At 59.4% G+C, this 55,598-nt stretch carries 57 protein-coding genes and 1 pseudogene; 28 read left to right on the top strand and 30 right to left on the bottom strand.

Going from position 1 to position 55,598, the window contains the following annotated elements; all coding sequences use genetic code 11:
* Window positions 1–695 precede the first annotated feature (695 nt).
* From FJ950_RS27190 to FJ950_RS27175, 4 genes are all read right to left on the bottom strand, one after another.
* Window positions 696–1,118, bottom strand: a complete 423-nt coding sequence (locus FJ950_RS27190; RefSeq protein WP_140620125.1) for a hypothetical protein — start codon at window positions 1,116–1,118, stop codon at window positions 696–698.
* Between the two features lie 459 nt (window positions 1,119–1,577).
* Window positions 1,578–2,279 carry a response regulator transcription factor gene (locus FJ950_RS27185; RefSeq protein WP_140619996.1) on the bottom strand — a complete coding sequence of 234 codons (702 nt, stop codon included), beginning with the start codon at window positions 2,277–2,279 and terminating at the stop codon, window positions 1,578–1,580.
* Window positions 2,280–2,471: 192 nt separating this feature from the next.
* A complete protein-coding gene (locus FJ950_RS27180) occupies window positions 2,472–3,740 on the bottom strand; it encodes a M24 family metallopeptidase (RefSeq protein WP_210242369.1) in 1,269 nt (422 codons plus the stop codon).
* Complete coding sequence (locus tag FJ950_RS27175) at window positions 3,668–4,432, bottom strand: GntR family transcriptional regulator (protein ID WP_140619994.1); 765 nt, start codon at window positions 4,430–4,432, stop codon at window positions 3,668–3,670. The genes FJ950_RS27180 and FJ950_RS27175 overlap by 73 nt, the downstream gene beginning before the upstream one ends.
* A gap of 182 nt (window positions 4,433–4,614) precedes the next feature.
* Here FJ950_RS27175 and ehuB point away from each other — a divergent pair, with 182 nt between their 5' ends.
* The 6 genes from ehuB (at window position 4,615) to FJ950_RS27145 (ending at window position 9,921) form a co-directional block, all read left to right on the top strand.
* Entirely contained in the window at window positions 4,615–5,499 is an 885-nt protein-coding gene (gene ehuB, locus FJ950_RS27170) for an ectoine/hydroxyectoine ABC transporter substrate-binding protein EhuB (RefSeq protein WP_246681383.1), read from the top strand.
* A 98-nt stretch (window positions 5,500–5,597) separates the two neighbouring features.
* Entirely contained in the window at window positions 5,598–6,257 is a 660-nt protein-coding gene (locus tag FJ950_RS27165; protein ID WP_140619992.1) for an amino acid ABC transporter permease, read from the top strand.
* Window positions 6,247–6,906 (top strand): ABC transporter permease subunit, encoded by a 660-nt coding sequence (locus FJ950_RS27160; protein WP_140619990.1) that lies wholly within the window; start codon window positions 6,247–6,249, stop codon window positions 6,904–6,906. The genes FJ950_RS27165 and FJ950_RS27160 overlap by 11 nt, the downstream gene beginning before the upstream one ends.
* 8 nt (window positions 6,907–6,914) lie before the next feature.
* Entirely contained in the window at window positions 6,915–7,712 is a 798-nt protein-coding gene (locus FJ950_RS27155) for an amino acid ABC transporter ATP-binding protein (protein WP_140619988.1), read from the top strand.
* Between the two features lie 15 nt (window positions 7,713–7,727).
* The gene (locus FJ950_RS27150) at window positions 7,728–8,762 is read left to right on the top strand and encodes a succinylglutamate desuccinylase/aspartoacylase family protein (RefSeq protein ID WP_140619987.1); all 1,035 of its coding nucleotides are present in this window, start codon (window positions 7,728–7,730) and stop codon (window positions 8,760–8,762) included.
* Window positions 8,755–9,921 carry a pyridoxal-phosphate dependent enzyme gene (locus tag FJ950_RS27145; RefSeq protein WP_140619985.1) on the top strand — a complete coding sequence of 389 codons (1,167 nt, stop codon included), beginning with the start codon at window positions 8,755–8,757 and terminating at the stop codon, window positions 9,919–9,921. Before FJ950_RS27150 ends, FJ950_RS27145 begins: the two co-directional genes overlap by 8 nt.
* 445 nt (window positions 9,922–10,366) lie before the next feature.
* Here the strand turns inward: FJ950_RS27145 and FJ950_RS27140 are convergent, their stop codons facing one another.
* Entirely contained in the window at window positions 10,367–11,176 is an 810-nt protein-coding gene (locus tag FJ950_RS27140; protein ID WP_181171460.1) for an SDR family oxidoreductase, read from the bottom strand.
* Between the two features lie 892 nt (window positions 11,177–12,068).
* On the opposite strand from FJ950_RS27140, the gene FJ950_RS27135 reads away from it, so the two are divergent.
* The 3 genes from FJ950_RS27135 to FJ950_RS27125 all read left to right on the top strand — a co-directional run bounded on the left by FJ950_RS27135 (window position 12,069) and on the right by FJ950_RS27125 (window position 13,868).
* Window positions 12,069–12,371, top strand: coding sequence for a hypothetical protein (locus tag FJ950_RS27135; RefSeq protein ID WP_140619981.1), 303 nt, complete (start codon window positions 12,069–12,071; stop codon window positions 12,369–12,371).
* A gap of 116 nt (window positions 12,372–12,487) precedes the next feature.
* Window positions 12,488–12,838 carry a hypothetical protein gene (locus FJ950_RS27130; RefSeq protein ID WP_140619979.1) on the top strand — a complete coding sequence of 117 codons (351 nt, stop codon included), beginning with the start codon at window positions 12,488–12,490 and terminating at the stop codon, window positions 12,836–12,838.
* Between the two features lie 589 nt (window positions 12,839–13,427).
* Complete coding sequence (locus FJ950_RS27125) at window positions 13,428–13,868, top strand: MucR family transcriptional regulator (protein WP_224720327.1); 441 nt, start codon at window positions 13,428–13,430, stop codon at window positions 13,866–13,868.
* A gap of 12 nt (window positions 13,869–13,880) precedes the next feature.
* Here FJ950_RS27125 and FJ950_RS27120 read toward each other — a convergent pair whose 3' ends face one another.
* The 5 genes from FJ950_RS27120 to FJ950_RS27100 all read right to left on the bottom strand — a co-directional run bounded on the left by FJ950_RS27120 (window position 13,881) and on the right by FJ950_RS27100 (window position 18,992).
* On the bottom strand, window positions 13,881–15,218 hold the full coding sequence (locus FJ950_RS27120) for an MmgE/PrpD family protein (RefSeq protein ID WP_181171458.1): 1,338 nt from the start codon (window positions 15,216–15,218) through the stop codon (window positions 13,881–13,883).
* A gap of 77 nt (window positions 15,219–15,295) precedes the next feature.
* Complete coding sequence (locus FJ950_RS27115; protein WP_140619973.1) at window positions 15,296–15,862, bottom strand: GNAT family N-acetyltransferase; 567 nt, start codon at window positions 15,860–15,862, stop codon at window positions 15,296–15,298.
* Between the two features lie 207 nt (window positions 15,863–16,069).
* Window positions 16,070–17,140, bottom strand: coding sequence for a pyridoxal-phosphate dependent enzyme (locus tag FJ950_RS27110; RefSeq protein ID WP_140619971.1), 1,071 nt, complete (start codon window positions 17,138–17,140; stop codon window positions 16,070–16,072).
* 27 nt (window positions 17,141–17,167) lie between these two features.
* A complete protein-coding gene (locus FJ950_RS27105; RefSeq protein ID WP_246681382.1) occupies window positions 17,168–18,025 on the bottom strand; it encodes a GHMP kinase in 858 nt (285 codons plus the stop codon).
* A 265-nt stretch (window positions 18,026–18,290) separates the two neighbouring features.
* Window positions 18,291–18,992: a response regulator transcription factor gene (locus FJ950_RS27100; protein ID WP_140619967.1), complete on the bottom strand. Its 702-nt coding sequence runs from the start codon at window positions 18,990–18,992 to the stop codon at window positions 18,291–18,293.
* Between the two features lie 326 nt (window positions 18,993–19,318).
* Here FJ950_RS27100 and FJ950_RS27095 point away from each other — a divergent pair, with 326 nt between their 5' ends.
* Both FJ950_RS27095 and FJ950_RS29945 read left to right on the top strand, forming a co-directional pair.
* Window positions 19,319–20,242, top strand: a complete 924-nt coding sequence (locus tag FJ950_RS27095) for a nucleotidyltransferase and HEPN domain-containing protein (protein ID WP_140619965.1) — start codon at window positions 19,319–19,321, stop codon at window positions 20,240–20,242.
* 217 nt (window positions 20,243–20,459) lie between these two features.
* Window positions 20,460–20,564: pseudogene (locus tag FJ950_RS29945) on the top strand (conjugal transfer protein TraD); the annotation flags it as partial.
* A 52-nt stretch (window positions 20,565–20,616) separates the two neighbouring features.
* Here FJ950_RS29945 and FJ950_RS27085 read toward each other — a convergent pair.
* Window positions 20,617–21,216, bottom strand: coding sequence for a carbohydrate ABC transporter permease (locus FJ950_RS27085; protein WP_246681381.1), 600 nt, complete (start codon window positions 21,214–21,216; stop codon window positions 20,617–20,619).
* 459 nt (window positions 21,217–21,675) lie between these two features.
* Between FJ950_RS27085 and FJ950_RS27080 the strand changes: the two genes are divergently transcribed.
* Entirely contained in the window at window positions 21,676–21,870 is a 195-nt protein-coding gene (locus FJ950_RS27080) for a hypothetical protein (protein ID WP_140619963.1), read from the top strand.
* Between the two features lie 74 nt (window positions 21,871–21,944).
* Complete coding sequence (locus FJ950_RS27075) at window positions 21,945–22,271, top strand: hypothetical protein (RefSeq protein ID WP_140619961.1); 327 nt, start codon at window positions 21,945–21,947, stop codon at window positions 22,269–22,271.
* Between the two features lie 488 nt (window positions 22,272–22,759).
* On the opposite strand, the gene FJ950_RS27070 is transcribed toward FJ950_RS27075, so the two are convergent.
* A complete protein-coding gene (locus FJ950_RS27070; RefSeq protein WP_140619959.1) occupies window positions 22,760–23,185 on the bottom strand; it encodes a hypothetical protein in 426 nt (141 codons plus the stop codon).
* Window positions 23,186–23,954: 769 nt separating this feature from the next.
* Window positions 23,955–24,653, bottom strand: coding sequence for a hypothetical protein (locus FJ950_RS27065; protein ID WP_140619957.1), 699 nt, complete (start codon window positions 24,651–24,653; stop codon window positions 23,955–23,957).
* A 560-nt stretch (window positions 24,654–25,213) separates the two neighbouring features.
* Here FJ950_RS27065 and FJ950_RS27060 point away from each other — a divergent pair.
* The 3 genes from FJ950_RS27060 (at window position 25,214) to FJ950_RS27055 (ending at window position 26,269) form a co-directional block, all read left to right on the top strand.
* Window positions 25,214–25,447 carry a hypothetical protein gene (locus FJ950_RS27060; protein ID WP_140619955.1) on the top strand — a complete coding sequence of 78 codons (234 nt, stop codon included), beginning with the start codon at window positions 25,214–25,216 and terminating at the stop codon, window positions 25,445–25,447.
* A gap of 207 nt (window positions 25,448–25,654) precedes the next feature.
* The gene (locus FJ950_RS29625) at window positions 25,655–25,828 is read left to right on the top strand and encodes a hypothetical protein (protein ID WP_181171456.1); all 174 of its coding nucleotides are present in this window, start codon (window positions 25,655–25,657) and stop codon (window positions 25,826–25,828) included.
* A gap of 186 nt (window positions 25,829–26,014) precedes the next feature.
* Window positions 26,015–26,269, top strand: coding sequence for a DUF3768 domain-containing protein (locus FJ950_RS27055; protein ID WP_246681380.1), 255 nt, complete (start codon window positions 26,015–26,017; stop codon window positions 26,267–26,269).
* A 310-nt stretch (window positions 26,270–26,579) separates the two neighbouring features.
* On the opposite strand, the gene FJ950_RS27050 is transcribed toward FJ950_RS27055, so the two are convergent.
* From FJ950_RS27050 to FJ950_RS27025, 6 genes are all read right to left on the bottom strand, one after another.
* The gene (locus FJ950_RS27050) at window positions 26,580–27,308 is read right to left on the bottom strand and encodes a hypothetical protein (RefSeq protein ID WP_140619951.1); all 729 of its coding nucleotides are present in this window, start codon (window positions 27,306–27,308) and stop codon (window positions 26,580–26,582) included.
* Between the two features lie 470 nt (window positions 27,309–27,778).
* The gene (locus tag FJ950_RS27045; protein ID WP_140619949.1) at window positions 27,779–28,147 is read right to left on the bottom strand and encodes a hypothetical protein; all 369 of its coding nucleotides are present in this window, start codon (window positions 28,145–28,147) and stop codon (window positions 27,779–27,781) included.
* 88 nt (window positions 28,148–28,235) lie between these two features.
* Window positions 28,236–28,829 carry a hypothetical protein gene (locus FJ950_RS27040; protein ID WP_140619948.1) on the bottom strand — a complete coding sequence of 198 codons (594 nt, stop codon included), beginning with the start codon at window positions 28,827–28,829 and terminating at the stop codon, window positions 28,236–28,238.
* 13 nt (window positions 28,830–28,842) lie between these two features.
* A complete protein-coding gene (locus FJ950_RS27035) occupies window positions 28,843–29,763 on the bottom strand; it encodes a hypothetical protein (protein WP_140619946.1) in 921 nt (306 codons plus the stop codon).
* Window positions 29,760–30,404, bottom strand: coding sequence for a hypothetical protein (locus FJ950_RS27030; RefSeq protein ID WP_140619944.1), 645 nt, complete (start codon window positions 30,402–30,404; stop codon window positions 29,760–29,762). Before FJ950_RS27030 ends, FJ950_RS27035 begins: the two co-directional genes overlap by 4 nt.
* Window positions 30,405–30,958: 554 nt before the next feature.
* Window positions 30,959–31,525 carry a hypothetical protein gene (locus FJ950_RS27025; protein ID WP_140619942.1) on the bottom strand — a complete coding sequence of 189 codons (567 nt, stop codon included), beginning with the start codon at window positions 31,523–31,525 and terminating at the stop codon, window positions 30,959–30,961.
* A gap of 495 nt (window positions 31,526–32,020) precedes the next feature.
* Between FJ950_RS27025 and FJ950_RS27020 the strand changes: the two genes are divergently transcribed.
* Together FJ950_RS27020 and FJ950_RS27015 are read left to right on the top strand one after the other, a co-directional pair.
* Window positions 32,021–32,488: a MucR family transcriptional regulator gene (locus tag FJ950_RS27020; RefSeq protein WP_140619940.1), complete on the top strand. Its 468-nt coding sequence runs from the start codon at window positions 32,021–32,023 to the stop codon at window positions 32,486–32,488.
* A gap of 12 nt (window positions 32,489–32,500) precedes the next feature.
* Window positions 32,501–32,782 (top strand): hypothetical protein, encoded by a 282-nt coding sequence (locus FJ950_RS27015; protein ID WP_246681379.1) that lies wholly within the window; start codon window positions 32,501–32,503, stop codon window positions 32,780–32,782.
* A gap of 21 nt (window positions 32,783–32,803) precedes the next feature.
* On the opposite strand, the gene FJ950_RS27010 is transcribed toward FJ950_RS27015, so the two are convergent.
* Complete coding sequence (locus FJ950_RS27010; protein WP_140619938.1) at window positions 32,804–33,217, bottom strand: hypothetical protein; 414 nt, start codon at window positions 33,215–33,217, stop codon at window positions 32,804–32,806.
* A 231-nt stretch (window positions 33,218–33,448) separates the two neighbouring features.
* Between FJ950_RS27010 and FJ950_RS29940 the strand changes: the two genes are divergently transcribed.
* Both FJ950_RS29940 and FJ950_RS27000 read left to right on the top strand, forming a co-directional pair.
* Window positions 33,449–33,733 (top strand): hypothetical protein, encoded by a 285-nt coding sequence (locus FJ950_RS29940; protein ID WP_246681387.1) that lies wholly within the window; start codon window positions 33,449–33,451, stop codon window positions 33,731–33,733.
* A 625-nt stretch (window positions 33,734–34,358) separates the two neighbouring features.
* Window positions 34,359–35,123: a hypothetical protein gene (locus tag FJ950_RS27000; RefSeq protein ID WP_140619936.1), complete on the top strand. Its 765-nt coding sequence runs from the start codon at window positions 34,359–34,361 to the stop codon at window positions 35,121–35,123.
* Window positions 35,124–35,162: 39 nt separating this feature from the next.
* On the opposite strand, the gene FJ950_RS26995 is transcribed toward FJ950_RS27000, so the two are convergent.
* Window positions 35,163–35,687, bottom strand: a complete 525-nt coding sequence (locus FJ950_RS26995) for a hypothetical protein (RefSeq protein WP_140619934.1) — start codon at window positions 35,685–35,687, stop codon at window positions 35,163–35,165.
* Window positions 35,688–35,784: 97 nt separating this feature from the next.
* On the opposite strand from FJ950_RS26995, the gene FJ950_RS26990 reads away from it, so the two are divergent.
* Complete coding sequence (locus tag FJ950_RS26990; RefSeq protein ID WP_181171454.1) at window positions 35,785–37,425, top strand: DUF6119 family protein; 1,641 nt, start codon at window positions 35,785–35,787, stop codon at window positions 37,423–37,425.
* Between the two features lie 271 nt (window positions 37,426–37,696).
* Entirely contained in the window at window positions 37,697–38,827 is a 1,131-nt protein-coding gene (locus FJ950_RS26980) for a hypothetical protein (RefSeq protein ID WP_140619928.1), read from the top strand.
* 565 nt (window positions 38,828–39,392) lie between these two features.
* Here the strand turns inward: FJ950_RS26980 and FJ950_RS26975 are convergent.
* From FJ950_RS26975 to FJ950_RS26955, 5 genes are all read right to left on the bottom strand, one after another.
* Window positions 39,393–40,430 (bottom strand): DUF6538 domain-containing protein, encoded by a 1,038-nt coding sequence (locus tag FJ950_RS26975; protein WP_140619927.1) that lies wholly within the window; start codon window positions 40,428–40,430, stop codon window positions 39,393–39,395.
* A 932-nt stretch (window positions 40,431–41,362) separates the two neighbouring features.
* Entirely contained in the window at window positions 41,363–41,704 is a 342-nt protein-coding gene (locus FJ950_RS26970; protein ID WP_140619925.1) for a hypothetical protein, read from the bottom strand.
* Window positions 41,701–42,588, bottom strand: a complete 888-nt coding sequence (locus FJ950_RS26965; RefSeq protein WP_140619923.1) for an NAD(P)-dependent oxidoreductase — start codon at window positions 42,586–42,588, stop codon at window positions 41,701–41,703. Before FJ950_RS26965 ends, FJ950_RS26970 begins: the two co-directional genes overlap by 4 nt.
* Window positions 42,585–43,076: a gluconokinase gene (locus tag FJ950_RS26960; RefSeq protein WP_246681378.1), complete on the bottom strand. Its 492-nt coding sequence runs from the start codon at window positions 43,074–43,076 to the stop codon at window positions 42,585–42,587. The genes FJ950_RS26965 and FJ950_RS26960 overlap by 4 nt, the downstream gene beginning before the upstream one ends.
* Window positions 43,077–43,089: 13 nt before the next feature.
* Complete coding sequence (locus FJ950_RS26955; RefSeq protein ID WP_140619919.1) at window positions 43,090–43,845, bottom strand: SDR family oxidoreductase; 756 nt, start codon at window positions 43,843–43,845, stop codon at window positions 43,090–43,092.
* A gap of 77 nt (window positions 43,846–43,922) precedes the next feature.
* Here FJ950_RS26955 and FJ950_RS26950 point away from each other — a divergent pair, with 77 nt between their 5' ends.
* From FJ950_RS26950 to FJ950_RS26940, 3 genes are all read left to right on the top strand, one after another.
* Window positions 43,923–44,870 (top strand): 2-hydroxyacid dehydrogenase, encoded by a 948-nt coding sequence (locus tag FJ950_RS26950; RefSeq protein ID WP_140619917.1) that lies wholly within the window; start codon window positions 43,923–43,925, stop codon window positions 44,868–44,870.
* A 73-nt stretch (window positions 44,871–44,943) separates the two neighbouring features.
* Entirely contained in the window at window positions 44,944–45,978 is a 1,035-nt protein-coding gene (locus FJ950_RS26945) for an L-idonate 5-dehydrogenase (protein ID WP_140619915.1), read from the top strand.
* A 75-nt stretch (window positions 45,979–46,053) separates the two neighbouring features.
* A complete protein-coding gene (locus FJ950_RS26940; protein ID WP_140619913.1) occupies window positions 46,054–47,046 on the top strand; it encodes a LacI family DNA-binding transcriptional regulator in 993 nt (330 codons plus the stop codon).
* 81 nt (window positions 47,047–47,127) lie between these two features.
* Here FJ950_RS26940 and FJ950_RS26935 read toward each other — a convergent pair whose 3' ends face one another.
* The 3 genes from FJ950_RS26935 to FJ950_RS26925 are packed head-to-tail and all read right to left on the bottom strand — an operon-like array spanning window position 47,128 to window position 50,810.
* Window positions 47,128–48,225 (bottom strand): substrate-binding domain-containing protein, encoded by a 1,098-nt coding sequence (locus FJ950_RS26935; protein WP_140619911.1) that lies wholly within the window; start codon window positions 48,223–48,225, stop codon window positions 47,128–47,130.
* A 23-nt stretch (window positions 48,226–48,248) separates the two neighbouring features.
* Entirely contained in the window at window positions 48,249–49,307 is a 1,059-nt protein-coding gene (locus FJ950_RS26930; RefSeq protein WP_140619909.1) for an ABC transporter permease, read from the bottom strand.
* 9 nt (window positions 49,308–49,316) lie between these two features.
* Window positions 49,317–50,810 carry a sugar ABC transporter ATP-binding protein gene (locus FJ950_RS26925; RefSeq protein WP_140619907.1) on the bottom strand — a complete coding sequence of 498 codons (1,494 nt, stop codon included), beginning with the start codon at window positions 50,808–50,810 and terminating at the stop codon, window positions 49,317–49,319.
* Between the two features lie 133 nt (window positions 50,811–50,943).
* On the opposite strand from FJ950_RS26925, the gene FJ950_RS26920 reads away from it, so the two are divergent.
* Entirely contained in the window at window positions 50,944–51,867 is a 924-nt protein-coding gene (locus tag FJ950_RS26920) for an SMP-30/gluconolactonase/LRE family protein (RefSeq protein WP_140619905.1), read from the top strand.
* Window positions 51,868–51,897: 30 nt separating this feature from the next.
* On the opposite strand, the gene iolD is transcribed toward FJ950_RS26920, so the two are convergent.
* Window positions 51,898–53,739, bottom strand: a complete 1,842-nt coding sequence (gene iolD, locus FJ950_RS26915; protein ID WP_140619903.1) for a 3D-(3,5/4)-trihydroxycyclohexane-1,2-dione acylhydrolase (decyclizing) — start codon at window positions 53,737–53,739, stop codon at window positions 51,898–51,900.
* Between the two features lie 29 nt (window positions 53,740–53,768).
* Between iolD and FJ950_RS26910 the strand changes: the two genes are divergently transcribed.
* Both FJ950_RS26910 and FJ950_RS26905 read left to right on the top strand, forming a co-directional pair.
* On the top strand, window positions 53,769–54,812 hold the full coding sequence (locus FJ950_RS26910; protein ID WP_246681377.1) for a MurR/RpiR family transcriptional regulator: 1,044 nt from the start codon (window positions 53,769–53,771) through the stop codon (window positions 54,810–54,812).
* 388 nt (window positions 54,813–55,200) lie between these two features.
* The coding region (locus tag FJ950_RS26905) for a substrate-binding domain-containing protein (RefSeq protein WP_140619899.1) at window positions 55,201–55,598 on the top strand (398 nt) is incomplete at its 3' end.

Raw genomic sequence — 55,598 nt, 5'->3', positions numbered from 1 at the left:
AGGGGGGTGGCGAACCAAGCACGTGACGCTATAATTCCGAGAGGCTGAATCGTGGCCGGCGTTGTCTAGCGTAGAGACGGCGGTGCGGCCGAAGTGACTTTCGGGGTGTTGTCGCCGCCGTGCCTGCCGATAGATGGTGGAACCACAATTTTCGCGATCTGGCAGAAAAAGCCAATGGTTCGGAGGCCGGTACTTTTGACGGCCTATGTAACAGTATGCGGAAATCGAGAAAATATTTTAGTCAATACATCCATGTGCTTAACGTTACGACTGATAATCGATTGAGCATGGTAGTCCTTTCGCGTGGCCAAGCGCGGATACAGCCTTGCCTGATTGGGACCAGATCGCGGCGGGGATCTGGCCCAGACCGACGACGTTGGGGAGGCCCGGTCCGGACACAGCCGCGTATCACGATCGGCGGATCGTACTAGGGCGGAACGATTGGGGGGCTGGCTTGATCCCTCAGTATCCGCCGAATCCCTGATCCAGCCGCTTCAGGCGGGGACACTGGGCGTGGACCAAGTGGGCGCACGAACCTGTCGGCGGCGGTGGTGAGGGCGCACCGATTCTCTTCATCTCCGCCCAGGTGACAGGTGAGCGGCGCCTGGTCGCTCACGACCTCCGCGGCCGCCGCTGACGCTTCGGCGGTGGTCGAGCATCTCGACTTGAGGAATGAGCCCCGTCGAATCCCTTCATCAAGGCCTAAGCAACGCACCCAGCCTTGCAAAGATGCCGCCATTCATAGCGGCGCGAACACGAAGTGCTACCCATCCGGCCTTCATCGTTGCGCCGACATGACAATGGCAAACAATGTCGTGCAATTGCCAGTTGGACAGTTCGAAAAACTTCCGGGCCGCACCATAAGTATCGTCCTCCAGGCCCTGCGCCCTCAGAATTGGGTCTTCGAACGCAACGCTGATCGGCGACGAAAGGCAACGCGCTTCGTTGCGGTCATGGGGGCTCATATATTCCGTGCCCGGGAGCGCTCCAAGGCATCGATCTGGTTGGTGTTCAAGGAGGTTTGCCCAGCGCTCAAGGCGTTGCCTACGAGTCATTGCTGGATATTCCGCGTTCACCTCCGCGATAACGTTCAGTTGTTCAAGTGTCTGGTGTTTCATAGCAAGCTGCTCCCATTGGGCCAGGTTTTCCTTGCTTTCCGAGATCGCGACAGGCCCGGTCGCCATCGCCAAGGCGTGAACCTTGCTTTCTCGGCAAAGTTCCATGGCGTCGAAAATTTGGGTGCCGCTGGCGGAGCCTCGCCGTCAACCCGGAAGTTGCCATCACCAGGCTCTCGAGCCGCAGGCTCAGAAGGCGCGAGCCACCAGGCTGGGAAAATCTGCCCTGGGCCTGCCGAACCATTGGGAGACGCAAAATATCTGAGGGACCGCGGGCGCGCGGAGCGAATCCGATTGGCGGGACAAAAATATTCCGGAGGCAACGGAGCAGTCGCGCTCGCCCAACAAGGTGGACTCTCGATTTCGGCCGACACACGGTTCTATGGTTGGCCATCAACCGCGCGGCCTCATTACTTCGGGTTCCGTTCGGCCGCCCGGCCGTTGAGGCACGGAAGAAGCGCTCTAGCCTGTTGGGCTTTCAAGCGCATATCCACCCAGTCTGACGGTGCGAATGACGTCGTGGTGAGGAGACTGCTTGATCGATCTTCTTAGCCGACTGATGTGAACGTCGACCGTGCGCGGGCCGACATAGACATTGCTGGGCCAAGCAGCCCCGATCAGTTCTTCACGGCTGAGCACCTTCCCCGGGCGCTCAAGCATATGCCGCAGCAGCTTGAACTCGATCGGCCCCAGCTCGATTTCCCGACCGCTGCAGCGTACATGATGCGTGTCGATCTGCATTTCTATGTCGCCATGGCTCAGCGATAGCGCGCTCTGCAGTTGCAATCGCGAGCGCCGGTCGGCTCCGAGCCTGGATCGCAGGTAGTCCAGCAGCTTGGCTGGCGCCAGCGGTCTGATGAAACTCTCATCGATTCCCGATTTCAGCAGCACAATGTGTTGGGGTTCCGCACCGGGCGCAATCAAGGCGATGACTGGAAGGGTACTGGTCCTGTCATCCTGTCTAAGCCGGGCGCAGCTATCCGCCATCTGATTGTCCGGCCGGCAGTCCAACAGCAAGGCCTGAACGGACAGTTCGGCGGCCAACTCGAGCATCTCGTCGACATTGGTTGCTAACGCGCTTTCAAAGCCGTCCACCGCAAGAATGTGGCTCAGGATCAGATAGAACTCCGCGTGATCCGAGCATATGATGATCAGTGGCTTCATGGCGTCGCTCGCGTTTCGGCGGGTCGCTCGGTAGGTTGCTGGTCCCTCGTGCGCACCCGTTTACCAACCATCTACCGGGGTTGCAAAACATCCGGCTTCGACCTTTTTCCTGTCGCTGGCCTGACGACAGTCAGCTCCTCAGCACGCGGGTGCTTTGCTGGTCCCGCACATCTGTGGGCCAGCCAACTCAGTTCAGTTGATGATTGGCAACTGCTCTGGAGAGAGCTCACTCAAAAACTGGACCCCGGCCTCGCGGATATAGATGACCTCTTCGAACTGGAAGACAGCGCCATTGATCTCCAGCTTGGGCTCCAGGTGCAAGATCATGCCAGGTCTTATCGTTTCTGGATTGGCCTTGGAGATGGACGGAGGTTCTGTGACATCGAGACCTCCACCGTGCCCGATACGTGAAACAAGCCCATAGGCGGGCGGAAGGCCGGCGTCAGACCAAAGCTGCTCGAAGGCGCCGAAAACATCCCCGCACGTCATCCCGGCCCTGACGCTTGTTGCAAGGGCCACGGTCAGCGCACGCGTTCGTTCGTAGGCCTCTATCTCCCAGTTTTCCGGCGCCCCGCCGCGAGCGATGCGGTTTCTGTCGGCAGGGTAGCCCCCATAGGTCGAGCGAAAATCCGTCCACACATACTGGCCAGCCTGCAGGGGATGCAGGCCTGGCGGGCGGCCGTAATTGAACTCGCCCCTGCAGAATGTCATGGCGATCGGATCGGCACGGTCGGCGCCGTTCATGATGATGCGGGCCTGGATCTGCCGGGAAAGCTCGACCTCGGTAATGCCGAGACGCGCCTGCGAAACAGCATCGTCGAAAGCTGCATTGACGATCTCGAAGGAAACGCGCTTTAGATCCGCTTCGAACGGCGATTTGATCATGCGCGTTCGCCACAGCATATCGACCGCGCTCTCAAGCCTGTGCCCGCGCGCCCTCAAGCCGTCGACGATCTCCAGCGAACCGCGACCGGCCATGTCCTGTCCATAGTCAACCGCGACCCGTGCAGTGGCGGCCAGGTCGCCGGTTCGGACCGCTTCGACGATGGTTTGCGCGCCTTCGGCCAGATACCCCGCGTAGTACACGATCGCGAAGGGTCGGTGCCGCGCTTCGAGATTTCTGGTCTCGATCCTGTTGGCGATGACGCGGACATCCTGATGGTCTATCACGAGGAACAAGGGGCGCGAGTGATAGCCCCAGGACAAGGTCCTGTAGTCGGTGAAGTATTCGACATTCTTCTGGTCGGTGAGGACCAGCGCGTCAATATCTTCGTCTGCCATCTCGCGTCGCACCGCGGCAAGCCGCCTGGTCAGCTCGGCCACCGCAACATCGGGTGAGGGTGAAACTGGAAGCATGATTGCCTGCTCCTGATCTAAAGCTCGTCGCGTCAGCCGGACGCCGGGTCGGTTCTCGTCCGCCGCTTGGGGGTTGCGTGATCGGCGTCGATTTCGACCACGCAAGCCAGCCGGTCGAACGGAGATTCGGTTATGCCGAACACCGAAACAGACCTTTCGGTGGTGCTCAGCCTGTAGAGGCGACGAAGGGTCGGATATCCGTTCGGAAGCGCGAACGTCTGCTGTGCTTCATTCGAGGCCGGCGCGGCATCGATCAGCAGCTTGGTCTTGGTGAAGCGCGTGCCGTGCTCGCGCAGGACATCGCCGATGAATTTGTCCCTGAACTCCTCAAGCATCTGATCGCTCACCGGGTGAGGCAGATAGGATGTGTCATACATGATTGGTGTGTCGTCGGCTAAGATCACCTTGCGCACGCACAGCATCAATCCAGTGGGCGGCTCAAGCACGTCGAAGGCTGGGTCTTGTATTTTTTCGCGCGTCAACGAGATGAGCTGAATGGACGGCTTCAGGCCGAGCCGCAGGGCGTTGTCATAGGAGGTAAGAGAAAAATCGAGATCGCGAATGAACCGTCGCTGCTCCCGGACAAAGGTCCCCAACCCGGGTACCGACCGCAGGATTCCGGCCGACTGAAGATCCCGCAGCGCCCGCTTGATGGTGATTGCGCTGACGCCAAAGTCCTCGGCCAGCGCTGCGGCGGAAGGCAGCGGCTGACCGGCACCGTATTGCGCATCCCGCACCCGGCGCGTGATCTCCTGCCGTACGGTTTCATGAAGAGCAGTCCCGATCTGTCCGGCCATTCTCGCCCTCGCAAGGTATACTAGGAATACCTAACGCAACGATAAGGCGATGTCCATCCCCACGCAGGCCGGAGCGCCGAACGCGGATTTAACAAAAATAAAACTTATCCTTCACCTGATCTTGACATACCTGATATACCTGGTCTACCTGTCTACCTCGACGTTGACGTGGAGAACACCGCATGCCCAACACGGTCGGACTGCTCAGGAAAATGGCAACTGCTGCTACGGCGGCCTGCGCTATTCTCGTTGCAGGCGCGAACAGCCTCAGGGCTGAAACGACAGGTGAGCGGGTCTTGCGCGAGGGCAAGGTCGTGATCGGCATTTCGAATGGCGCGCCGTGGGGATACCGCGGTGCCGACGGCGAGCCGGAAGGCTTTCACCCCGACCTGATCAAAGCTGCGTTCAAAGGCCTCGGCGTCGATCGGGTGGAAATCGTGGTCACCGAGTTCGGCGCCCTTATTCCCGGCCTGACGGCGCAGCGGTTCGATGCCATCGCGGCCGGACTCGCCATCACGCCGCAACGATGTGAGCTCGTCGCCTTCAGCGACCCCGATCTGAAGATCGCCGACGCCGCCCTGGTCGCCAAGGGCAATCCGAAGAACGTCCACAGCTATGCTCAGATCGCAGCAAATCCTCAGATAAGGTTTGGGATTGGGCGAGGCAGCGTGACGGCCAAGAATGCTGCGGCCGCCGGTGTCCCCGAAAGCACGATGCTGCTGTTTCCCGACATACAGTCGAATGTCTCGGCTCTGCTCACAGGCAGGATCGACGTCGCCGCATTTTCAGCGCCGACGGTGGCTCGCATCTTGTCCGACCCAAATGTCAACGGCATCGAACGCGCATTGCCGTTCCAAGGCCTGCAGGAGAACGGCAAGGAACGCTTCGGCTATTCAGCTATTGCCTTCCGCAAGGAGGATGGCGACCTTCGTGACATGTATAATTCTCGTCTCAAACTCTTGAAGAGCGACGGAACCCTGGCCCACATCATGGCCAAGAACGGCTTCAGCCATGAGGAGGCAGCACCGGATCTGACCAGTGAGCAGGTTTGCGCGGGGCAGGGCTGACCGGACGCCCCGGGGATCGGCGGCAAGACACGTCGCGGCATCAGCGCGGACGGTCAGGCTCTCGGAGCACGGAGCGGCAGGATCAGGGATGTGCAGGCGTGACTATCGTTGAGATATTGGTCGGAATTTTCGCCGGCTTCCGGACCACGGCAACGGTAACCCTACTGGGCCTGCTGTTTGCCGTGCCCTTCGCCTTGATCTTCGGCGTGGCGCAGTATCTGACACGCGGCATCGCCCGCATCGCCGTCAGCGCCATCATCGAATTCTGGCGCAGTTCCGCAGTCATCATACTGCTGTTCGTCTTTTATTATGCGCTCCCTATCATTGGTATCCAAATGCCAGCGACTATTGTCAGCGCCATGGTGCTGGGGCTCAATGCGGGAGGATACGCCAGCCAGGCCGTCAGAGGCGGACTTCAGTCGCTAGACCGGGGGCAGATGGAAGCTGCCGCGGCCCTCGGCCTGCCGCGACGCCACATCCTTGTATTGATCGAACTCCCTCAAGCGTTGACCAGGATGGCACCGACCTTCATCAACCAGTTCATCCAGCTGGTTAAAGGAACGGCGCTCGTTTCCCTCGTTACGCTGACGGACATGACCTTTCGGGCAAAGGAGATCGCCGAGCTCCAATACAATCCCGTCGGCGTCTACACATCGCTTCTGCTCGCCTATTTCGTAGTCTGTTACCCAGTCGCGCTATTTGGCCGATGGGTCGAGCAGCGCATCGGCGTGGCAACGAGGTTATCCAGTGACCTTTGATCTCGAATTCGCCCTCTCGACCGTCCCCACCATCCTCAGCGTCATAGGAACCACGATCGGCGTGGCGCTGGCGAGTTGCGCGGGAGCGTCGGCGCTGGGCTTCTGCCTCGAGATCACCAGGCGGGCGGCGTCCATTGCCGGCTATGTGGTGCGCTTCATGATCGACTTCATCCGGTCCACGCCGGTGCTGGCATGGCTCTATTTTCTCTATTTCGTGCTGCCGCACTACGGGATCACGCTGCCGGCGCTGTTGGTCGGCACACTGGCACTGAGCGTCTATTTCAGCGGCTATCTCGCCGAGGTATTCAAGGCGGGCATCGACGCTATTCCTGCAGGCCAGGCCGAAGCCGCCAAGGCGCTGGGACTGAGCCAGACTGACATCGTGGTATTCATCCTGGCTCCCCAGATGTTGCGCAACGTCGCGGCCCCGGTCGGCAGCTACTTTGTCTCGATCCTGAAGGCTACGCCCTACCTCGCCGTCATCGCCGTACCGGAGATGCTGGGCAAGGCGTTGGATATCGCCTCGGACACCTACCGCTATGCCGAACCGCTGACTGTGGCCGGCATTGCCTTCCTTCTCCTCGCGCTCGCGGTCGCATGGCTGGTCGGCCGGATTGAACGCCAGCTGCTTGGGCCGACTAGAAGATGAATGAGCTCATGCGACAGGGCAGCTCCCAAACCACCGATATCGGGCAGGCAGCTGGCGCGCCAAAATCCGCCCAGCCGCCAGCGCTGGAGACGGTAGCGCTCAACAAATGGTTCGGCAGCTTTCACGCTCTGAAGGACGTCGATCTCGTTGCGGCGCAGGGCGCGCGGATTGTGATTTGCGGTCCCTCCGGATCGGGAAAATCGACGCTCGTCAGATGCCTGAATGGCCTGGAGACCTTTCAGAAAGGCGCGGTTCGGGTCGGTGGCGTGGATCTCAGTCGAGACCACAGGCAATTGCGGAGACTGCGGCGCGGGATTGGCATGGTGTTTCAGCAGTTCAACCTGTTTCCGCATTTAACGGTGATGGCCAATTGCACCCTTGCTCTGAAGCGCGTGCTCGGCCAATCGAAGACCGGCGCCGCAGGCATGGCGCTTCACCATCTCGAACGGGTGAGGGTTGCCGACCAGGCACACAAATATCCCAGCCAGCTGTCCGGCGGCCAGCAGCAGCGCGTCGCGATCGCTCGCGCGCTGTGCCTGAATCCCAAGATCATGCTGTTCGATGAGCCGACCTCTTCGCTTGATCCGGAGATGGTCAAGGAGGTGCTCGACGTCATGACCGACCTCGCCAGGGACGGCACCACCATGCTTTGCGTCACCCATGAAATGGGCTTTGCCCGCGAGGTCGCCGACCAGATCGTTTTCATGGACCAGGGACGCATTGTCGAGCTCGCGTCCCCGACAACCTTCTTCACCGCGCCAAGCCAGGAGCGGACGCGGCTTTTCCTGGACAAGATGCTTCGCTGAATGGAGAAGGTAGACATGGCCGCTGAGACACGGATCTGGACCCCGGTTGACTACGAGGCCGACGGCAAGCAGTCGGACTGTCTGAGGCTGCCGCATTCGACCGACCTGTCCGCTTACGGTTTCGTACCCATACCGCTGGTCTGCATTAAAAATAGCGGCGGTCCAACGGCGCTGCTCATCGCTGGCAATCATGGCGACGAGTATGAGGGCCAGATCGCCCTTTGCAAGCTCGCCCGCGAGATCCGCCGTGACCAGGTTTCGGGGCGGCTGATCATCCTTCCGGCGCTTAACTTTCCCGCCGTCGCCGCCGGCCGCCGGGTATCGCCGCTCGACCAAGGCAATCTCAATCGTACGTTTCCCGGCGATGCCGCCGGTTCGCCCACCCAGATGATCGCCCATTACGTGTGCGAGGTGTTGATCCCGATGGCCGACATCGTCGTTGATCTTCACTCTGGAGGGCGCTCACTCGATTATGTGCCGAGCGCGCTCGTGCGGCCGGGGCGGACCGCCGAGGAACATGAACAACTGCTGCGTCTATTGCGGCTGTTTGGCGCCCCCATAAGCTTTGTCAGCGATGGCACAGGGGGTGGCGGACTGACCACCCTGGCGGCGGCGGCGCAGGACAGGGGCGCGCTGGTTCTAACCACCGAGCTTGGCGGCGGTGCGACCTTGTCCAAAGAAGGTCTGGCGCTCGCCGAATCTGGATTAAAGCGCCTGCTGAAAGGCCACGGAATCTTGCGCGAGGTCGTCGTCCAACCGGCTCCGCCGACGCGGGTCATGACCGTCAAAGGCCATAGCGCCTTCGTCTACGCCCGCGAGCGTGGTATCTTCGAGCCGGCCGCCGATATCTGCGATGAGGTGGTCGGCGGCCAGCTTGCCGGCCACATTCACTTTCCCGACCTGCCGACGCGCGAACCCGAAACGCTGCTCTTCGAAAGCTCCGGACTTGTCGCGTGCCGCAGGGCGCCATCGCTTACCGAGCCCGGCGACTGCCTGTTCAAGGTGATGGCCGACCTGGACGCCCGACCAAATCGGCTGGCACATGCTTAGCTCGGAGCCTCGGCTCAATCCGCGCGTGAGTGGGATGCGCTGTATTCGCTGCCACGCCGTGTTTGCCGTGGCGGATTACTTCGAAGGTTGCCCGGCCTGTCTTGAACAGAACATGCCGGCAAGCCTGGCGATAGAGTATGAGGAATTCCCCTGCTGCCTCGAGCGGCCTTCTGAATGGCAGGTCTACCCGTCCTGTCCGACCTTGGGTGAGGGCAACACACCTCTGGTGGGGATGGACGAGCTTGCACATGAGGTCGGCGTCCGCGCGCTCCATGTCAAGAACGAGGGCACCAATCCAACCGGGTCGCACAAAGACCGCATGAGCCGGTTTGTCGTCCAGCGCGCGTTGCAGAGCGGCGCCTCGACGGTTGCCGCCGCCTCCAGCGGCAATGCCGGCGTGTCACTTGCCGCCTACGCGGCTCAGGCGGGGCTCGACTGCGTGATCGTCACCACGCCTGAGATGAACCCGAACTGGCGGCGAGCGATCGAAATGCACGGCGCGACCTTGCTGGCCGCGCAAACACCGCAACGCCGCTGGCAGGTGCTCGCCGATCGCGTCCGCGCCGGCGACTGGTATCCGGCCACCAACTTCATTGTTCCGGCAGTAGGCAGCAATCCGTTCGGGGTGGATGGCTACAGATCGCTTGCTTTCGAGCTGTTTCTTCAGCTTGGCGCCCAGACATGCAGCGACGTTGTCGTTCCGACATCGCGGGCGGATCTGCTTTGGGGCATCGCGCGCGGCTACCGCGATCTGCAAAGGTCCGGTCTCAGCGGCGAGCCGCCCCGCATCCATGCCGTCGAGCCCTTCGCACGCATATCAAGGGTACTTGCGGGCGCCGATTACCGCGGCCACTTCGAAGGTCATTCGGCTTTGACGTCGATCGGCGGATCGACGGTCACCTACCAGGCCGTTGAGGCGATTGCCGCGTGCGGGGGATCGGCAGTTGCCGTTGAGGAGGAACCGACCTACGACGACCAAGCGCGGCTGGCGCGCTACGGTCTTTATCTCGAACTGTCGAGCGCGGCAGCCTTGACCGGCTTGCGAAAGTTGGTCGCGCAGCGCACGGTCGGGCGGGAAGCCGCGGTCGTGCTGGTCGGCACTTCGAGCGGCGCTTCAGAATATCGCGCTTTTCCCAACGCCATTGCCTCTACAGACTAGTCTAGCAGAGCTTCGTTGCGGCTTGCGGTCACATCAGGGCATTTCCGCCTTATGCAGAACGCGCTAGACCAGCAACGGCGATGATCATCTTCAGCCTGCCCGCAGCCGATCGGGCTGTCTCGTCTGGGCCGCATTTGGTGTTCCGCGCCGAACGGCGGCTTGCGCCTATCCCGCCCGTTCACAGCGCAAGCTGAGCACCCTGTGGGTGAACGGCCGCGTCGGCGGCTGGCGGCACTTCCACCGGGCTCTGGTGCTCAAGTGGGACAGAACGGGCCCAGAACGGCCATTGGCGGTCAGTACCAATATACGCTAGAGGTTGGCGCCGGAGTTTCGCCGCGCTTGGCGCGGCAAACCGGTGCCCGTCCGCGTTGGGGACGCTCGGACCTGGGAACCGACCATGAGCCCAAGGAAGGGGCTGACACGTCAGCCAACCTGTCGCCTGGCATTAGCGATATCGAGGCGCTAGTTCAGCCCCGCGACCGGCATCGAACAGGGCGCGATTTGCGTCCCCGACAGCGGAGAGCTTACCCACTTGCTCCAGTGCCGGGATACAGATCGTGTCACCCTGCCGCAGGCCAGCCAAGGATGCGTTGACGACGTCACCCGGCTCCATCACCGGCACATTGGGCCTGAGGACCGGCTTGCCGTCGATATCATGGAATTCTGTCCTGACGACGGCGGGACAAAGCGCCTGGACGAGAATACCTTTGCCCTGCAGTTCAGCCGCGAGAAGCTCGCTGAACATCGTGATGAAGGCTTTGGTGGCGGCATAAACCGAGCGCTTCGGCATGAACGGGGATTTCAAGCTTCCACTGAAGCAGAGCAGGGAAGAGACATTGATGATGGCGCCTTCGCCGCGCGCAATCATCGCAGGAAGTGCCGCATGCGACAGACGCATGACCGCAGTTACCTGCACCGCAACCTCTTCCTGGGCGCGGTCGATCGAGAGGTCGACGAAGGGCATGTAAGTCTGGAACCCGGCATTGTTGACGAGTAGCGACACGTCCCCGGCCTGGATTCGCTGCTCCACCATGTCGAGGCCATGCGACTGCGCCAGATCGGCGACGATGATTTCCGCGGAGGCGCCAGCGGCCTTGATCTCGCGGGCTACCGACTCGAGCCGGTCCCGTCGGCGGGCGACGAGCACGATGTCGTAGCCGTCGCTGGCCAGGCGCTCGGCAAAAGCTTTGCCGATTCCTGAGGATGCGCCGGTAATGACAGCGACGCCCAAAGAACCCCCTGTGGAATTGGTCACGTCCGTCCTCCTAATGTCCCGTGCCGATGAATTGACCCTGATTGTCCAACACTACCGCTTGCGGTCGGTTTTGTACTGGCCAATCTCGTCCTGAGCTCAGAGCGATGCTGCTCCTTGAAGACAGGATAGGGCTTTCTAGCGCGGCCATGCCGACAGCCACACGTCCCGAGTACACACGGACCGCGCCTGACACCGCCCTTGATGAAGCCAAATCAAGTGTGGCATTCACACGGCCGTCGCACTGTCCGGGTTTCGTAGCTTTCGAGGAGGAAGGTTATGTTGTACCCTGGTCAGTGCTGGGGCCTTGCGAGATCGATATGCTCTCTCACGTGTGCCGTATTGTATTCACGAGAACCGCACGCCCCTTGACTCGCAGCAGGCCTAGCGCATCGCGTCACACCTGCTCAAGCTGTTTTATCAACGGTCTGATAACCGAAGAGGAACTGCTGGACGCTGAAAGGAGCCGGCCGGACGGCTAAAGCAGCCGCTCCAGCATTCGGAGCTCCGGTTCCCGGTCGACCGCGGGCTAGGTAGCGCTCAACCCCTGGGTGCACATCTGCTCAGTCTTCCCACTGTGGGCCATTCAGAAGGCCGCCGCGGTGGTGCTGCGGTGCACGCCAAGGCGCGGGACGAGGAGCTGGGCAACTTCCTGGCCGAGGTGCAGATGGCTCTCGGCCACAACGTTCCGGGGCGAGGCCAGGAGCGCACTTGTAGCTTCCGGTAAACCGAGACAGAGCGGATACTCACCTGGTGGGGGTAGAGAAAGCTCATGCCGCCCCGGCGGCCGACGCGTTTGTTGTCGCGCATAGATCAGCCTAGACCCCTGGTGCTGCGAAACGCAATATATTAGCAGTAGCTTGACGAAATGGTTGGCCGCTCCAGAGTCATAGTTATGGCAAAGGGCATCAAAATCGGCGACGAGGTCGTAATCACCGCCACCGTGCGCAAGCGGGTCACTGAGGACCGGGTGAGCGTTTCCATCCCCTCCTATGGCCAACCCCACTCGGTGATCGACCACACAACGAAGGTACAGAAGGGGCAGCATATCGAGTTGATTGGCAACGTCATCCACATCGACGAAAACAGCGTGACGGTGAACCTGGGCGCTCCAGTCACAGTCGACGCCGCTGTCGTCAGGCTGGTGAGCGCTTACAAGCCGCCAACCAGAAGGGCGCCGCTGGACAAGCCGACATGACGCCGGCCCGTTGTGCATCATCCTGGCTGCACTTGCCGCTGGTGGGATCTCCCAAACAGGGCCGGAGCTAAGCCATCCTCTCATCGTTAGGGCGGCCAACGTATAATGGATGGTCCATGATGCATGACGGCAAAGTCCTAGTGGTCGAAGACGAGCCTGTCATATCGCTTGACCTCGATTTCGCGCTGACCAACGCCGGCTTCAACGTCGTTGCTACCAGCAACGCCGCAGGCGTGATGAGCACCACTATGGAAGAAGACATACAAATGGCCAGAACTGGAGAAGCGCGAGCGCTTGGGCAGCATCGCAGCCCAGTTGGTCATCGTATCCGGCCCAACCAAGGGCGGCGCGTGAGCTGCGCGACGATGAAAACCTACCAGAGACCCATCCCGACCAAGCGTGAACGTTGGTCCGATGCTACGGCCGCGACTTCTTCGCCGATCACCGTCTCAGGCGCGATCGACTAACCGGAGCATCTGCCTTTCACCACCCGCCCGCTGGATCACGCCGGCGGGCTTTTTTGCTTGCGGCGGGAACCGATTGTATCGGCCCAAGTTCATTCGGTGGCGCCCCTCGACACCCCCCGGACAGGAGCGGCGGAGAGTTGGTCGAACAGCTTTCAAACAAAGCCCGCCACTGTCCCCTCAGTGGCGGGGTTTGGTATGTTTAGCGCGGCGAGGTGGACTTGAGTACCTACCTGAGACAGCGGCTCGCTGAAATCAAAGCTGCTCCCAACTTCGCAGGCGCCTGCGAGCTAAGCGCCGGGCTTCGCTAGGCTGGGTCTCCGCTGCCTCGCGGGGCTATGCATCGAGCGGGCATGCCGCCGGCACGCCGCTTAGTCAACGCCCAGATCACAAGTCGACCCCGGCGCGGTGCCTTTGGCACCTGGAATCGGTCGATATGCGCCGGCAGGTTTGTTCGTCTGATTGCCAGGCGGAAGTCTCGAATCCGCGTGCAGCGCATTTCATTGCTGATCCAAACCCATCAGAAGTCCGGTCGTTGCGCATCTTCGAATTCCGCAATAGGGAAGTCGAGGGGACAATACAGGAGTTACAATTGACCAATACCGAGAGCTTCGACCCGATAGGTCTGACGGCCGAGATCGTGGCCGCCTATGTCCAGAACAATCCGGTGCCGACCTCAGGCTTGCCTGATCTGATTGCCAGCGTGCATGCCGCGCTATTGAAGCTGGAGCAGCCGGAGATCGCCGCCAAACCAGCGCCGGCCGCTGCTGTAAACCCAAAGAAGTCGGTCTTTCCCGACTACATCGTCAGTTTGGAGGACGGCCGAAAATTCAGGTCGATGAAGCGTCATTTGGGTCTGCTTGGCATGACGCCCGATGAATACAGGGCCAAATGGGGCTTGGCCAAGGACTATCCGATGGTCGCGCCAAGCTATGCCGCCCAACGGTCCGCCTTGGCGAAATCGATCGGGCTCGGCCGCAAAGCCGCCCCGCCGCCCAAACCGGCGCGGGCGAAGCGGAAAGCGAATGCATAAGCGGCAGGGCGTTCACTGTTCGGCGCCTGGTTGAGGCGCCAGGCAAATGAGCAACGGAGCGATCTCTCCGTGCTTGAGCAAACCCACGGACCGGATGAGTTGATCGAGCTCGGCACGCGAAAGGATGTCGCGGCCGAGGTCGTGCAGCTTTTCGTCTAAGGCCAAGTCATCCATCGGGTTGTTGGCGTCGCCCAGCGGTAGGGGCACGTCAATGACGCGCTCGCGCGCTCCAGCAACCATGGTCACTCGCGCTGGCGTGCGCCGCGGAAAAATCCCGGCCAGGTCGTGGGGGTAGCGGATTTCGACTTTCGCCGCGAGCGCCACCACCTCCGGATCTATGAGCGAGCACGGACGCAAGGGGCGGAAGGCGGCCGCGCCGCGCAGTGCGGCCAATGCCGCGGCGAAAGGCACCGAAAACTGTCCGCCTTCGAGCGACTTCGGTGCGATTTCGTTGGGCAGTTTCCGCGCTTCTGGAAAGATATCCACGACGAGGCGGTCGATCGGCATCCCTGGATCACGATCCGCAACGAGCGCGAGCACGGCATCGATGACCGGGTGCGTATAGCGGCAGGCGGCGTAAGGTTTGAGGTAGGTCTCGGCGATTAGCCAGCGGCTGCCAAGGTCGGCGGTGAGGGCGCCGACATCATAGGCGTGGGCCCGGTCCAGCAAATCGATCGAGCCGGTCATGCCGGCCCCGGCCCGGTCGGCGGCGAAGACCGCCGAGACCGTCGACCACGGGCTGCTGCCCTTGACGGAGCTTGCCTGGCAATCGCCTTGCGGCAGGTTTTGCGGCGCTTCGGCGCCGGCTATCGCGAGTGCATGGGCGAGCTGGTCGACTTGCATGCCGCGCAGCCATCCGATGGCGGCCGCGACGCCGAAGCCAGCCCACTGGCCGCTGGCAAAGCTCATCGTATCGGTGAAGCGGCGGGCGGCGGCGATGCGCAAAGCAACATCATAGCCTAGCGCGGTCGCGGTGAGCACATCACGGCCATCGCTGCCCAGCCTTGCCGCTTCCATCAGCACGGCCGGGACGATGGCAGCACCCGGGTGACCCGCCGCAAGGCAATGGCCGTCATCAACGTCGAGCGAACTCGCGGCCGCGCAATTGGCAAACAGGGCGCCGAGCGGATGCAGGCCGGCCTCGGCGAACCAGGCATGTGCCGCACCTGCTCCAAAACAGGCTCTGGCGGCAATGCGCGACAGCCGCGCATTGTCCGTCGGCACACCGCCGAGGAGAGCCGCGATCGTATCGAGAATGGCGCGTTGGGTCTTCTCGATCACCATATCAGGCTGGTCCCGGCGCCCGGCATCACAGACAAAATCGGCGAACCGCTGCGTAGCGAACCGCATTGCTTCCTCCCTTTCGATAAGCATATACCTGGTATACCTGGATTGTCGAGATGAAAAGCCGGGACTCGAGGCGCCGCTCAGCCGTAGCCGGGTGGAATCCTCACCGTCAGAATGTTTTGATCGCCGATTGGGCCGTGGAGGATTTGACCAGTGTCGCTGAAACCCGCTTTGAGATAAGCCGATTTCGCCGCGGCATTGCGGATGTTGACGGCAAGCATCAGCTGCTTGACGCGGGGGCGTTTCCGCCGGACCCACGAGATCGCCAGATCCATTCCGGCGCGGCCGTATCCCCTACCTTGCAAGGTGCGACAAACGCGGAAACTGTGCAATGTGACCGCGTCCTTTGGCGCCCAGAGGGGCAATGCAAGTCTCTCGCGAAGAATGAAGAAGCCGACCGTCTTGTCGGCGGCGACAATGGCCAGGGGGTGCTCAAACTGCGGATAGCGGCTGTTTTGCAGTCCGTCAAAGACCACATCCACGTCGCCGGCGAACTGCTCCTGCTCAGGATCGAGCAGCAGCGTCTTGATGGCAGCCCGATCGCAGAGCGCCACGCGCTGCAGGCTGATCCCGTCCAGGCGCGACACGATCGACGAGGCTCGCGCATTCCCAATTGCCGTCGCGCCCGATGTCGATGGCGATCTCATGGGTTCGTCCTCGCTTCACATGGCCCGGTCAGCCGGCGATCATTGTCGCTGGATATCGATGGGGGCTAGTACGGCGCCGTTGCATCACAGGATTGCGCAGCTTGCGGCGGTATACAGGCCGGCGAGACCCGGAAGAGGTGGCGGACCGGCATGGCATGTGGGGCGCCGACCACACCCCGGCCATTGCATCACCGGCGCACGAAAGCCTCAGAACCCATTGCTTTGTCCGCCGCCCGGGTTAAGCCCATCACCGGCCCGCTCCAGGACTTGTTGCAGCGTCCTGCGCCTCCAGGAGAAGCGGGACCATGCTGACATCGGCTCGCTCGGCGCGGCCACAGTGATCGGGCAGGCAGGCAGTGGACTCGGCCAGCCAGCAATCGTTCCAAGCCATTGCTGGTCGTAGACAGTCTCGACATAGCGGTGGCCCTCGTCTGGAAAGAGCACGACCACCTTCTTGTCGGGATTGTTGTGAGACCACCATTCGGCAACCCTGTAAGCGGCGCCACTGGTCGGGCCCATGAAAAGCCCGTGCTGGCGATGAAGCTGATGGGTGGCTTGGAAGACCTCCACTGGCGTCAGCCAGTGGACCTCGTCGAACTGGCTGTGATCGACATTGGCGGGAAGGATGTTGCCGCCCAGACCGCTCAGGTTGAGCCTACCACTCGGCTGGCCAAACAGCACGCTGCCGGGCGTATCGACGCCTATCGCATGCAGATCGGGAAACAGCGTGCGCAGGTAATGCGATGTGCCGCTCATCGAACCACCCGATCCGACCGGGCCGACCAGGCAGTCCACCTTGCCGACCCTGTCGATCAACTTTTCGGCGACCTTGCCGTAGGAGAGCGCGTTGTCGCGATTGTCGTACTGCGAGGGCCAGTAGCTGCCGGGAATATCGCGCAGATACTCGTGCAGACGATCGAGGCGCGCTTGCTGCAGCCCGCCCGCAGGCGCTGGGCTGTCGACGATCGCCACCTCGGCGCCGAGTTCGATAAGGCGCCGATGAAGATGGCGATCGAGCGCCCAGTCGCTGACCAGGATCAACCTGTAGCCGTGCTGTACCGCCAGCATGGCGAGGGCAAGGCCAAAGGTTCCAGACGAGGATTCGCAGATTATCCCTCCCGGTCTCAACCGTCCCTGTTCGACGGCGCGTTCGAGCATGAAGCGAGCCGGTAGAAGCTTCATCAGGAAGAAAGAGGCGCTGAAGAGAGTGGCGCTGAGCGGAACGAGGCGAGGACCCTCGAATTCTTCCAGCCTGCGCATCAACATGTGGACAGACATCATGCTTCTCCCCGCGCCCCAAAGTGGTCAGTGACGGAAGATTGCCGGGTCGAAACCAGACCCTCTCAAAGCGTCCGCCGCGCCATCGATGTTTGCCGAGGCTTTTGGATCGAGCCCATCGAACATCAGTCCGACGACCGTGCCGCTATGGGCGACCTGGATGCCGACAGCATCGAAACGGCAGCCGATGGCTTCGATCTCGTCCAGACCGGGCTTTGGCAGGAAGCGCTCGTTGATGCGCGCGCTTGCCGTCGCAACTCGGCCAAGCATGCGGATATCCGCATGCTTGATGGCCGTGCGCAGCAGGCTGCGCAGCGGCCGGAAGGTCTCGATTTCCGAGGCATCGTAGCGCGCCGGCTGGTATTCGAGTGTGTCGACGGTCACATCCGGCGTTGTGTCGACGCTGATCAGATCGACAGGAGGCAGAGGTCTGCGGAAAGCTTCCAAGACGATCCCGTCACGGTGGGCGAACAGCACCGCCTGTTGTTTGAAGAGGGTGGAGTCACAGGCCGTCTCGGCGCTGACCGCGATGCGCATGACCTCGTCCGACGCCGCCTCGATCTCCAGCCACCCCAGCACAGCCTGGATGCTCGCAAGCACGTCGGCCGTGGACGATCCCATGCCGCGGCCGACCGGGACGTTGCTGTCTATGGCGAGATTCCCGCCGGTGCCCCTTTGGCCAAACCTTGCGATGGTCAATTCCGCGGCGCGCCTGGCTTTGTCGCACGATTCCGGCGTCACAGCCACGAGATCGCCGTCGCCTGCGCTGAACCTGGCCCTCGATTGCAGCTGACGACAGGGGAGCGAGACCAGCGCGCGCCGCAGCCGAGCGCCGTCGTCCTCGAACAGGCCCTGAACCAATTCGCCGTGGTGGCCGATGGCCACGCCAATTCCAGCTCCGTCCAGCATGAGACGACCCCTAAGAACAACGTATTAGATTATCCTGATGTAAACTCTGCCAGAGACTTTCATTTTAGGCGCCGGCGCGCAACAACAAACAAACTAAGCTTTTGTGCTATATACGTTACACCTTGTTTGTCTAGTATGTTAAGAGCATTAAGCCTAACCGATAAAGGAACACGGCGATCACTCCAAAGATATCGGGGTTACAGGCGGCGCATCAGCCGGGATGTGGAAGCTGCTGGGATGATCAGGACGGACTGCGTGCCAGCGCGTATCCGGCGAGCCTGACGGTTCGGATAGCGGCGTCCCCAGAACATTGGCTAAGCTGCTTTCGCAGCTGGGAGATGTGGACATCGACCGTGCGCGCGCCGACGCCGCGGTTGCGCGCCCAGGCAGCGCCGATCAATTCGGCACGGCTGAGCACCCTCTCCGGGTTCTCCAGCATGTGGCGCAGCAACTTGAACTCGATCGGCCCGAGCGCGATCTCCTTGCCGGCGCAGGAAACGCGATGGGTATCGAGCCGCATTTCGACATCGGCGTAAGCAAGGGGTCGGCCATCCTGCGTCGCTGGCTCTGGCGTCAGGCCGATGGCGAGCCGGGAGCGCAGGTCCTGGAGCAGCTTGGCTGGCGCGAAAGGCCTGACAAAACACTCGTCAATCCCTGACTGCAAGAGCTGGATGAGCTGCGCTTCCGCGCCCGCATGGACCAGGGCCACACACGGGAGGGCGCCCACCGCGGTATCCTGCTTGAGCCGGCTACTTTGTGCCGCCAAATGGTTGTCTGCCCTGCAGTCCAGCAACACCGCCGCGATGGGTTTTGCGCAGACGAGCGCCAACACGTCGTCGATGGAGGCGGCAAGCATGGGAGTAAAACCGTCGACCTCAAGAATGTGGCTCAGCAGAAGATAGAAGTCGGCATCCTGCGAGCAGATGGCGATCAATGGCTTCATGAGGCCACCCAGTCTTTCGCCCGCGATACAGAGCAGTTTGGCAGATCGAATCCGGCGTGCCGGGGGGCAGGATGGCAGATTGGGTCGGCGATGGCAATAACTCCGGATCAAAGCTCATGCCCGTGTTCGCCGCTTCGACGTCAGAAGCTTGCGAACCGGCCTCAAACTCTCACTCAATCGTTCCACATAGACTTGGCGAAGGGCATTTTCTCATGCTAGATTCTGGTGATCCGATGCACGCGCCATAGTCTTTTCGATATGACGAAGCCTGCTATAACCAGCGCGTCGCCGCGCGCCAGCATTCACCAAACCATGAACAGACCAGGATGAAAACCAGCATCGACCACTTGCCGGAGCACAAGCAGGAGGAGCTCGCCCGCGTGGTCGAGATCCTGCATGCCGAGTTCGAGGACGCGCTGGCGGAGAGCACCGCCGAATGGAAGAAGAGCGGCCGCATCCTGAAGATCATCCTGTTCGGCTCCTATGCCCGCGGCGACTGGGTCGATGAGCCGCTGACGATGAAGGGGTATCGCAGCGATTTCGATCTGTTGGTGATCGTCAACAACAACAAGCTGTCCGACTTCGCCTACTGGTACAAGGCCAAGGACCGGCTGGAGCGCGACCGCGCCATCAAGACGCCGACCAGCTTCATCGTCCACAGCCGCCGCTTCGTGAACACGGCGCTGCGACAGGGGCAGTATTTTTTCACGGACATCCACCGCCAGGGCATCGTCCTCTACGAACTCGACGAAGAGCCTCTGGCACAACCGAAACCGCTTACGCCGAAGGCAGCGTACCTGACCACGGAAGAAAATTTCCGAGACAGGGCTCCAGGCGCCAAGCAGTGGCTCGAGACTTTCGCTTTTCAGCTCGATAGGTCGCGCACAGACGGCGCATGGAGAAAAGCGGCCGCATTCACACTTCATCAAGCCATTGAACATACCTATGCAACGCTGCTGCTGGTACTCACAAACTACAGTCCGCCGTCCCACAAACTTACATTTCTGCGCGCTTTGGCTGAAGACCAAGATCGACGGCTGTCTGAAGCTTGGCCTCGGGATCAACAGCGACATCGCGCTTGGTTCAACACGCTGAACGAAGCGTATGTGAAAGCTCGCTACTCGAAACATTACGTCATCAGCGACGAGGCGCTCGTCTGGTTAGGTGAGCGCACAGCGGAGCTGCACAAGCGCACGGAGGAAATCTGCGTTGAGTATCTAGCGCGAATGAAGGACGCAGCAGGCGTTTAAAGGCCTTTGAGACCACGAACGGGAGCCCTGCAACATCCTCGCGTGAGCCCGATTGATTTGATGGCGCAATGCGGATCTAGGACGGTGGCGAACGCCCCTCGTTGCTACCATTCAGTTCAGAAAGGCCCGGTGTCGCGGCCGAGCCGGTTCGACCAAGTTACGATCAACTTGTCTCCCGCCGAAGGACGTCGATGACTTTTGCCAGCCCGGCTGGGCCATCGGCGCATTGCTCCGGATGGCTGACAAGCTCAAAAGCGATCAGGGTGAACAGGCCCTCAAGCTAAGGGCCGCAAAGGGAAAGCCGGCATTCGAGAATGAATGAAGCACCAGCATTGCCAAATGACACGGCCCTTTCGGCGGCCTGTTGAGCGCACCTACCCCTTGATCGCCGAGCCGACGATGGAATCGACGAAGAAGCGCTGCAGCAGGACGAACAGAATGAGCGGCGGCAACACGGCGAGGGTCGCGCCGGCCATCACCAGCCCAGTGTTCACCGCGCCTCTGTTGTAGCTGAGTAGTCGGCTGAGGCTGATGACGATCGGGTAGGCGTCGGCATTGCCCTGCAGCACGGTCAGTGGCCACAGATAACTGTTCCAGTGATAGACGAAGGCGAACAAAGCGAGCGCCGCGATCGCCGGTGCGACACTGGGCGCGACGATCTTGTAGAGGATCAGCAGTTCCGAGGCGCCGTCCATCCGTGCGGCGTCGATCAACTCGTCGGGTACGCCCGATATGAACTGGCGCATCAGGAAGATGCCGAACGCATTGGCGAGGTTGGGCACGATGATGCCGGCCAGGCTGGCATTGAGGCCCGTCGAGCCGAGGACTTCGCCGCGAAGTACCTGGTCCTGTCTGGCTTCGGCGCTGGTGCGCTCTATGGCTTCGAAGAGGCCTTCGCCGATGAGGCGGCAAGGCTGCTCGGCACGACGGTCCCCGCTCTGAAGAGAGAACCCGCATGAGCAACGCCCCGACACGACGTGCCGTCCTGATCGGCGCAATGGCCTCTGTTCCGGTCGTAGCCGGCGCTGCAGCGGCTTCCATCATGCCAGCCCCCTCGCTACCTTGTTGGCGGCGCCCACCCTCCCTAGAAGGCGCAGGTGGGACGATGTCGAGGCTCAGTTGGATGAGTTTCCCCCTCACATCGCCGCATGCCTGCGAGAGCAAGTCTACACGATGATCGAATACGTCGGGGAGATGCATCGCCGCGGCGCCGACGTGGCCGAGGTCAAAGCTTGGCTCGCCAACACCCGCGAATTTTGCATTGCCGGGGACGAGGTGGCGATATGAACGCGCGCGTGAAGACCGCCCTCAACCCAAGTATATCCCGGCTCGGAACCTGTCGACGAGGTTGACCACGCGCTCGACCTGACCGCCTGGCGCGGCTGGCTATCTGCGCGCATGAGGCAGATCCGACCAACGTGTCGGATCAGAATATGGCGTCGATCGGCTACGTGCTGATCTATGCGACGGATATCCTCAAGCCGGTCCGCGAAATGCTCAACCGCGGCGTCTCGGCTGACGAAAGCAAGGCAGTTCACGCTGAGCCTGATCATTCCGTGAGCGAAACGATCGGAAGGCCCGGCGGCTTTGGCTTCTGGGCCTTTTTTGGTCGGCAAGCTGGCCATTAGTCAGGGAACTATTCCCGCATCGGCGACGTTTTGTTGGTAGCTAGAAGTTGGGCCCAATCAGCGAGGACTTGATCATGAAGTTCCTGTCCAGCATGGCGGCCGGCCTGATATCAACTGTAGCGTTATCAAGCGCTGTTCCAGTTGATGCCGCACCAATCTTCGTACCTCAGGCGCAAAGCGCCCAGTCCGGCGTGATTCAAATTCGAGACGGCGCTAGATGGCGCCACCACTGGGGAGGCGGCAATTATGGGCGATACAGGGGTTACTATGGCCACGGCTACTATCGGCCGGGATACGGCGGTTATGACGACGACCTATTTCCAGGACTCATCGCCGGAGCATTGATCGGAAGCTACTTCGGCGGCGGCTACTACGGTGGTGGCTATTATGCCGACCCCTAATACGGCGGTGGGTACTACCGCCCTGTTTATTATCACAGGTACTATTACCACCACAGGCATCACCACCACTACCGGCATCACCACCGTAGGCACCGTTACCGCTACTGAAATACAACACTCTGCCCGGCCCGCTGCCTCACGGTGGCGGGCATTTTCATGTCGCGTTCCATATCGCGTCGAGTCGCCGCACATCAGTGAAAATGGCCGAAAACTGCGGCATATCAGTTGCAACATGGACGCAACATGCAGCGGCCGGAAACCTATCCTAAGTACTTGAAAAGGTTGGTGCCCAGAGGCGGAATGGGCAGAATGCAGAAAAAAACGAGCAAAATCAATTGCCGAGCCAGCCCCGAATTGCGGCCTGTGTAACACCGATGTGGGGTAAAGTCGAATCGATGTCGTTGACTGTCTCTAGACTGCAGGCCGAAAGGATGAGGTCCCCTCACTGGGAGGGAAGCGTTTCGAGAAGCATCAGATTTTCTCAGGTGTTAAGCAAACCGCGTATTGCGGTCAGGGCTTCCCACAGCCTTCACTCGATTAGGACCTAGCATCTCCACCGACTTCAACTTTCCCAAATGGGACTGCCAACCCTTATCGTCACGTTGGGCCTTATCGAAGCCGAGGATAAGAAGCCGAGGTCTGCCGTCAATGATTGGCGGCGAGGAATTTTCGGCGATGCTGATCACCAGCGGATCAATTTGGTCTGTGAAGCAATCCCCTGCGACATGCTTTCGCATGGCGGATATTCTCACCAAAGCTCGAGCGACATTGAGATATCCTGCAGCCAATGAAGTGGCGTTCGCAGACAAAGCCGTCTCATAATCTGCAATTTGTTGAAGCACTGCAGGTCGTGCGTCGCCGAGCGCCCGCAGATCTCCATTCGAGAAATGCTTCGCCTCATAGAAAGTTATCACGGGGCCTTCCGTCGAGCTACGAACCACCGCAGCATCCAACCGATCCTGTCGCCTTGCGCTGGAGGTGCTAGGATTTTCTCTCCTTCCTCGTCGTCTTTCTCGGCTTCTGCCGCCCGAACGAGTGCAATTTCAGCATCGATCACCCTTGGATCGTTGACCAGCATGGGATGCAGGCCAGTCTTTTCCCATCCTGCGAGTTTTTTCGCAGCCCTCATCATCGAATCAAGTGTTTCAGGTCCTCCATAGGTTCGCCAAAAAAAGCTTATCCGTGGTGATCTCAAACCCAGTATCGGTTAAGCGATATAATTTTGTTCCTGCCTAACGAGATATTTGGCATGTGTAGATATTGATACGGCTCGGCCGTTCCAATCGACCTTGAAGATCGACGCCCCGTGGTTATAGACATTAATCGAATTTCGGCGAACGGCTATGACGATATCAGGTCTCCCTAATACGTCCTGCCACCAATTCCCCGAAGGTGACTTAGCCAGCTCGTCAAGTGATCGAAGGAATTCCTCATCGAGATGTCGATGAGGCTTGGTTGCATTCATTTGATCCCCCATTGATATAGAATGTTCTCAGATTTTAACCCAATTCCCGTCTGGCGAGAGTTGGACATTGACGAACATTTCTCCGAAATGGCTCGGAAAGATGTATGAATGGGAACTAGCCGTACTGGATGCACCGCTGCGGCGTCCTGTTGCAATGCCTCAATATCAGCGTGGCCTGAAGTGTGGAATGCAGAAACTTCGTGGGCGGTTCGCCGACCTCAGCTCAGGGCCTTGCCCACGGCTCTCCAATCAGCCGAGACAGCCGCAACGCGCTCTGAATGAGTTGCACTTGGCAGTCGGCCGTTGATCCCGAGTTGACCGGGGTGTGCGAGCGCAAAGATCGACAATTGACCGTGCCTAACCGGCTTTCTGGCGTTCATATGCAGCCGCCAGTCAGCGGAACTTCCGAGCCAGCCCATTACGCCTTCGAACGCAGGCTTTCCAAGACAAGCTACAACTCTCAGCTTCCGCATATTCTCGATGACGAACTGGAATACCGGAGCCGACGCCCTGACCCCATTAGTTGGCGATACATTCCCTTCCTTGAGGAAGAATGAGGCGTTGCCGTAAAGCACCCCGCTGTCGAACGATTTCCTGCCTGCGAGGTCAACGTTCCTGCCGATGCTGTTCAGATGGCGGCAAATGTTTTCGTTGGTGATCATTCCGATGCCATAACGGCCATCTCCGTCGTTATGACGCCAAGCGCCTTTCGAGCCATGCTTTTTCAGAACGGCTCGCACCTCGTCGGCGGGCGCGAAATCTTGCGCCAATAGCAATAGATCCCCGTTCCAATCTCCGCATAGTGTTTCCGTACCAAACAGGTTCGGGCCATCTATTCCGATCTGTAGCGGGTTGACGAAGTTCAGTGGCGGCTTCAGCCGACGGATGTTGTCGGGGATCGAAGGTGTTTTAAACATGAGGCTCACTCCCTTTGCCCCACGTTTCTTCAGTGGCTGTGGGGTGCAATTTACTAAGAAAAACTGATTTGATACGCAAGAAAATCTGCGTGTAAAAACTGACAGATGGAATTGGCGAGCAAATTCAATGCGATGAAGAAGCCAGAGGAATCGGCCAAAGAGCCATTTTACTGGCAGGTTTTCGGAAAACTTGAATCTGACTTTTCGAGAAAGGCCGCAGATTCATAGGGCCTACGTTGGGCGCGGCCTGGAATTGATAGGGGCAAGAAATTGGCGCGTCGCCGCTGGAAACGCGCTGATATCATCGGGCGAGCGGTTAGCCTTATCCTCGACTACCAACGCGCCAGAGCTAAATGGCTGATTTTACTGAGATTCTTGACATAGGAAAATAATCCTGTTATGCTGGCTGCGGCGAGTTGCGTCGCTAACGCGGCTGGGCCAGGACCTAACAGGAGTTCGAATATGCCTTTGACAGATCGACCCGACACGCCGTGTCGGCTCCGCTCAAATCACACCGTAAGGGCCCCTCTGGGCCCTTTGTCATATCAGGAGGTAAGACTATGAATGTCGCCTCCGAAACAACTCGCTCGCTGATCGTGTTCGGCCGCGACGAGACACGCAAGCCCCACGCGTCGGTGTTCCTGTTGCCGCAAGTCGAAGCGGCTGAGAGCGCTGCAAGACTTATGGGGATGCATTCGCACCGCGTTGAGCCCGGTGAAGCACCCGAGATCGTCATGCGCCTTCCGGCTGGCAAGTTGTTCGATAGCGGCAAGGCTTTCGTGCCGTTCGTCTAATCGGAAGTCTATGCCCGTATCGCGGCCCTAGCGGGCGTCGCTGACGAGCGCGACGGTGGGCCGGGCGATGACAAGGCCGCCGACACCCCCGAAAACGCCTCAGCGGGCTCGCCTGAGGCCGCGGCGGGCCATGGCGGGGGCGACGGTGGCGGCGGTGCCGCTGGCGCTAACGGTGGCGACCCTTGGGCAAAGCTGGCCGTCGGCGACATGGTGCTGGCGTCAGAGGGTCCCGACGAGGGATATTTCGAGGCCCGGATCATGAAGGCGAAAGCCAAGGGCATCTTTACGCTGAAATTCAGGGACTATCCGGATGCCCCGCAGGTAGACCGCAGCTACTACCAGCTCGGCCTGATCCACCCCCGCCAGCTGGCGAAGAAATAAGCGGCCTTGCAAACGGGCCGGGTTCGTCCCGGCCCACCCCCCTCAATCACACGTTCCATTCGAAGGACCCACCCAATGACATGCTCAACAGAGCGCGTCGGTCGGCAGTCGGCCGCTGATCGAACCGCGCGTATCAGGACCCTAAACGACCAGCTCCGCCAGACCGGTGCTGGCGGGCGCATGGTTATGACCGCCGGAGTCGCCGCACTGCCTGCCCAAGAGATCGGCGCTATCATGCTGGCCATCGCCGCCTTCGACACGTTCGACGAGAACAACGATCCCTATGACACCCATGACTGCGCTCTGCTGTACGTCGGTGAGCGGCAGCTGCTGTGGAAAATCGACTGCTACGACCGCTCGTTGGAGAATCTATCGCCAGATGCCACTGACCCGGCCGTCACCATCCGAGTTATGACGGTCATGCTGCCGGAGGAGTACTGATGTTCTCCCCTGCACAGGGCACAGGAGCCTCGGCCCTTGCGCACGATAATCCTTCAGGCGCAGGGAATACTCGGCCCGACGTAGGCGAGCGAACACAAGTTTTGGGAGCAATACACGGCGGTTACGGACTTGGCTCCAAGATAGACACAACACAACTCGTCGCCATTGCAACGTCTTCTCAGTGTCCACAATGGCACTGCCTCTATGTGTTTATCAAATGCAGGCTGCCATCCAGCCGCAATGGCATCGCGTTCCGTCTCGGGCACCGAGACACTATGTTCGACGCAGATAAAGCCCATCGTGACCCTCCCTATTTGTTGACAACGCTCCTAAGTCGTTCCGTAGCAAACGCTTCACTAAGGGCTGGAGACGGCGTCGACAGCAACTTCTTCCCCTCCAACACAGCAGGGCCCATCGTAATAAGCAATTCATCTGTCCTTGTTCGTGTTGCGCTGACGAACGTACCACTAGGATTCACATTTACTCTCACAATCTTCAAGGAGGGGTTAGCATTGGCCCCAGCCTCCACCTCGAAGGTAACATGATGGGTGATGGTGTCCCAGGTTCCACCGCTTGCGATGGATTCAGATAGCGTATACATCCCGTCCCATGTTTCTAATCCAGATTCCAACGTCTGGTGTATGCGAAGATTACCGGCAATAGGCTCATTCTCGTGAACTGCACAGGGAATAAACGTGCCGTCGGATTTCCTCTTGTGAGGATCGCCAAGCAATTCTCGGAACGGAATGAAGTATGTCATCGTCATTTCGCGAGTGGCATCGGCTCCGAGGTGCCCGCCTGCGCTGAAAGTGAATAATCCAGCGCTGTTTACAAAGGATACATCTGGATCGAGCGAGCTTTTATCATCTGCTTTGATGGTTAGGGCTATCGACGCTCCCCAATTCAGTAGCAATGCGCGCTTTGGATCTTTGGGGCTGTATTCCAGTTGTACGGCTTGGCCCAATTCGCAACGGACGTGATTAGCTATGAGCCTCACGAATTGATTAAAATCGCCACCCTCCGCGTGCCTCAAATCCATTACAGGCAGAGTTGTTCCACATCCGCCTAGAATGCTCGCCATCACAACGGGTAACAAAACTGTGCGATTTGGCTTCTCACCTCTTTTGCCTCCCCGTTGTTTTCTTATCAAAGCTCGTCAGCCCAGTCTAACGTTAGCAAGCCTAGGCAGACACCTGTATGCGCTGATGCCGCGACGAGTACGGCTGGATCCGCTGATGCAAGACGAGTCCAACTTCTTTACCTATGCCAGTCGCTACAAATTATGCCCGCGATGAAAAGAGCAATGTTCGCAGGAGGAAAGGGGCATCTGATACATCAACGGCTTTCACTGCTCCAAAGCCAGAGAAATCATAGCTCCGCCCCGTAACTGGACCGCGGTAGATGAAGTGCCCCTCTTTCAAAAAGGACAGATTTACCGTGTGAGCTATCGTCACCGCGCCCGTCCAATCGCTGTTGGCCCGATGCTTATCCAAGCTCCTGCGCGGTTGGTTAGCTATCGGAGTCGGAAGCGTCCGTCTGCAACAACTCATCGGTATAACTCCTTGGCATGGCAATTTCCTGGACAATTACCGGATTGCTAACAACCCGCTCCAACAACATCGAAAATCCCGACAATGCCGGGATAACGACAGCCAGCGACCAACCAACTCCGCCCACAAACACCGAGAATAAGACTGACATCCAGACACTCACGCACGAGAAACAGTCAAAGCCCACACCGATTGTCTTGCCCCAGTTCGAATGTCGAAGAATCTCCACTGCCCGAAACGGACCCTTCTCGTTCGCAACAAAATGAGACATTCGCCAAACAGCGAGCCCGGCTAAGATAAAACGTCCTGCAAGCTCAAGAAATTCCATTCAATCACCGCCTGCCTCCCTGTTGTCGACCGCAATTCGAACGAGCAAAGGCAAAAGTCGTCTTCGGGCAACCAGAAAATCGCATGTTCTACATATTATAGATAGCGACATCGGTCCCCGTATCGACATCCCAAAATACGGTATCTCCTACATAGATCTGCACCGGGGAAGGATTGGGGGCCTGCCCGGTTCGCAGCGTCACTACATAGGACTGACCGGCTCCAGGATTTGGGCTATTGACCTGAACCATCCCACTTTCAATGCCGCCCCCTGCTCCAGACACGGTGTAGCTGTAGTTGCCAGGAAGCATGAAAAGGTGACTGTATGCGTCCTCTGGGCCTAGACGCTGGCTATCGAAGCTATCTAACCCGCCGCCCGTCTGGCCGTTATCGCCCGTGATTGACATGACCGGAATGCCTGCGTCAGGTGTTACGTTGTGCCAGAGCAAATGATCTCCAACAAAGATTTGCAACGGAAACGCAGGGCTCACTACTACGAATGATCCGCTCTGAAACGCAAGTTGTATGGGATACTGAAGGGGCGTATAGCCACCCGGAGCAGCCAGAACGTCAATAACATAGTCCTCCTTGACGAAGACACCCCAGTTGTATCTCCCAACATTTGTAAAACGATGATAGTAACCGTCAAAGTGTGTTAGCGACTGCGAGTTAAAAACGTCCATCTCCGTGGCCCCTTTATGCAAACGCGATCGCGATTTGAATCTCTGGATCGACGATTCTGGTTGAAACAGATGCAATGGTCAGATCGACCTCGCCGTCCCCTTCATCGCCAGCAGGAAGTATAACCTGCCTAGAAGGGAGACTAGCGATTTTGAATGGAATTGTCGGCGAGAAAAGATCGATTAAAATAATCATTTGTCTTACTAAGGCAGCAATAGCGTTAAGGACTCCAACAATTATACCGCGAAGCGCGTTTATCACGCTATCCAAAAGCCCGGCGATAAGGTTGCCGATAAGCGGTATCCCACCTAATGTGCGGTGAACGAACTCCCTGACCCGATCTATTATCGCGTTGATGGTTGGCGTGAGATCAATCTGAAGGGACAATGGAAAGACTTTCAAAATTACGTCCCAGTTGTCCCCCGATTGCGCCACCGCGAGTTGGAAGAATGCTGACAAATTAACCTTCAAAATAGGTATCGGAACCGTTACGGATATCGACGGCCATGTTACACATGCCTGCGGCGTGCATATGTCCCCCCACAGAGTGTGCACGCAATACCGTACAGGAGGGATGCATATGCGGGGAAGAACGTTGCCAAGATTTAGCCCAAGCCTCAGATCCACCTGACCCCATACGGAGACATCTTCCAAGTTTATTTGCTGTCCCAGATCAACTAAAACAATCTTTCCGCCGTCAACATTCAAATTGACGTCGTACCCGGCTTCGAACGGACCCCATCTTCCAGATCCGTGTGCCGTTATCGGGTGATCCACTGCTTGCCGGACCAAAGCCGTGAGCGCAGCCTCGCTTACTGCGAGTGTCGCGTCCGCCGGGCCTGCGGCGGCCAGAGCCGCTGCGCTGGCTCGTACGTTCAGAATTTCCGTTCGCTTCACGAATGTAGATGATCGCGGCGTCCGCGCTACCTGTTTCATACTAGGCCTCCCCAAACTTTCAGTTGACCGGGCGGTGTGCCCGTAGGCTCCCCATCGATTTCCGGGCCACGAGCCACCGCAATTGGAAGCGCTCCTTGTGCAAGAGATTTTGCTGGAAATTGCGTTTTAGAAAGAAGGCCGTTGAGGATTGCCTGAAATACGTATTCGAGAAGCGCCGACAGACCACCTGCACCCGAGACTTGAACTTGGTCTACATTCAAGGAGATCATCAGGTCCGCCCCGATTTTTCTAGTCTCCGGATGTCCCACCGCCCAGATGTCTAGCGGAGCGCATATTGCCGTTGGCGTAGCAACAGAGCCCGACAAAACGCATAGAGTTGCCTGCAGCATCAGACCAAATTGATTTAAAGCGATCGGCAGCGGCGTCGGGGGAGCGGGGGAGAACTGATCAGGGTAAAAACGCACTTGCGGTGTTGCAAGTATCATTGAATAGTCGATATTTTGATTTGTTCCAGGAACCGGAATTGGAGGAATAATAGTTATATCTGATGTGGGTATGTTCCCGCGAAGGCTACTATATTTAAAATAATGTGGCCTCGCACGCGCAATGGACTCTAGGAATTTCTGTATTCCACGGTCTGAAATTGCTGCGTAAACGTCGTAACCGTTAGTGAGCGACATTGCGCTTTCCCCCTGATAGGTTCAGCTCGACCGGCTCTATGCCCCTGTTTTGGTGCGCACGGACTTGTGGTCGCCGCATTTAAGCAGCGCCCAGCTATTCGGTTCGAAGTCCTCAGTATTCAATCCACGCAGACGAGCATGGATCCGCGTCGGAACCTCGATGTTTTATGGCTGCTAAAGTAGCAAAGGATAATGAAGCACCGAATTGTGGACGTCAAGTCCATTATTGTAGGCAGGAGCGAAGCAAAGACATTGGAGAGAGCATGGTCACTGGTCGAGGTGGCGAGAACCAATTTGATCACGACATCGTCGAGGAATAACAATCGGATGCCGCCCCCAGTTTAATTGCGGCTGCCTTTTGCCGAGTGCTTGCCGCAGCCTCCTCAACGCCGGAATTGCCGAAGATGATGAAAGACTTGCGCCTGATTAGTGGCCCCCACTTTCAGTCGTGGCGCGGGCAGCCTGCCCATCCTTGCTGTCAACTATCTCCTAGAGCGATTTCGACAGATAGGTCGTTTGAGCACACGTCGGGTCAGACTGACGCATTGGCACAATCACAAGACAATCAGCTCTGCGATATCGTCAATTGGCCCGATGTTGATGTCCAGCGGATCTAGGCGCGGCCTCGCGGGTTGAGGAAGCCAGCAAAATCGGTACTCATCCTGATAGGTGTATCCGAAGGGCTTGCTGAGAGGCACAAAAATCTTCGAGGTATTCGGCAACAGCGGATCAACATAGATAGCTGCTCCTGCCCTCGTGGCTGCGTCACCTGTTGCATCGCGCGCCCCTTCGATTAGGCGCTCGCGGAATTCATGACGGTTTCGAATAAGGACGCAGGCCTCTGCCTCAAAGTCTACAACGAGTCTCGGCTCAACCGATTGCGTTACGCAGTACATCCAAAAATCTGCCGAGGATGAAAATTCGATGTCAAGACGATGTTCCGCCACCGACTCAGGAACGTCCTGCGGATTGGCCACTAGGGCTTTCAACTGTTCCTTCGTCAGGGAAAACGACAGCGGTAAAGTCAATTCGTCATCGCGAACAGCTTGATTTAGCTCGGGACGTGAGAAGAAGCTCGCAGGTTGCAACCTAAGCTTACCAAGATTGAGCAGATCCTCCATGTAAATTCGCCTCCCGAGTTTCAGAAAGACCGAACCCCGAAGGAGACCCAAGGACGAAAGTCGAGACGCTGCCTTGGCCGCGAGTTCTGACGCGTAGTTTGGCAGGGGTTCAGAATGCAGGACGTCTCGATCAAATCCGTTGGGGTAAGGTCCATAGCGAAAGACCATCTCCTCAAGTACATGTGTCCATTTCATCCACCACACGCCGTCGTTGTCGTCTACAGGAGCCACCCCTATCTTTGCCTCAGGCGTCAACCTGAGCAAATTGAGGAAGATATCTCGAAGTCGTTTGTTGAGTTCGCGCCGATCTAGATGTCGAGCGTAGCGACTGTGCCGATATTTTCTGCGCCAATGCTCATGGAGCGGCCGCCGTGAACGCTTAGTCAGTGTGGAAACCCCCGCAGTTAAAATTTGACGCGCACTGATCGTTGCGCCTCACGAATTTCGCGAATAAGAAGCAGGAAAGCAATGAGGAGAACGAGTGTGGCGGCGGATATGAACAGCCAAACAGATGCAAACCTCTTAGGGCTGACCGCAGATATTGTAGCGGCCTACGTTCAAAAGAACGCCGTTCCTGCCGGTGGCCTTCCCGATTTGATCACCAGCGTTAATTCTGCCTTGCTCGGCATCAGACAGCCTTCGAAGGCAGCCGAGCGTGAACTCATTCCCGCGGTTAATCCAAAGAGATCTGTATTCCCGGACCACATCGTCTGCTTGGAAGATGGTAAGAAATTCAAATCCCTCAAACGGCACCTCAACGTCCACTATGCGCTGACGCCGGAGGAGTACAGGTCCAAATGGGGTTTGGCGCGAGATTACCCGATGGTGGCACCAAACTATGCTGCTCAGCGGTCCGCCCTTGCGAAATCCTCAGGCCTCGGCCGAAAAGCGGCTGCAAAAGCTACCCCAAAGAAACCTGCAGCCAAAGCCAAGAAGCCTGCCGCGCGGCGGAAGACGGCTTAGTCCGGTATCTCGATGAGCAGGTCGGCCGCCTTTGGCGCTATCGTGTGGTTAAGCCTTATGGCCTGTCCTGCCGTGGCGCAGCAGACCTTCGACGGGTACGACTGCACCTCAGACTGTTCCGGGCACCAAGCCGGATACGACTGGGCCGAGCGAAATGACATCTCGGACGCCGACGACTGCGTCGGCAACAGCCAATCCTTCAACGAAGGCTGTCAGGCTTACGTCGAGGAGCAACAGGCAGCGCCTGATGATGAAGTCCCCGCCGACGAAAGCGATGAGGACAGCGCCGAATAGCCGCTTGTCCGCAGCGGCCACCTACTCGGGTCGGTGACGGTTCTCTGTAAAATTCACCTTTCCGTCGTCGTCTACCTGAAATACTGAAATGCCGAGGTACTCGAGCGCTGGCGATATCCGGCCAAGATGTATATCGAACCAGCGAGAAGATGGGATGCCAATGGCAAACCGCTCACCTGGAATGTCTTTCTGAAACCGCCATCCCGCGGTCATCAAGAACGCCGCGCCAGTTCTTGACCAAGCGTCGTTCGAGGAATCGGCTCCCGAGTACGCGCCGCCCTTTGCCTCAATCAGCCAACGTTGGCTCGTCTCAACACATTTGGCAGCGATGTCATAACCCCGCGCTCCGGCCTTAATGGCGTTCACCTCCGAGAAGCCGTTTGCGTTTAGCCATTTCTCAATCGCGTCAACGACGTCCTGTTCCTTCAGCGGCACGTTGTCCCCCTTTTTGGCTGAGTGGGAACTCCTAGAGCGGTCACGCGTGTGCGTCTACCTCGGTATGTACACATTTTATGCAGAGGATGATCTAGTTCCCGTTTCTGGACTTTTCGCTCAATTCAGCGCACTCTCCTCCTCGGGAGAGATGGGATGGGGAAGCCTAGTCAGCCGTGGGCTCACCGGCGACCAAGGTCATGGTGGCCTCCCCTTCTGCGCGCTCGATTTCCTATTTCTTTAGCTCTGCTTGGCACGGCGTCCCTCGGTTATGTCGCGACAGACGCCGGGCACTCACTTCCAAATGTTCATTACCCCGGCACTTCAACGACCTCCGTCGTCGTGCGCAGAGTGGGCTGTGACATCAAAGGAAACATCAATGATCGCGGCGAGCACATCTATCACGTGCCCGGTCAAGAATATTACTCGGCAACACGCATTAATTCGGCTCGAGGCGAGAGATGGTTCTGCTCCGAATGGGAGGCGTGGTGGGCTGGGTGGCGAAAGGCCAAGGTATGAAGACGATGGCTATGCGGGGGTGCGGTGAAATAGGGACAATCCCCCCTGAGGGCACCAAGCTTAGCCTTTGGCCATCCTATCCGTTCGACCATCGAGGAATGTGTCCGTCGTGCAGCTGGGTGAATCTAATGTCTCGGCATTTCGCGAACGAGGCCGATTTCCACCAGCGCCTTATCGATAATCCCGACGCCTTCCCCGCTTTGTTTCGGGGCACACCGGCGGCTCACACATTGTTTTGGGCTCATGAGCTTACACTGCATGATGCTGGTCGCGGCGGGGGAAACGGAAGCGCGGACTTGATGACCGTAGATGAGACGGGAATGGTCTGGCTTATCGAGGTAAAGTTCAATTTCTCGCTCGAATCTGGAACACAAGTTTGGCACGGCCAACTCGCGCGCTACCGCAAAGCCTTGATGACAATGAACTGGCGGGAGATCGTCCGCTATACGCATCGATTCCTTACAGGCTTCGAGCAGACCAAACCTCAGCTTTCCCTTCAGACAAACGCAGTCAGCCTTGACGAATGCATCGGCGAGTGGCTGGTCGCGGTTCAGGCTGATGCGGTCCTGGGGGCTCGATTGTGTCGAAAATGGCAGCGAGACTGGGTTCCGGAAACTTTGGAATCATGCTGGTGTCGGATTACTTCAACGCATCCGATCTTACCGCGGCGGAATCCTTTGCGCACAACGTGCATGACGGCCCAGTAGCGTATGCAATCGTTAATCCGGATCCGATCGGTTTCCATTGGCACGTAAAATACTTCCGGCCGGGTGCCGATCAGGGGTTGGTAAAGGGTGCAAATGTCACGAGCGATTTCGTGCCGGAGAAAATGCAGCTTGTTACACCAACCCGGCTTCGCTCGCTCGTATCTCCGGCCTGTCGCAATCTGCTCGACAATCTCGTTTATCCTCGGCTTAACGCGCTTGGCTGGAATGAGCGGCACGTGGCAAAGCGCAGTGCATTCGATGCTATTATTCCGGTTGGCGGAAGTTCGCTTCCTCTTATGGTTGTCGGCACATCTGAACTGGATGCGAAAGCATTGGAGCGTCATACTAAAATCGACGGTAGTCAGACGCTCAAGATTAATCCGCGTTTCAAGGCAGTCCTGAATCAAACGGGCAATCTGGCCTTCGTAAACGCCTACATGAAGCGCTTCTACGAACTAGGGTGGCGTGGTCGTAGGCGCGAGAACAAGCATTTGCGTTGGGGCATAACAGATATCTCAGCCGAGGAGATCAGAGCATCAGAAGCTGCAATGATCTACTATCCTGTTGAAGATCAACGGGACCATAGTGGCAGGGAAGGTGACGCCGAAAACCTGTCAAATTTCTTTGCGATTTTCGAGGAAATGATCGCGTCGATGCCTGAAGCCACACTGGAGGGCTGTTAGCGCCAGCCCGGTGACAGCACCCACGGCCCGCCCGAACATTCACTTCGCGTTGAGGGCTTGTCGCAGGTTCGCTAGGTCCGAAACGAGTCGCCCACCAGTGGTTTGGAGCGACTTGACTATTTCGTCAGCCTCGTTCTGTTCAATAACAAGAACTGTGCGTTGCGGCTGTTTTGATCGGAACGCAAGCGTCCTCAGTACGAGCAACCAATTCCCTTGTCGGTCAAGCACAACCTTACCGACACCGTGGGCCAGCGACGAGCGCAAGCCCTCATGCGGACGGAAGGCCAACAGCGCTGCTGCGGATGCCTTCCCTTCCGAAGCAAAAGCTCCAGTCGGTCCGATCAAAGTCCCCAATTCTTCGAAGCGCTGTCCGACCAGATGAGGCAGTTTCACCACAGCTCCACGCGTCGGCGTATTCGCCAGCACCATAAGTGTTTCGCTCGCGGCTGCCTCAATCCGCGCAAATATATCGAGGCAACGTCCCCGCCATGAGTTTGCAGCGGTCAGAGCATTAAGCCACTGATCGTTGCTGACAGCAGGGATAACGGTCGTTTCGGTATCCATTCGGGTTCCCTTACTCGCAATAGTCATTGCACCCCGCGTTAACAAGGAGTTCAATGCGCTTCGTATCGTAGACAAAGATGGCAGGAGGGGGCCAGTTTTGGCGAAGAAAACCTATACAATTTACTTGGCAAAGCCAAATCTTGCCGACTTCGCAGATTTGTTATCCGAGGGCGCAAGAGAGAAGCTCGCCGCAAGGTCCACTCGCGTCGTCGAAGCCCCAGAATTTGGCGACGGTTCGCGGCTTTACGTTTTCATCGGAGAGGACAGTACTCCCCCGTGGCTCCGTGACCTGCGACAGAACTTTGAAATCCCGGGCCGGATAGAGACAAGGTCCTCCTGTGCCCTCCTTATTTTTCGTGTGAGTGACCGGCTTTTCGCATCGAGCTTTGCTCATGGATGGATGTATCTGAACGAAGATAACCTCGAAGGGGATTTTGGCATTCGAGCCGCGATTAATGCCGTTGACGATGGGAAATTAAAGCGCCTCGACCGCGCCAACCTAGGAGACGCCATGCGAGCAGTCTCGCACTCTCCGTTCCAACGTGAGTTCAAGTCCTTCGGATTGGACGACGCCCTCGATCTTGTGAGAAAAATTGGTGGCAGTACCCGGATGGAAGCTACGGCAGATAGTATGACTGGTTCGCGCGGTCTGCGAGTGTCCGGCGACCTCACGATCGAAGACCTACCTGAGCTCGCTGATGAGGCGTTGGAGTACTATGGGTCCGACGCATACACGCATACAAGTTTCAAAGTTCTAGATGTTGTGACGCCGGTGACTGATCGAATTCTGATTGCCGCTCTCGATGAAAGCGCGGCTCAGAGCATCCGGCAAGGACATGACGATTTTGAACTGGGATTGCCGGTTCACTATGAAGATGACGGTGCCGCATACCGTTTTTTGGGGCCGGGGCTGCGGCGGAGGTATCCCGATCTTCTCCTCCGAAACTATTGTGCTGCCATGGGAGACCGGCTTGCTCAGCTAGATACCCAAACGCTGCGCGATCACAAGATTGCCGCAGTTTACGACGATGGCCGTCCAGAACAGCGCTGGTCAATTAGATCGGCCCTAGTGGGCTCTGCAACACTAAATGACGCCCGATATGCAGTCAACGAAGGCGAATGGTACAGGGTTGATGAGCCATTCAGGCTCTCAATAGAGGCGTCGTTTCTTGATGTGATCCAAGATTGGGAAATCCAACCAGTGCCGTTGCGCAAGATCTACGACCAGCATGGGAACGGAAATTATCAATCAGAGGCATCCTACAACGCCGAAAGGGCGGTGGCGCTTGGCTACCTGCTGCTGGATTTATCGTCCGTGGAGATACCCGGGATCCAACGGTCAGGCTTTGAGCCTTGCGACATACTGGACATCGAGGGAAAGCGATTCATTCATGTCAAAAAGAACTCAAGGCGCTCGAATGTCCTGAGTCATTTCTTCAAGCAGGGCGGCAACTCTGCGCAGCAGTTCAAAAGGTTTCCGGCAGCTTGGACTGCATTGTATGATCTCGTTTTGGACAGAAATGGCGAACACCTTGCAAATCGTCTTCGCGAAGTAAACGAGAACGACGATCGAAAATGGACGATTGAATTCTGGATGGCGGATGCCCCAAGGGCAAACGGGAATTTTAATATTCCCTTTTTTAGTAAGATTTCCTTGAGGGATGAAGCCCTTAACCTCGCCGCCATGAGTTACAATGTCGTCGTCCGATTTATCGGGCTCGAGCCAGAAGCTATCTAGCCTCACTCTATATCTTGAATGATCCGGTAAACCTGCATTCTTGAGCATCCGACTGCCTTCGCAATATCCGAGACACCCATCTTGCCGCTGTGCATCTCTCTGACGCGTTTCTGATCAATCCGGGCTTTGCCCCCCGTATAGGCACCGGCGGACTTGGCGCGCTCAATCCCTTATAAAAATCGAAACAAGAATTCCTGAACCTCACCGATGAGTCTTGGCTTATCTATGTTGAAGGCACTATTTGGCTGTCGCCACGACGCAAGGAACACAAGTGAGCGGATTGACACCCATCGCTTCTCGCCTCGCCATCGCCCTCGACGACGAATACCGTCGCATGCAGAACGAATGGTTTTTCAAATGGCATTTTATCGGCAAAGACGGCCCAGTTGAGATTGACACATTTGATGGCAGGATGATGACGTATGGTGGTGTCACATTTTGGGGAACCACGCAGCAGATTTATTGGGAAACTATCCAGCGGTATTTGCGCAAGAAGGTTGGCTTAATTTTTGATGAAATTGAGCAGGAACTGCCGAAATACCCGATCCAAACCAAACAGCTTGCCCTGAAGGAGGTTAGTGGGATTATTGCGCAATTTGCCGCCGCGATACGCCGAGCGGCTATTGAGAAGGACCGAATTTTAAGGGGAAATGGTTTTGATTTCCCCCCCGAGAGGGATCGGGGTCGGTGGGAGGGCGGCCGGAACTCAGATATTGAATCTCGAATTGCTGGACTTTCTGATATCTACTGTCAGGCGACCGTTGAGATCGAGGGAAAAGAAATGTCACTGAAATCAATGATGACCGATAAGCTATCCCTGATCAAGAAAGACGGGTCATTGTTTCGCGACAACATTCCCGGCCTCGTTACAGAAAAGCAAATCACGACGTTTGCCCAAGATTTGCCGATCGAACAGGGGGACCATTTTCTCCGCAAGCTGCCAAGTGGTTTAGTAGAAGATTTTGTCGTGGACAACCCTCGATTTTTTGGGGGCCTTCCCGGGATAGAGCCGCATTATCAGGTCAAAGTCATGCGTTCAAATCTGCCAGCGGCGTCCCCCCAAGCAGTCATTCAGAACATCACCAACATTTTCCACGGTGCAAACTCGCGGGTGAACATTGGTTCAACGGACAACTCAGTGAACATTGCCTCTGCGATTTCCATGAGCAAAATATCGGACTTACTGGAACAAATTCGACCGGTAATCGCCGCGCTACCTGCGAAGCAGCAAGAGGAAATTGCTGAACCGTTGTCTGTACTCGAACAGGAAGCGAGACAGTCGCAGCCGTCTCAATCAAAGATAAAAGCAGCGCTCCAATCCATCAAAGCAGTGGCCGAGGGCGCTGCTGGAAACTTAATAGCAGCTGGTATAGGGGCAATGATCGGCCAGATACTCGGTTAGGCGTTTGTCCATCGCATCGAAGTGACTTGATGTCCATTGACAACGTTGGGCCGGATTGACGCGACACCTGATGATTGACGATGCTGGCACCGGCATTCATAGCAATTCACACCGAAACGAACAGAGATTCCCATGGTCGCGATTCGACTCACGGGGGCGGCAGTCACCTTGATTGCGTTTGCCCCTATCGCCCACGCCTTTGATGGCCCGCCCAGCTCCAGAAATCACCCACCGAACTTCAGGCGACCCTCGGATCGAGTGCCAGTTGCAGGGAAACTGGCTTCTCTGTTCCAGTCGATCTAGTAGACCAAAACACCAAGGTTCAAGCCGACCTGCTGAACCCGATCACTGGCAGCGGAGCAGTGTTCAGTCTGGGAGACCTGTCCATCGACTACGATGAGTACCGCCGTTTCAATACCGATAGCGTGACGCTCACGACGTGCGTCCTCGGCCGAGAGTCAGGAACGTCGAGAAGAGAACCTTCTCCTGCCTAAAGAGACTGAATTCGTTTGTTCGGGCGTCGATCTAACTGAAAAGCCCTTCGACACCGCACTCTATGCCGAGATCAAGAAGATCCCCCATGGGTATCAGACAGCCTATGAATGGCTTCCACCCACGCACGAGGGCGACGGTCCGGCAGAGGAGCGGTCTTCGCAGAAACCATTTTTCCGGTCTTAGGAGAGGGTGTGCTGAGGCGGTGATTTTTGAATCCTATCACGTCCTTGGCTGTTACCTTCGCCGCATCGTCGTGGCCGAGGAAATCAGCAAGATAGGCAAACGCATTACGGTAGCTCTCATAGGTACTCGGTTTCCGGCCAGCCGCCTTGTTTTCTTTCCACCAACCTTCGACCAACCCCGTCAGCGTGGCTGAATCAGATTTCGTCTCAGTAGTCGTCGCTTTGAATGATCGATTGTCCGCTGATTTGGCATCTGCAGAATGATGAATTCGCTCGGCTGGCTGGAGCTCAGCCCCATATTCGCCGCGTTCAAGCTTTTGCAACGTCAGGCTGGCTCGCTGGAATGCAGCACCGACCGCCCGCGCTGTCTTTGTTATGCTCCATGGATCGTTCGAAAAGCCGTTATCGGAAAGGAGGTCTTTGGCCCTGCTAATGCATCCGGCCCTCATCGACTTCCAAAAAATGTTTTCGATCGGCATAGTTCCAGGAATGGGGTCAGAGATCCCTTCCACTCCCGGAATCGGATCAGTCGAAGGTAGGGGATATTCCGTCCACATGCCCTCATAGAAGTCGGTATGCCAGTGCAACTGCTCGCTGGGATTCTCATAGAATCTTTTGAGCCATTCGTCGTGGACCGTCTGGGCGAGGGAGTGCGCCTCGCGGTCCGTGATGGGACGTCTTAAGGGCTCGATTCCTACAGCCGGTTGTTCGTTCAGCTCGCCACGCGCGGCACCGAGCCGAAGTCGGGAGCAATCAGCGTCGAACTCCGCGAGCACCTCTGCGTATTTTCGCTTGGCCTCTTCGGGGTCTTTCGTTCCAAGCGTCTTGTTGACTTCCTTGCGGCCCGTCAGCGCGGCTACGTCCGCCGGTAGGCGCTTTCGAAACCAGTAAACGCCGGTCTTACGATGTTTGACAGGACGGCTCATTGCTAGGACCATGTGTAACACCCGTGTGTGGCACTCGGGCAGCCTAAGCACCTAATTTTGCTAGTTTTTCAGCTAAGTCAACACCTTAGGAGGGTGATGGTGCCCAGAGGCGGAATCCAAGCCAAGAAATCTCGTTTTCGTTTCAAATGGCTATGACCCGGGCAATGGCAGAGCTAACCAACAAAAATACCAACAAAGTATTTCTGTGGATTGGTTCGGTTCCCGATCATTTCTCTGTTCGCGCAATGCCATCGCACCTGAAACAATCTGTAGCAATTGCCCTCATCTGGCGCAGATGGTCCCCCCGTCATGCCATCCGATGCAGGGGATAGAGTCGCCATAGCGCTACAGAAATACATCACTGCAATTGAGTTCGTCTGTTGAAGCGAGTTCGCAAGTGGGTCAGCAGGTTCAAATCCAGTCCCCGCAACCACTTTCATCCTAAATCAATAACCGTCCCGGTCTAACCGGGGCGGCTATTTTCGTTCTTGGCCAGATCATGAAAATCCCAGCTGCCCGCTAAACGCTTGCAATGCTCACGGCTTGGAGGACCCAAATTAGAAACTGCGTAGGCCGGATATGTTACCGCAAGGTGATCGATCGCGTCGCGGGCACTCGCAACGGCAGCTTTGCGCCTGCACCTTGGTCATTCAGTCGGCTATTGCCGTCGTCCAGAAGCCGACATCGCTACGTCAGCCTTTGAAGGCCAATTTTAGACCGATCGAAGCCTGCGTCGAACGCGTCGACAACGGAAAGTTCGGCAAAATACGTGCGGAGGAGTGCTCGCCAAATGGGCCATACTTCGCGTTGCGGCGGTGTTCGGCCTGACTTGGCATGCTTACTCAAAGACTGCACCAAACCGACCTCACGGCGTTCTACACTGCGTCTCCTATCGAGCGCTGATAGGTATAGAATCTTCGTCCCGATATCCGTCAATGTCCGGCCAATGAAAACTCGTTGGCGATGGTGACGTGGTGGTGAATGCGACCCTCGAAGTACCTGGACAACACTGCCTCTGTCGCGGCACGCGATTCAGCGCGTACGGGGCTGGCCAAAGCCGCATCGACGGCCGCCATATCTGGGTAGTTGATAGCCAGGATCATCGGAAATTCAGGCGCCCCGTCGTCTCGTTTTTCCGCGAAGCTGACTCGAACGTCGAGTGCGCCCGGGAAGGCCTTCCACTTCGGCAGAACCGTCTCAATCACGTCCTTGCGGAACGCTTCGATCTGACCTTCCTTCACTTTGCCTTCAAACAACGCATAGCGCGTGATCATCTGCTCGGTTCCTCATCCTTGCGTTGGAAAAATTCCATCAGTGCGGCCTGGTCCTCGCCGCCCAGCCCTGCGGCCGTCAATAGCCGGTGCACCTCGGCGCAGACGGCCGTCAGCGGCATTGCGGTGTGCGTGCGCCGCGCCAGGTCCTGGGCGGCGTTGAGGTCTTTCACCATGTTGTCGATGCGGCCGGTTCGCCGGTAGTCGCGGGTGGCGAAGCGCGGCAGGTATTCCTGCAGGATGGCGCTGTCGGCGCGGCCGCCTTTCAGCGCCTGCGGGATCTTGAGCGCGTCGACGCCGGCGTCGAGCGCCAGCTTGGTCGCTTCGGCGACGGCCATGAAGTTCAGCGCGCACAGCACCTGATTGATCAGCTTGGTCGTCTGGCCGGCTCCGGCCGGGCCCATATGCGTGTAGTTAGTCGCGACGTGGCGCAGCACCATGTGGGCGTCGGCCACGTCCTCGGCTTCGCCGCCGGCCATCAGCGTCAATTCTCCGGTCAGCGCCTTGGGCGCGCCGCCAGACAGCGGACTGTCGACCCAGCGCAAACCCTTCTCGCTGGCGTCGGCGGCGAATTGGCGCGTCGCGTCGGGCTCGATGGAGGACATGTCGATGATCAGCGTGCCGGGTTTTGCCCCGGCAGCCACGCCGCCATCGCCGAACACGGCGCGGCGCACGATGGCCGCCGAGTTGAGGCTGAGAATGACGTAGTCGGCAGCGTCGCCTGCCTCGGCGGCGCTCGCCATGGCGGTCGCGCCTTTGGCGAGCAGCACCTCAACCTTAGCCTTGTCGAGATCGAACACGAAAAGGCGGTTGCCGGTGGCGAGCAGGCGTTCGCCGATTGCCCCGCCCATGGCGCCGGCGCCAATCAAGGCGACTGCGTTGGTCATGATGGTCGCTCCCCGAATTTCGTTGTTATGTCCCCGACAATCTCGTCGAGCGGCGCGTCGATCGGCACGGCGATCGCATTCTCGTCCTCGCCCGGCACTTCCAGTGTCGCGAACTGGCTGTCGAGCAGGCTGGTCGGCATGAAGTGGCCGGTGCGCTCATGCATGCGCTTCGAGATCAGCTCGCGCGAGCCGTCGAGATGGATGAACAGCACCGGCGCACCCGCCTGCTCGGTGATGAAATCGCGATAGGCGCGCTTCAGCGCCGAGCAGCCGACGATGACCGGCGAGGGCCCTAGCCGCAGCGTTTCGCCGACCTTGGACAGCCATGGCCACCGGTCGGCATCGTCCAGCGGAATGCCGGCGCTCATCTTGGCGATGTTGGCCTCAGGGTGGAGCTTGTCGCCGTCCACGAATGTCGCCGCGATTGCGCGGGCGAGCGCCTCGCCGATCGTCGTCTTGCCCGAACCGGTGACGCCCATGACCACCATGCGCGGCGGCCGGTCAGATCGAAGCTGTGATGCCGCCATCGACATAGAGAATGTGTCCGTTGACAAAGGATGATGCGTCGGAGGCCAGGAAGACGCAGGCGCCGACCAGCTCCTCAACCTTGCCCCAGCGGCCGGCCGGGGTGCGCTTTTCGAGCCAGGCGCTGAAGGCCGGGTCGGCGACGAGGGCCGCATTGAGCGGCGTGTCGAAATAACCGGGCGCGATGGCGTTGCATTGCAGGCCGTGCCTGGCCCAGTCGGTCGCCATGCCCTTGGTGAGATTGCCGACCGCGCCCTTGGTCGCCGTGTAGGGCGCGATACCCGGCCGGGCGAGCGCGGTCTGCACGCTGGCGATGTTGAGGATCTTGCCACGGCCGCGCTTGATCATGTGCCGGGCCACCGCCTGGCCGACATGGAAGACGCTGGCGACATTGGTCTGCAACAGGCGTTCGAACGCGTCGGCGGGAAAATCCTCGAGCGGTGTACGGAACTGCATGCCGGCATTGTTGACCAGGATGTCGATGGGGCCGCCGGACGGCTCGAAAGCATCGACCGCGGCGCGGACCGCGTCATGGTTTGTGACATCGAAGGGCAGCGTTATGGCGCCGGGAATTTGCGCGGCCGCGGTGACAAGCTTTCCCTCATCGCGACCATTCAGGATCACTCTGGCCCCGGCCTCGGCCAGCCCTTTGGCCAAAGCAAATCCGATGCCCTGAGAGGAGCCGGTCACGAGCGCGGTGCGCCCGCCGAGATTGAACAGATTGGATGACATTTTCCGATTGCCTCTTGTCGCTAAGCGTCTTATGTTATCGATAACATCATCTGTCAAGTCAAGTGGAGAGAAGAGCGATGCAGCGGCCTCACATCCTTCAGGTTGGACCCTATCCGGCATGGGACGAGGAGCCGCTCAACGAAGCCTTCACGGTGCACCGCTATTTCGCGGCCGACGACAAGCAGGCTTTCCTCGCCGGGATCGGGGCGCAAGTGCGCGGCATAGCCACGCGTGGCGAGCTCGGCGCGAACCGCGCCATGATCGAGGCGTGCCCTTCGCTTGAGGTTGTTTCCGTCTACGGCGTCGGTTTCGATGCGGTCGATCTCGAGGCATGCCGGGAGCGAGGCGTGCGCGTCACCAACACGCCGGACGTGCTGACCAACGACGTCGCCGATCTCGGCATCGCCATGATGCTGTGCCTGTCGCGCGGCATGATCGGCGCCGAACGGTGGGTGCGCGACGGCAGCTGGGCGGCGAAGGGGCTCTACCCGCTCAAGCGTCGCGTCTGGGGCCGGCGGGCCGGCGTGCTCGGTCTTGGGCGCATCGGCTACGAGGTGGCCAAGCGTCTCGCCGGCTTCGACATGGACATCGCCTACAGCGACGTCGCGCAGAAGGATTTCGCCCCGGATTGGACGTTCGTCGCCGATCCGGTCGAGCTGGCGAGGCGTTCGGACTTCCTGTTCGTAACGCTTGCCGCATCGGCCGCGACGCGCCACATCGTCAACAAGGATGTGCTTGCGGCACTCGGCGAGGACGGCATGCTGATCAACATTTCGCGCGCATCCAACATCGACGAGGATGCGCTGCTCGACGCGCTCGAGGCAAAGGTGCTCGGCACCGCCGCGCTCGATGTGTTCGAAGGCGAACCGAAGCTCAATCCGCGCTTCCTGGCGCTCGACAATGTGTTGCTGCAGCCGCACCATGCGTCGGGCACCATCGAAACGCGCAAGGCCATGGGCAAACTGGTGCGCGACAATCTTGCCGCCCATTTCGCCGGCCAGCCGCTGCTCACGCCGGTGCTTTAGGCTTGTCCTACGCGGATTCGGACGGAAAACCGCTGCACGTTTTTCCTAGTATTGCCCGAGGAGTTCACTGACCATGAAGTCGATCGTCATCCACGCCGCGAAGGACCTGCGCATCGAGGACCGTCCGGTCGAGGCGCCGGGCCAGGGGCAGGTGCTGTTGCGTCTAGCCGCCGGCGGCATATGCGGCAGCGACCTGCACTACTACAATCATGGCGGCTTCGGAACGGTGCGCCTGAAAGAGCCGATGATTCTCGGCCATGAGGTCTCCGGCGTCATCGAAAAGCTCGGCCCCGGCGTCGACGGACTGCGGCCTGGCCAACTGGTCGCGGTCTCGCCGTCGCGGCCCTGTTACAGCTGCCGGTACTGCCGGGAAGGGATGCACAACCAGTGCCTCAACATGCGCTTCTATGGCAGCGCCATGCCGTTCCCGCATATCCAGGGCGCCTTCCGTGAAATGCTTGTGGCGGACGCACCGCAATGCGTGCCGGCCGATGGTCTGACATCAGGCGAAGCCGCGATGGCCGAACCGCTGGCTGTTTGCCTCCACGCGACGCGTCGGGCTGGTGAGGTGCTAGGCAAGCGCGTTCTGGTGACCGGTTGCGGGCCAATCGGCCTGTTGTCGATCCTCTGCGCGCGGCGCGCCGGCGCCGCCGAAATCGTCGCCGTCGACATCACCGATTTCACGCTGGCGATGGCGTTGCGCGCCGGCGCCGACAAGGCGATCAACACCCGGACCGATCCGGACGGGTTGGCGCCATATCTCGCTGACAAGGGAACGTTCGACATCCTCTATGAATGCTCGGGCGCGGCGGCGGCGCTGGCGCAAGGCATCGCGGCGCTGCGGCCGCGCGGCACGATCGTTCAGCTCGGCCTTGGTGGTGCGGAGATGGCATTGCCTATGTCGGTGGTCACCGCCAAGGAACTGTCCATCAAGGGGTCGTTCCGCTTCCATCCGGAATTCGCCGTGGGCGTTGTGTTGATGCGCAAGGGGCTCATCGACGTAAAGCCTCTGATCACCCACACCGTGGCATTCGCCGAGGCGCTGTCAGGCTTCGAAATCGCCAACGACCGCAGCCAGGCGTTGAAAGTTCAGATCGCCTTCGCGTGAGCCTGGGCGGTGCGTTGCATTCCGTCGTGATATCGATAACGTACGGCCATGCAGCCTTCACCAAAACGCCCCACCATGGCAGATGTCGCCAGTCGCGCCAACGTCTCGACGATGACCGTGTCGCGCGCCTTCAAGCGCGATACCTCGGTCAGCGTCGAGACGCGCGACCGCATCATGCGGGCGGCGGAAGAGCTCGGCTATGTCTTCGACAGCATTGCGGCGAACCTGTCGTCACGCCGATCCGGTTTTGTCGCGGTGACGATACCCTCGATCAACAACGCCAATTTCGCCGACACGGTGCGCGGCATGACCGAGGGCCTGCGCGACAGTGGGCTGGAGATCCTGCTCGGCTTCACCGACTACAATGTCGAGGAGGAAGAGCGCCTGGTCGGCCAGTTGGTGCGGCGACGGCCGGAGGCGATCATCGTCACCGGCGGACGGCACACGCCGCGCTGCCGCAAGATGCTGGAGAATGCCGGCGTCCCGGTGGTGGAGACCTGGGACCTGCCGGACGATCCGATCGGTCACGTCGTCGGCTTCTCCAATGCCGAAGCCGGACGGCTGATGGTCGACCATTTCGTCGCACGCGGCTATTCGAGGCTCGGCTTCATCGGCGGCGACACATCGCGCGACACGCGTGGCCTCGATCGCCGGCGCGGCTTCGTCGCGGCCCTGCAGGAACGCGGCCTCGATGGGTCGCGCATCATTGCCTCCGGCGTGCCGCCGATATCGATGCGCGAGGGCGCCACCGCCATGGTCGAGATGATTTCGCGCTGGCCGGACACCCAGGCGGTGATGTGCGTTTCGGATCTTTCCGCTTTCGGGGCGCTTATGGAATGCCTGCGGCGCGGCATCCGCGTCCCCGAGGATGTCGCGATCGCCGGCTTCGGCGCTTATGACCTCGCCGAGCAGTCGGTGCCGTCGATCACCACGATCGATGTGGAGGCGCATGAGATCGGAATCCGTGTCGCCGAACTCGTGCTCGACCTGCTCAACGGGCGCCGGGCGCCTGACGACCGGGTGGTCGTCGGCATGACGCCGAAGGTGATCGCGCGTCATACGGCCTGAGACTGGGCAAAACAGAACGGCCGGCGGGTTGCCCGCCGGCCGTTGACCGTCCTGCCCGTTGGCAGAGGTACTCGTCGGCGCCTATTTGCCCCAGATCTTCTTGTACTGGTCGCGGTAGCCGTTGCCCGGATCGAACCGGTTATCCGGCCCGCCGTCGAATTCGACATTGTCCGACGTCACAACATGCAGCGGCGAGATGTAGCCAGACCATTTCTCGCCGGCCATGGCGCGGTTGAGCTCATCGACGAGCTGCCGACCTTGCAGGTTCAGGGGTTCGGCAACCGTCACCTTCTGGAACTGGCCGGAGCGGATGCGCTGGTAAGCCGATTCGGAACCGTCGCCCGCCGCCACGTTGATCGGCGCGTCGGTGCCGGACTTTCCGGCCGCCGCCAGTGACGGTCCCATGAAGTCGAAATAGAGGTCGTTAATCGCCAATGAGTGAGTCCACTGGTCGCCGTATTTCTGCAGCAGCGAGGTGGTGAGCTGCGGCATGCGTTGCGAGGTCTCGGCGATTGGCGTGTCGACATATTCGAGCACTTTGCCGCCGAGATCCTCGATTTCCTTCTTCATGCGGTCGGCCTTGGCGATGGCGATCTGGTAGGTCGAGTCGGTGAAGATGATGACGCCGGGCTTGCCCTTGGCGTCGACAAAAGCCCAGTCGGCGGCAGCCTTCGACACTTCCATTGGATCGGTCGAGACGTTGGCGATGATGCCGAGATCGTCGATCGGGCCGACCGTCGGCGCGGCATGCCATGCCGCTATCGGAATCTTGGCCGCCCTGGCCTGCTCCAGCGCCGGCTTTTGCTCGACGGCATCGAATCCGTTGATAATAATGCCGTCGGGATTGAGCGCCAGCGCTTGGCCGAAGGCCGCGGTGCGGCCGCCGATGGAGCCGGCGCCGTCAAGTGTCTTGACGGTCCAGCCGAGGGCTGCCGCTGCTTCCTCGACGCCCTTGGTGACGCCAAGGATGCCGCCGTTCTTCATGTCGGCGCCAAGCACCACGATCGTCTTGCCGGCCGCGCCCTTCGGTCCGGTCGTCGGGCCGTCCCATTTGTCGACCTTGCTGGCATATTTGTCGACCACTGCCTTGGCGTCGGCTATCGGGTCGGCCAGGGCGTTCGAGGCAATGGCAAGCGCTAGGCAGGCGACGCCGAGCTGAAGGACTGTTCTGCGATGCATGTTTCTTCTCCCATTAAGCATTGTCATTTGTCTTTGTTGGTTGGCTGGTGGCTGGGTGGAAGCGGCACGACCGCGCCGCGACGGCGCTGCGCGTAGCCGGCAATGCCGATGGCGACGAGCAGGGTGACGCCGTTGAACAGCGGCTCGACCCAGAACGACCCGCCGAACTGCTGGATGCCGGAAATGCCGGCGGCGAGGATGACGACGCCGATGATCGTGCCCCAGACATTGACGCGGCCGGGTTTGATGGTGGTCGATCCCAGGAAGGCGCCGACCAGCGCCGGCAATAGATATTCAAGGCCGACGCTGGCTTGGCCGATGCGGAGCTTGGAGGCGAGCAGCACGCCGCCAAGCGCCGTCAGCGCGCCCGAGGCGACGAAGGCGCCCATGACGAATTTCTGCACCGGTATGCCGTTGAGCGCTGCAGCCTTGGGATTGGCACCGATGGCGTAGAGGTAGCGGCCGATCGGCATGTATTCGAGCACAAGCCACATCACCAGCGCCAGGACGATCACGTAGTTGCCAGTGATCGGCAGGCCGAACAGCATCGTCCCGTTGAGGGCGAGGAAGCCTTCGGGAAGCACGCCGACAACCTGCCGGCCGCCCGTGTACCACATGGCGAGTGCATAGAGCACGGTGCCGGTGCCGAGCGTGGCGATGAAGGAATCGATGCGTGCCACCTCGACCAGCAGGCCGTTGATGAAGCCGGTGACGACGCCGAGCAGCAGGACGATGAGCACCGCGATCGGCCAGGGGATGCCGAAGGCGGTCTGCAGGCTGATGGCCAGGATATGCCAGAGCACGATGCCGTAGCCGACCGTCAGGTCGATGCGGCCCGAGGCCATGGGGATCATCGCCGCCAGCGACAGCAAGGCGATGATCGCCTTGTCGGAGACGATGGAACGCAAATTCAGCAGCGTCGGGAAGGTGCGCGGCAGGAGCAGCGAGAACAGCAGGATGAGCAGCAGCGTCAGGATCGGCAGGCCGTAGACCGGCAGGTAGCGCGCCGCCTTCTGGCCAAAGCTGAGCCCTGAGAGTTCCGAGCGGGTCGGCTCCAGCGCCGTCGATTTGATCGAGTTCATGGATACTCCTCAGGCGGCTTCGGACACGGAGGCGGCATGGATAAGCGCCGCAGTCGTCAAGGCATCGCCGGCCAGTTCGCGCACGATGCGGTTGTGCGAGAAGACGAGCGCGCGATGGCAGATATGCGCTACTTCCTCGAAATCGGTGGAAACGACGACGACCGCCAGCCCGGCTTCGACAGCTGCCGCGATCAGCCGATAGATTTCGGCCTTGGCGCCGACATCGACACCCGCCGTCGGATCCTCGGCGATCAGCAGCTTGCGTCCCGTCGCCAGCCAGCGGCCGACGACCACCTTCTGCTGGTTGCCGCCGGACAGCGCCTCGATCGGCAGATGCGGATCGTTTGGCGTCAGCCCCAGCCGCGCGCCGAGCGCCTGCGTCAGCTCGCTCTCCCGCGCCGGCTTCATGAAGGAAAACAGCCCGCGGCCGACCGCGGACGGGTTGAGATACATGTTCTCGCGCACGGAGAGTGACAACGCCACCGACTCCTCGGTGCGGTCGCGCGCGATCAGTCCGACACCAGCGGCAAGAGCGGCGCCGACCGAGGACAGCTCGAGGCGCCTGCCGTCGAGTGAGACACTGCCCTCGAAAGGCTCGGTGCCGAACAGCGCGCGCCCGACGACTTCCTGTCCGGCGCCGCGCAGGCCGACCAGTCCCAGAAGCTCGCCAGACCGCGCCTCGAACTGGACCGGTCCGACATTGCCGCAGCGCAAATCCTCGACCTTCAGCCGCTCGGGTCCGTCCTGCCAGCGCGACTTGGCGAACATCTGGTGCGCCGGGCGGCCGACGATGAGATCGACCAGTTCCTGCGGCGTCGTCTCGGCGACCGGCTTGACCGCCACCATGCGGCCGTCCCGCATCACGGCGACCCGATCGGCGATGCGGAACACTTCATCCAGGCGGTGCGAGACATAGATCATGCCGACGCCGCGCTCGCGCAACGGTCGCAGTGCCTGGAACAGGCGTTCGACCTCATCCGCGGGCAAGCTTGCCGTCGGCTCGTCGAGCACCAGCACGTCGGCTTCGGTAGCGAGCGCGCGGGCGATGGCAACCAGCGATTTCTCGGTGCGCGAAAGATCCTGGATGCGCGTCGCCGGATCGAAGGCGCAGCCGACCAGGGCCAGGGCGCTCTCGGCACGACGCTCGGTGTCGCGCCAGTCTATGAGGCCCGAGCGGCGCGAGAAGCCTTGCGCCATGCCGACATTCTCGGCCACCGTCATCCATTCGATGAGGCCGAGATCCTGATGGATGAAGGCGACCTTCTGCGGCTGGTTCGGGCGTGGCGGGCGGTGGTGGTAGTCCTCGCCGCGAAACCGGATTGTTCCCTGGTCGCGCTTGTAGATGCCGGCCAGCGTCTTGATGAGAGTCGATTTGCCGGCGCCGTTCTCGCCGAGCAGCGCAACGATCTCACCCTCGTGGATGTCGAGCGAGACCGACTTCAACGCCAGGGTGCCCCCGAACCGCTTGGAGATGTCGATGAATTCTATGAGCTTGGGCCGCATCCATGGCCCTCCCAAGCCAAACAAACGGATCTAAATTGGCGCCGATGTTATCGCTAACATTTTTGCCGGTCAAGTCTTGAAAATGGCTCGCCGCGAAGGCTATCGATAGCTCCGGTTTTGCGGAGGATGAGGCATGTTCGGAGACATAGAGGGCACTGGCTTCGAGGTTCTCGACGAGCGGTTCGAGAGCTGTTTCGTCGGCCATGTGGCGGTCGAGCGGCTGTGGACGGGCGGGCGCTGGCTGGAAGGTCCGGCATGGTTCGCGGCCGGCCGGTATCTGGTGTTTTCGGACATCCCGAACGACCGCATCATGCGCTACGACGATACCAACGGCGTGGTTTCGGTGTTCCGTGCGCCCTCCAGCAACGCCAACGGCAACACCGTCGACATGGAGGGGCGGCTGGTCACCTGCGAGCATCGCGTGCGCCGCGTCACCCGCACCGAGCATGACGGATCGATCACGGTGATCGCCGACCGGTTCGAGGGCAAACGGCTGAACTCGCCCAACGACGTCGTGGTGCGCTCGGATGGCACTGTGTGGTTTTCCGATCCGCCCTATGGCATCGCGACCGACTATGAGGGCGATCACGCCGGACAGGAGATCGAGGGCTGCCACGTCTATCGCGCCGACCCCGTCACCGGCGAGGTGGCGCGCGTCGTCTCGACGATGGCCAAGCCAAACGGTCTCGCCTTCTCGCCGGACGAGGCCATCCTGTATGTCGGCGACACCGGCATCACGCACCAGAAGGACGGGCCGCGGCACATCCGCAAGTTCGCCGTCGAAGGTGCGACGCTCGGGGAACTCGGCGTTTTCGTCACCTGCAGCGCTGGCCTGTTCGACGGGTTCAGGGTGGATACGGCCGGGCGTGTGTGGGCGGGCGCCGGCGACGGCGTCCACTGCTTCGATCCCGACGGCACGCTGATCGGCAAGATCCGCATTCCGGAGACGGTGGCGAACCTCACTTTCGGCGGGGCCAAGCGCAACCGCCTGTTCATTACGGCGCGGCAGTCGCTCTATTCGGTGTTTGTCGTCGCCAATGCGGCAGCACGAGCGTGAGTTCGAAGAGAGGGATGTTTCGCGATGAAGTCAGACGCCTACGCGCTGCTTCCTGCGAGCCTGAGCCTGTTCCGCATGCGCTTCCCGTACCTGCGGCCTGACGCTTACCTCGGGCACACCTACATCCCACCAGGCATCGCCGGGCGTCCAGGTGAAACCATCGGACACCAGCGTGATGACCGTAGTCCGGTCCGTTCCGAGGGCCCAATCGACGGCTTGCGGGAGGTCCGCGAGGCTGTCGACGCGCCGAGTGAGCGCGCCCATCGATTCGGCGTGCTTCACAAAATCGACGCTGAACGGCTCCTTGACACGGCAATCCTTGATCAGGTTGTTGAAGGACGCCGCGCCCTTTGCATTCTGAAGACGATTGATGACGGCGTAGCCGCCATTGTCGCAGACGATCACCACCATTTTATGGCCGGAAAGGACGGTCGAATAGATGTCCGAGTTCATCATCATGTAAGTGCCATCGCCGACCATCACGATCGGCGTTCTCGTCGGGTCAGCCATGGCGGCACCCCAACCTGCGGCGATCTCATAGCCCATGCACGAGAAGCCGAATTCGCAGTCGAAGGTATTGGGCGACTTGACGCGCCAATTCTTCATGACCTCGCCCGGGAGGCCGCCCGCGGCCGTGATGACCAGGTCGCGTTCGCCTGCGCGTGCATTCACTATGCCGATGACCTGGGCGTAGCTGGGAACGGGTTGGTTGGTCGGCTGCTGGTACCCGTCCAGCGCTTTGTTCCACTTGGCGAACTCAGCACGGCCTTTCTCGGTCCATTCCTTTGGCGCCTGCCACTCCTCCAGCGCCGCCCCCAACTCGTTGATCGAGGCCAAGGCATCGCCAACCACCGCCAGAGCTCGATGTTTGGTGGCGTCCCATCGGGCTGCATTGATGGATATGAACTTGGCGTCTTGCGCGAAAGCGCTCCAGGAGCCGGTAGTGAAATCCATTAGGCGCGTACCCACGGCGACGATCACGTCCGCCGAGGCGGCCAGCGCGTTGGCCGAGGTCGAGCCGACGATGCCGATCGGCCCGACATAAGCACCATGATTGTGGCTGACAGTACTCTTGCCAGCGATCGTCTCACACAACGGAATGCCGTGGATGAGGGCAAGGTCGGCCAACATCTGCTCGGCGCCGGAGTAACGGGTGCCGCCGCCGGAAATTATAAGCGGGCGCTTGGCTCCTTTCAGCAGCTTCACCGCTTCAGCCAGCCGATTGGCGTCGGGGCGCGGTCGCGGAATCGCGTGTATCGTTTCGGCGAAGAATTCCTCTGGGTAGTCCCAAGCCATCTCCTGCACATCCTGCGGCAGTGCGATGAATGCCGGACCGCAATCGGCCGGATCCAGCATGGTGGCGACTGCCTGGGGCAGCGAGGAGATTATGCCTTCGGGATGAACGATGCGGTCCCAGTAGCGAGTCACCGCCCTGAAGGCGTCGTTGACGTTGATGGTCGGATTGCCGAAGTGCTCGACCTGCTGCATGACCGGGTCGGGGCGGCGATTGATGAACGTATCGCCGGCCAGCAGCAGCACCGGCAAACGGTTCGAATGGGCGACACCGGCGGCGGTGACCATGTTCAGGGCACCCGGGCCGATCGAGGTCGCGGCCACCATGATCTGGCGGCGGCGCTTGGCTTTTGCGAAGCCGATTGCCGCGAGAGCCATCGACTGCTCGTTCTGCCCGCGCCACGTTGGTAACCGATCCTGGACCGCTTCCAGCGCTTCCGATAGGCAGGTCACGTTGCCGTGCCCGAAGATGGCGAAGACGCCGGGAAAGAGCGGAACTCGCTCCCCGTCGACGATCGTGAACTGATTGCAAAGATAGCGGACCAGGGCTTGCGCCATGGTCAGACGGACCACTGACATTTGACTCCTCCGGGCATCGCGGCAACATCATGCCGAATGACGTATTCAATACCTATTGCAGAATTTGCTTTTTTGCAAGCACCATTGCAAATGATGGCAACGGCAGAACCGGCTCACGGTTTTCGAGTCGGAATTCTCTGCTGGTAAACCCAGCACAAAGAAGCCATCATGCAACGAAAATTGCAAGGATGCTGGTTGTGGAAGAGAAAGTCAAAGCGCCAAAGGACTACGAGGAGCTCATCCGCTTGATCCACGATCGGTATGAACAAATGAGCAAGTCATACCAGAAGATTGCCTTGTATCTCACGCAGAACCCGAATGATGTCGCGGTGCGATCGGTGACCGCGATCGCGGAAAGCAGCGGCGTTCACGCATCGAGCTTCGTGCGCTTTGGCCAGGCACTGGGCTATGAGGGGTTCAAGGATCTTCAAACCCTTTTCCAGAAGCGATTGTCCACCGCGGCGCCCGGCTTTGAGGCGCGCATCAAGGCGCTGGAGACGGAATTGGGCGCGCGAACCGACCGCAGCGAGTTCGCTCTGATGCACGATCTGGTGGTCCGTGATATCGCCTCGCTGCAGGAGATGCTGACAGCTATCCCGCCGGAGGACTTGGCCGAAGCCGTCAACCTTCTTGAGAAAGCCGACGTCATCTATCTGATCGGGCAATTACGCTCGGCGCCGGTGGTCGAACTCCTGCGTTACATACTCACGATGCTGGGCAAGCGATGCACGTTGCTGGACCCTGGCGGCGGGCTGGCCACGCATATGGCCCGTGCGATCCGCCCACAGGATGTGCTTTTCGCAGTGTCGTTTCGCTTCTATGCAAACGAGGTCGTGAATGTCGTTGAAGAGGTTGCCAGCAGGGGCATCCCCATCGTGGCGATTTCGGACAGCACCTTGTCGCCGTTGACCAAGGGCGCACGCGTGCTTTTTGCGGTGCCCGAGCACGAATACACTTTTTCAAGATCGCTTGCGGCCCCGATGTGCCTTGCTCAGGCGCTAACCGTAGCGCTGGCGGCGCGCTTGCAGAACAACGGCGTTGACCCGCGCATCCCGATAGTCACCGGGCAATAGCTCCTACTTCGCAGATTGGGTTCCAGTCCTCTTCTTGCCTCTCGCCATGGTAGAGATGTTGGCGGCGGCAGCATGATTTCGATTGCAGAGCAGGCAGATGATGCGGTCTGCCCTCGCAATGAAATTTGCAGATCGGGTCCCTCCTTTAAGAAAATTGAAAGCGAATTGACTCACAGATCGTTGCAGAATATGCATGGACTGCAATTATCGTTGCGGATCGATTTAAGGAGCACCGCTGGCTTCAGCGCGGGGTAATCTTTTCATTTGCCTTCGAATATCGGGATGGTGGCTTCAAGACCGGAACGAGAGGCGGAGAGATTCCCTGGTCAGATCGGGGATTCCGGTTCAATCGGTGCAGCCGGACACCAATATGTGGAGGAGAGACACAATGAAGAAACTGCTTTTGGGCGTCGCTTTCGCGGCGCTGATGAGTTCGTCAGCTTTTGCCGCCAAGATCGGCGTTTCGATGGCCAAGTTCGACGACAATTTCCTCACCGTGCTGCGCAACGGCATGATCGAGCAGGCCAAGGGCATGAGCGGCGTCGAGTTGCAGGTCGAGGACGCGCAGAACGACGTCGCCAAGCAACTCGACCAGATCAAGAACTTCGCCGCTTCGGGCGTCGACGCCATCATCGTCAACCCGGTCGACACCTCGGCCACGCAGGCGATGTCGGATGCGGCGGCCGCGGCCAAGATCCCGCTGGTCTACGTCAACCGCCAGCCGGTCAATGTCGACACGCTGCCAGACAACCAGGCCTTCGTCGCCTCGAACGAGGCCGATTCCGG

Source organism: Mesorhizobium sp. B2-3-14 (assembly GCF_006442175.1).
In the GTDB taxonomy this organism is placed as follows: domain Bacteria; phylum Pseudomonadota; class Alphaproteobacteria; order Rhizobiales; family Rhizobiaceae; genus Mesorhizobium; species Mesorhizobium australicum.
The sequence above is the reverse complement of the archived record's forward strand: the minus strand, read 5'-3'. Positions and strand labels throughout refer to the sequence as shown.

Excerpts from the sequence above, each read along its gene's own strand:
- FJ950_RS27190 (WP_140620125.1), bottom strand. The coding sequence starts at position 1,118 with ATGAAACACCAGACACTTGAACAACTGAACGTTATCGCGGAGGTGAAC.
- FJ950_RS27185 (WP_140619996.1), bottom strand. The coding sequence starts at position 2,279 with ATGAAGCCACTGATCATCATATGCTCGGATCACGCGGAGTTCTATCTG.
- FJ950_RS27175 (WP_140619994.1), bottom strand. The coding sequence starts at position 4,432 with ATGGCCGGACAGATCGGGACTGCTCTTCATGAAACCGTACGGCAGGAG.
- ehuB (WP_246681383.1), top strand. The coding sequence starts at position 4,615 with ATGCCCAACACGGTCGGACTGCTCAGGAAAATGGCAACTGCTGCTACG.
- FJ950_RS27155 (WP_140619988.1), top strand. The coding sequence starts at position 6,915 with ATGCGACAGGGCAGCTCCCAAACCACCGATATCGGGCAGGCAGCTGGC.
- FJ950_RS27150 (WP_140619987.1), top strand. The coding sequence starts at position 7,728 with ATGGCCGCTGAGACACGGATCTGGACCCCGGTTGACTACGAGGCCGAC.
- FJ950_RS27145 (WP_140619985.1), top strand. The coding sequence starts at position 8,755 with ATGCTTAGCTCGGAGCCTCGGCTCAATCCGCGCGTGAGTGGGATGCGC.
- FJ950_RS27135 (WP_140619981.1), top strand. The coding sequence starts at position 12,069 with ATGGCAAAGGGCATCAAAATCGGCGACGAGGTCGTAATCACCGCCACC.
- FJ950_RS27130 (WP_140619979.1), top strand. The coding sequence starts at position 12,488 with ATGATGCATGACGGCAAAGTCCTAGTGGTCGAAGACGAGCCTGTCATA.
- FJ950_RS27120 (WP_181171458.1), bottom strand. The coding sequence starts at position 15,218 with ATGCGGTTCGCTACGCAGCGGTTCGCCGATTTTGTCTGTGATGCCGGG.
- FJ950_RS27115 (WP_140619973.1), bottom strand. The coding sequence starts at position 15,862 with ATGAGATCGCCATCGACATCGGGCGCGACGGCAATTGGGAATGCGCGA.
- FJ950_RS27110 (WP_140619971.1), bottom strand. The coding sequence starts at position 17,140 with ATGTCTGTCCACATGTTGATGCGCAGGCTGGAAGAATTCGAGGGTCCT.
- FJ950_RS27100 (WP_140619967.1), bottom strand. The coding sequence starts at position 18,992 with ATGAAGCCATTGATCGCCATCTGCTCGCAGGATGCCGACTTCTATCTT.
- FJ950_RS27095 (WP_140619965.1), top strand. The coding sequence starts at position 19,319 with ATGAAAACCAGCATCGACCACTTGCCGGAGCACAAGCAGGAGGAGCTC.
- FJ950_RS27080 (WP_140619963.1), top strand. The coding sequence starts at position 21,676 with ATGGCGTCGATCGGCTACGTGCTGATCTATGCGACGGATATCCTCAAG.
- FJ950_RS27075 (WP_140619961.1), top strand. The coding sequence starts at position 21,945 with ATGAAGTTCCTGTCCAGCATGGCGGCCGGCCTGATATCAACTGTAGCG.
- FJ950_RS27065 (WP_140619957.1), bottom strand. The coding sequence starts at position 24,653 with ATGTTTAAAACACCTTCGATCCCCGACAACATCCGTCGGCTGAAGCCG.
- FJ950_RS27060 (WP_140619955.1), top strand. The coding sequence starts at position 25,214 with ATGAATGTCGCCTCCGAAACAACTCGCTCGCTGATCGTGTTCGGCCGC.
- FJ950_RS29625 (WP_181171456.1), top strand. The coding sequence starts at position 25,655 with ATGGTGCTGGCGTCAGAGGGTCCCGACGAGGGATATTTCGAGGCCCGG.
- FJ950_RS27055 (WP_246681380.1), top strand. The coding sequence starts at position 26,015 with ATGACCGCCGGAGTCGCCGCACTGCCTGCCCAAGAGATCGGCGCTATC.
- FJ950_RS27050 (WP_140619951.1), bottom strand. The coding sequence starts at position 27,308 with ATGGATTTGAGGCACGCGGAGGGTGGCGATTTTAATCAATTCGTGAGG.
- FJ950_RS27045 (WP_140619949.1), bottom strand. The coding sequence starts at position 28,147 with ATGGAATTTCTTGAGCTTGCAGGACGTTTTATCTTAGCCGGGCTCGCT.
- FJ950_RS27040 (WP_140619948.1), bottom strand. The coding sequence starts at position 28,829 with ATGGACGTTTTTAACTCGCAGTCGCTAACACACTTTGACGGTTACTAT.
- FJ950_RS27035 (WP_140619946.1), bottom strand. The coding sequence starts at position 29,763 with ATGAAACAGGTAGCGCGGACGCCGCGATCATCTACATTCGTGAAGCGA.
- FJ950_RS27030 (WP_140619944.1), bottom strand. The coding sequence starts at position 30,404 with ATGTCGCTCACTAACGGTTACGACGTTTACGCAGCAATTTCAGACCGT.
- FJ950_RS27025 (WP_140619942.1), bottom strand. The coding sequence starts at position 31,525 with ATGGAGGATCTGCTCAATCTTGGTAAGCTTAGGTTGCAACCTGCGAGC.
- FJ950_RS27020 (WP_140619940.1), top strand. The coding sequence starts at position 32,021 with ATGAACAGCCAAACAGATGCAAACCTCTTAGGGCTGACCGCAGATATT.
- FJ950_RS27015 (WP_246681379.1), top strand. The coding sequence starts at position 32,501 with ATGAGCAGGTCGGCCGCCTTTGGCGCTATCGTGTGGTTAAGCCTTATG.
- FJ950_RS27000 (WP_140619936.1), top strand. The coding sequence starts at position 34,359 with ATGCTGGTGTCGGATTACTTCAACGCATCCGATCTTACCGCGGCGGAA.
- FJ950_RS26995 (WP_140619934.1), bottom strand. The coding sequence starts at position 35,687 with ATGGATACCGAAACGACCGTTATCCCTGCTGTCAGCAACGATCAGTGG.
- FJ950_RS26975 (WP_140619927.1), bottom strand. The coding sequence starts at position 40,430 with ATGAGCCGTCCTGTCAAACATCGTAAGACCGGCGTTTACTGGTTTCGA.
- FJ950_RS26970 (WP_140619925.1), bottom strand. The coding sequence starts at position 41,704 with ATGATCACGCGCTATGCGTTGTTTGAAGGCAAAGTGAAGGAAGGTCAG.
- FJ950_RS26965 (WP_140619923.1), bottom strand. The coding sequence starts at position 42,588 with ATGACCAACGCAGTCGCCTTGATTGGCGCCGGCGCCATGGGCGGGGCA.
- FJ950_RS26960 (WP_246681378.1), bottom strand. The coding sequence starts at position 43,076 with ATGGTGGTCATGGGCGTCACCGGTTCGGGCAAGACGACGATCGGCGAG.
- FJ950_RS26955 (WP_140619919.1), bottom strand. The coding sequence starts at position 43,845 with ATGTCATCCAATCTGTTCAATCTCGGCGGGCGCACCGCGCTCGTGACC.
- FJ950_RS26950 (WP_140619917.1), top strand. The coding sequence starts at position 43,923 with ATGCAGCGGCCTCACATCCTTCAGGTTGGACCCTATCCGGCATGGGAC.
- FJ950_RS26945 (WP_140619915.1), top strand. The coding sequence starts at position 44,944 with ATGAAGTCGATCGTCATCCACGCCGCGAAGGACCTGCGCATCGAGGAC.
- FJ950_RS26940 (WP_140619913.1), top strand. The coding sequence starts at position 46,054 with ATGGCAGATGTCGCCAGTCGCGCCAACGTCTCGACGATGACCGTGTCG.
- FJ950_RS26935 (WP_140619911.1), bottom strand. The coding sequence starts at position 48,225 with ATGCATCGCAGAACAGTCCTTCAGCTCGGCGTCGCCTGCCTAGCGCTT.
- FJ950_RS26930 (WP_140619909.1), bottom strand. The coding sequence starts at position 49,307 with ATGAACTCGATCAAATCGACGGCGCTGGAGCCGACCCGCTCGGAACTC.
- FJ950_RS26925 (WP_140619907.1), bottom strand. The coding sequence starts at position 50,810 with ATGCGGCCCAAGCTCATAGAATTCATCGACATCTCCAAGCGGTTCGGG.
- FJ950_RS26920 (WP_140619905.1), top strand. The coding sequence starts at position 50,944 with ATGTTCGGAGACATAGAGGGCACTGGCTTCGAGGTTCTCGACGAGCGG.
- iolD (WP_140619903.1), bottom strand. The coding sequence starts at position 53,739 with ATGTCAGTGGTCCGTCTGACCATGGCGCAAGCCCTGGTCCGCTATCTT.
- FJ950_RS26910 (WP_246681377.1), top strand. The coding sequence starts at position 53,769 with ATGCCGAATGACGTATTCAATACCTATTGCAGAATTTGCTTTTTTGCA.